We start from the raw sequence: 56,794 nt of genomic DNA on the forward strand, positions 1-56,794 counted from the left end.
AGGGAGGGAAGTTGAGAGGGATTGACATAGGGGGTCATGGACATCACGCTCCTGAATGAAGTTTGGGATCTTATTATATCAGCTTTCAGCCCGCTTCGCAAGCGCTTTTCGCGGGACGGTACTGTGTGGGAATCATCTCCAGTGCAATGGGATTTGGCACGATATTCGGTCTCTCTTTCGTTCCCTTTACCGGCGGGCATTTTCCTTGAGCCGGCCCTCTCCTCTGGCCCTCTTTTCTTCCCTTTCTCCACGCTGGCTCCTCTCGTGGCTCCCTCTACCGGCGGGCATTTTCTTTGGGCCAGCCCTCTCCTCTGACCCCTTTTCTCCCCTTTCTCCACGCCGGATCCTCTCGTGGCTCCCTCTACCGGCGGGCATTTTCTTTGGCCGCCCCTCTTCTCTGACCCCTTTTCTCCCCTTTCTCCACGCCGGGCCCCCTCGTGGCTCCCTCTACCGGCGGGCATTTTCTTTGGCCGCCCCTCTTCTCTGACCCCTTTTCTCCCCTTTCTCCACGCCGGGCCCCCTCATGACTTTCTCTACCGGCGGGCATTTTCCTTGGACTGGCCCTCTCCTCTGGCCTCTTTTCTTCCCTTCTCCACGCCGGGCTCCTCTCGTGACTCCCCTCACCGGCGGGCATTTTCCTTGGACTGGCCCTCTCCTCTGACCCCTTTTCTCCTCTTTCTCCACGCCGGCTCCTCTCGTGACTTTCTCTACCGGCGGGCATTTTTCTTGGGCCGGCCCCCTCCTCTGGCCCTCTTTCTCCCTTTCTCCACGCCGGGCTCCTCTCGTGACTCCCCTCACCGGCGGGCATTTTCTTTGGCCCGCCCCTCTCCTCTGGCCTCTTTTCTTCCCTTCTCTACGCCGGCTCCTCTTGTGACTTTCTCTACCGGCGGGCATTTTTCTTGGGCCAGCCACCTCCTCTGACCCCTTTTCTCCCCTTTCTCCACGCCGGACCCTCTCGTGACTTTCTCTACCGGCGGGCATTTTTCTTGGGCCGGCCCCCTTCTCTGGCCTCTTTTCTCCTCTTTCTCCACGCCGGCTCCTCTTGTGACTACCCTCACCGGCGGGCATTTTCTTTGGCCTGGCCCTCTCCTCTGGCCCTCTTTCTCCCTTTCTCCACGCCGGCTCCTCTTGTGACTCCCTCACCGGCGGGCATTTTCTTTGGCCCGCCCCTCTCCTCTGGCCTCTTTTCTTCCCTTCTCCACGCCGGCTCCTCTTGTGACTACCCTCACCGGCGGGCATTTTCTTTGGCCTGGCCCTCTCCTCTGGCCCTCTTTCTCCCTTTCTCCACGCCGGCTCCTCCTGTGACTCCCTCACCGGCGGGCATTTTCTTTGGCCCGCCCCTCTCCTCTGGCCTCTTTTCTTCCCTTCTCCACGCCGGCTCCTCTTGTGACTCCCTCACCGGCGGGCATTTTCTTTGGCCTGGCCCTCTCCTCTGGCCTCTTTTCTTCCCTTCTCCACGCCGGGCTCCTCTCGTGACTCCCCTCACCGGCGGGCATTTTCCTTGGACTGGCCCTCTCCTCTGACCCCTTTTCTCCCCTTTCTCCACGCCGGACCCTCTGGTGACTTTCTCTACCGGCGGGCATTTTCTTTGGACTGGCCCTCTCCTCTGGCCCCCTTTCTCCCCTTTCTCCACGCCGGACCCTCTCATGACTTTCTCTACCGGCGGGCATTTTTCTTGGGCCAGCCCTCTTCTCTGACCCCTTTTCTCCTCTTTCTCCACGCCGGATCCTCTTGTGACTCCCTCACCGGCGGGCATTTTTCTTGGGCCGGCCCCCTCCTCTGACCCCCTTCTCCACGTCAAACACTGAATGGCAACAAAAAAGAAGGGGGTCTAAAAGTCATGAAAGGACTTGAGGGCCCCCCTCTTTTTTTGGTATGTTGACCCAGATCACGGGGCCGTATCACGTCAGCACAGCCACCGCAGCAAAAATTCAATGCCAGCGTCGTCTTTCCCATACTCATGGCCGCCCTCAAACTCTCGATAGAACAGCCGGTCCCCAATTCCAAGGGCATCATAGATGGCCGACACCTTTTGAATCTCTTTGTTCGCCAGCGACACATCAAATAGCTCGTCGAATATACCCACCTCGATTGCCAAAGGTCTCGGCGCAATCAAGCCACAGACCTCCGTATCCAAAAATCGTCCAGCTGAATCAAACCAAACCCAATCGCTCCAATCGTAGGTATACCGGTCATTAAAACAGCAGGAGGAAAAGGCAGCTTTAATCCTCGGCTCCGCCGCCGTCGTGTATAGCGTGTAAAACCCGCCGTAGGATAATCCCGTCATTCCGACCCGACCGTCCTCGATAGGATAGCGTGCCAATAGAAAGTCTAAACTTCGCTGGATCTTAAAGATCTCAAGCGCTGTAATGCTGCTTCCCACCTGCTTGAGCTCCACATCCATTTGTTTCCGGTCAATGGCCGGGCCAAAGGCATCAGACCAGAGATACAGCTGGGGCGCAAAAGCAGCGACGCCATAGCGGGTTATGCGCCGCGTCATATCGTTGTAATTCGTTGAATCAAAAAACGACGAACATAATTCCGGCGTCCCCCCGCCTCCATGCTGCACTATAACTAATGGGTACTGTGTTTTCCCCACCGGTAGGAATAACAACCCGTAGACCGTGACGCCCGGCATCGCCTCAATTTCCAGGCGATAAATCTCGGATTGCTCGTCTGTTGCCACCTCAATGACTTTTGCCGCCGGTATACCCCGGGAATCCTCCAGCATAGGCCATCCAAGCATCGCTCGATACTCCTCCCGCAGATGGACAATGGAATCGGCGTACGCTTCTGCGGAAGACAGGTCGGGCTGAAAAAACCGATGACGGCGCTCATTCGCTTCCACACGGCGCTCCAAGACAAGCCGCTTCAGTTCGTCTTGCTGTTTAATCCGGAAGGATGCGCCCACTTCAATGGGTTCTGAATACATAGCGGATCCCTCCTATCAAAACAGCGAAACACAGCCTCCTGCCGGTATCTCCGCTAATATGTCATCCAATTGGATCCATACAGGAATCGCGGAAGGATTCTGAATCATGCGAAGATCCGTAGAATAGATCAGCCGTTCATAAGCGGTCACATAGTCATAGATCTCCATATTGGTCGCATACCAAACACCCTGATCTCCAGAGACCAAACGGAAGAAATCCTCAATCACCGGCCAGTTGTCGTTCTGTTCAAACTCATAGCTGTGACCCCACAGATAGAAACACATTGGATCTCTGTCCGGATCTGCTTCCATAAACTTCGCTCCCAGCGCCATAAGCTCCGGATCATTGTGATGGCATGTTGCGCCCCAGCGGAGCCAATTTTTAGGCAAATAAAACTGGTGATGGGACTCCACCGTTCTAGAATAGACAATTCCTGCTAGCGCAAGCGCCTCCGTTACATCGTCGGATACGGCCCCATAGGGATACGCCATTCCGCGGATCGGTCTCTGAAAAACCGCTTCCAGTCCCTTCCGATCCTCTAGAATCTGTTCCAACAATGCCGGCGCTGGCAGCGCTGTCAAAAACGGATGGGTATATCCGTGGGTCGCCACCTCCGCCAATGGACAGGAAAAGACTTCCTGACAACGCGCCTGAGACATCCTCCTGTGGATTTGGCCCTTGGGATATTGGGTTCCTTCCGGCGCAAACAGTCCCGAATTTAAATTAAACGTCCCCCTAATCTCGTATTTCTTCATCAGCTCCAACAGCTGAATATCCTGCTCCACACCGTCATCATAGCTGATCGTAAGGGCCTTCTTCCGCCCTCCAGGGAAGCGTAAATATAGTCCTCGCATTTTGTTTTTCCTCCTCATGGTTTCTGAAATGATTTGTTTCATTATAGCAAAGAATTAAACTGGAATCAACTCCATTGACAATTAAATCCGATCATCGTATGATGGTAATATCGAAGAGAGAGGTGTATGCGAATGCAAAATGAAAAATTGTTAGGAGTGAGTTCGCCAATTGACAAGCCGGATGGGATGCAGCGCAGGCTAAAACGCAGAGCAACAGGCCAGCTAAATTCAAACGCCAGACAAATTTAAGCATCAGCCCTCTTGTGATTTTCTTAAGACTATGCTATCATCAGGGATACCGACTCTGCACACAAGGAGGCATTGCAATGAAAAAAGCGATCCGATGGACTGTGTACCTATTGTTTCTCTTCTGTCTGCTCGGCCTATTTTCAGCGCTGCTCATCAACGAGTATATCAAATCCTCGACCCGCAATCGCATTCTCTCGGCAAAGTCTGCCTCCGCCGCCAAGAAATACGACTGTATTCTCGTCCTCGGCTGTGGCGTCAAGCCCGACGGAACGCCGACTCACATGTTGGAAGACCGGCTCTTGCAGGCGATCCAGCTCTATGAACAGGGGGCATCGGAAAAGCTTCTTGTAAGCGGCGATCACGGCCGTGCTGATTATGATGAGGTCAATGTGATGAAGCAATTCGCCGTGGACAGGGGGATTCCCTCCGAAAATGTCTTCATGGATCATGCTGGTTTTTCCACCTATGAAAGTTTGTATCGTGCCCGGGACATATTTGAGGCGAAGCGGATCCTTATTGTAACGCAGGAATATCATCTGTATCGCGCCTTATACGTGGCACAGAAGTTAGGGCTGGATGCGCAGGGCGTCGCGGCGGATCTTCGACCTTATGAGGGACAGACATATCGGGAGATGCGGGAGATTTTGGCGAGAGACAAAGACTTTCTATACGCGGCGTTACAGCCAAAACCTACCTATCTGGGCGACCCCATACCCGTCAGTGGCAATGGAGATATAACAAATGATATAAAACAGACAAAGGAGTGAATCAGGCATGGTTCGGCATATATGTCATCCATCCAGCCCATGTAGAAGCCGGCAAGTTCGTCCGAAGTGTCGTCACGAATTGGCGGTGCGTTGATTTCGTCGAGGGATAAATAATTTAGAATAGGATGGAATCGCTATGAATAATAAAAAGATGACTTGGACTCCGGAGGAATTTCGGTTTAAACTATTCAACAAAAAGGTCTGTCCCCTATGCTCTGGCAAACTAAAGCATCATATAAAAAAGGTGTATGTCGGGAAAGAGAGGGGGCCAAACTCCACTTTATTGCGAGATACGGATCAATATTTCGACTGGTATTATTGTGAAAACTGTTCTCGAGATTACTCTATTTCCGACTTGGTCAAATTGAAAATGGAGTATGAGAAGTGACTGCCAAGTAAGGGCCGTTGTAAAGTCGACTCATCCTCGGCTTTGCAACGGCCCTTATCTGGAATCCTATAAATCAATCTGGCAATGAGAACGTGTAGATCAGAACTTCTTTGAAAAGATTGCTCCACAGGTTTCCACTTTTGCCAAGGTACTCTGGATTGTCTTCTTTTTCCTCCAGCACAATGGCCGCCAGCCTTGACCCTAAAATATTCCATATGGCAATGGGATCCGTCTTCCATCGGTAGTATTTCGTTTGGGGATCTATCACAATCAAGGCGCGAAAGGAGCCGACAACGGGATACACAATCCCCTTTGGCACCAGGTACCGTAGCTCTCTCTGAGAAAATAGCGCATAGCCCACCGTATTGCCGCCATCATATTTGGCATACTTCTTACTCCCATATTTCTTCTTTGCCGTGGCGGCTTTCTGTGGAAATTCCCGCTCCACCGCATCCCAGAGCTCAAAAATCTGAGGGATAATGGGCTCCATCCTCCTCACAATGTCTTCCCGGACCTCCTTGCCTAAGCTCAGAAAGCGTTTCAAGCTGACTTCTTTGCCGGTGTAGCTTTGAATCGGCTGAGAATCGCTGGCTGTCCCATCCTTGCTTTTGATCGGGTAGAGGGCTTGGTTGAACATGTTCAGAATCGTAATGATCTCCCTCACATCGATGGGCGCCACTCCATCCTCCGCATAATGTTCGTTCATTTTATAGGCAATCCGCCCAGAAAAGTCCAGCTCGGACATGACTTCCTTTATAACGTCAAAACTATTTTTTAACTCCTCGATGGACTTGAGATCGACTTGAACGGATGTATTTCTAGCCGCCGCCAGCTCCACCGGTGATGTAAGCCCTGTAAAGATTTCCGCAAATACAAAGCGGTCCTCGGAGAGCGTTTCCCGATCCTGCGCGTCAAAAATCGCTCGCAGCGTATGTCCTCCATCGATATTGCCATGGATATCTGGATTGGCAACCTCAAGGAGTAGGGTTTCCGTCTCCGTCTTATAGGTCACCTCCTCCACCGACATGACAATTCCGCGATTCAGCACATGAAAATTGGAGTTCTCCTCCAGACTGTTACAGATAGCGGTGGCAACGCTGGTGGTCATTTTCTGATCTCGCGGATTGGTTTTCATCCAGTCCCTCAACTCAGGGGGAATACTGCTCGCCTTAATATAGCATACATATTTGACGTTTCCACCCTTGCGGTCGTTTGGATCCCGCATCTTCTTAAATTCTCGCGCCTGCATTTCATACGTTGGCATGATCCACATCTCCTTTATGTTTTAAGATTGGAGGTCTACCCGGTAAAATCACCTGGAAACCTATGCCTTCATTATACGTGCCCGCCAGACAAGCGTCAACCCTATTTTTTCCTGAATCCTCCAAATTTTTACAGCTATTGACATTCCGGGCGCTGTGCCAAATTCTTGTTTTGTGGTACACTGTCGGTTTTAATTTCTCTGAAACTAATTCCAAGTTTCACGGCGCTATATAAGTGAAAGGCGGTGGAAAAATGGTCGACCAGAATCCCACTACTCTTTTTAACGACATCTATGATTCCACAAATCGAAAGGTCCTGGTTTATATCACAGCGAAGTGCAGCAGCCCTGCGGATATCCACGATATCTTCCAGGAGACCTATATGGAACTCTACTCCATCTTGGTTAAGAAAGGACCTGACTATATCCAAAACAGCGAGGCCTTTGTCATGAAGCTAGCAAAGCAAAAGCTGTCCCGCTATTATTCTCTTTTGGATAGGCTAAAGCGCCTCCTTCCCCTCTCCAGCCCGCCGGAGAATGAGGACTGGGACGCCTCAATGGAGCAAGAACTCGATTCTGTTCCCATCGATGAACTGGTCTGTTCGCGGGATTTGGCTGCGAGGGTTTATACCTACCTTTCCTCCAAGCCAACGGATGTAAAAAAGGTTTTTTATCTGTATTATTCCCTTGACCTGACAATCCCCGAGATCGCGAAACAGCTTTCCATGTCGGAATCCAATGTCAAAAATAAACTGTACCGCACACTGAAAGAGATGCGGAACTTTTATTCATGAAGAGGATGGTGCGATTATGCAAGAAAAAGATTTTCTCAAACACGTCATTCAGCGGGATATGCCTGAATTTGAGTCCGTTCGCCGGGAAATTTTGCTAAGGACAGCGGCTCCCTCCCGGCGTTTTCCGGCCATAAAGTGGCTGGTACCAACGGCTGTATGCGCTGCTGTGCTGCTGGCAATGGTATTGATTCGGAATCAGTCGCCTCTGGAACCGCAAATTCCTACCTATCAGATTATTTCCGGCGACCTGTATTCCCATTTGGAGGATCAGAAACAGGCTGGCTCTTCTTCCAGTCAGACTCCCTCTATTTCAGGGGAGGACGTGGATATGGGGAGCCTTGCCGCTGCTCGCTTTGGGGAGTACGTGGCCGCCAACGGATATCCGGATTATCTAGGGGGCACTTATGTCACGGATACGGGAACAATGGTGGTGCTGCTGGCGGATGACACAGAGGCCAACCGGAATGCCATCTTGTCCATCGTTGGGCGGGATGAGGATGTCCGCTTCGAGCAGGCCTCCTACTCCTATGCGTATTTGACTACACTTATGGGGCGTTTGGCAGATGGGATGACTGACGGCAATCTCTCCTACGTTCTGTACGCAGCTCTTGATGATATGGAAAACCAAATCAAGGTGTACGTGTCCTCGGCCAGCGATGCTGAGCTGCTTGCTCTCAGCGCTCTTGACACTGCGGGCAAAGGTAAGGCTCTCGATATCTATCTCGTAGAGCCATCGGAGTACGCCCCCCACACCGATGATTTCAATCAGTCCACTCCCTTAGATTCAGAAGGTCCCGTGACGGCTGCCCTACAGACTCTGACTACAGCGGCCGGCGAACAACAACTCGTCTTGACCTTGACCAACCACGGCGATAGTTCTTACAGTTATGGCGAAGAGCCTCTTTTGGATGTGGAGAAGAATGGCATTTGGACGCCCGTATCCCTGCGGGAGAATGTTGGATGGCATCAGGTTGCAATACAACTCCAGCCAGATGAAACCCAGGAGATTACAGTTCTTTTAAGTGTTCTCTACGGAGACTTGCCAGAGGGACACTACCGGTATCGCAAGGTTCTGACCAACGAGGATACCGGTGACACCATGACGGTGCAAGTGGAATTTGATATGAAAGGATGAAAGGATCGCAAGAATGCGGGTATAAGGAAAAATGAAAGGGCAGTCGGATTAACTGATTGCCCTTCATTTTTTTGGTTGGCACTAAGTATACTAGGATATCATCCCTTCAACTCAGTCAGCGCCAACACCTTGAGCAGCTCCAGGCGAATCTCCTTTTCCAGATCACGGTAAGCGTCCTGCCCCAGGATGGACACAACCTGTTGGTTTCCCATGGGAATGCCCCGTTCCGCAAAAATCCGTTTATAACCCGCCGGGAAGGTTAAGCTGTCCGCCAGCCGCAGCAATTTTAGATAGGATTGATTGACCTCCATGGCCTGGGAGACCTTTCCCTCAGCCATCAGCCGGTAAATCAAGCAGTTGGCCTCGGGCAGAATCGCAGAGAAGGCCGTCATACTGCCGACACATCCGCCCACAAGGGACGGAACCAGCATATCATCCGTTCCTGTCAGGATGGAAAAGTCAGGCCGTTCCCTTCTACAGATATCAACTTCATGGGCGATCCGTTTCATATTCTGTCCAGAATCCTTCAGCCCAACGATGGAGGGCACAGACAGAAGTCTCTGAAAAACATCCAGACTCAGCTCACTGGTAAACATGGGAATATGGTACAACACCATAGGGATGTACGCTGTCTCCTTCGCCACCTGCAAATAGAATTCTAAAATCTCGCTCTGCGGCATGGTGATATAGTAGGGAGGGCAGAGCACAATAGCATCGTACCCTAGCTCATAGGCCCGTTTTGCATAGCGGACGACCCCTGGAACGCTTGCGGCACAGACTCCGGCTACCAGCCGCTTGCGGCCTTTCGCCATGGCCGCCGCCTTCTCCATCACCCACAGGTTATCCTCCGGTGAAAGACTGATAAATTCGCCGGTGGTTGCACACGGAAAGATGCCGGCTATATCGCTGGCGAGCATGAAATCCAGTTCTTTCTCCAAACCCTCTTCATCAATACGGCCTTTTTCCAAAAAGGGGGTCAGAAGGACGCCATATGGACCGGACGGTCGAAAATCATGGCTCAAAAGATTCACCTTCTTATGATAAAATACTCAGGCTCCAGGGGATAGGAAAATAAATTCACAATCCCTTTGGCTGTGACTCGGTACGTATTTTCAATGCGCATTCCCGGCCGCAGCACGGACCGCAGTGCTTCGCATACGGCTCTGTTATAGCACAACAGCCTCTCGATCATGACAAGCTGCCTACGGAGTAATGGCGAAGCATCTCCTCATCAATCTCAATACCCAATCCCGGTCGATCCGGAATATTGACATACCCTTGTTCATCAATCTGAAAATGCTTTTTCACCAGATTTTTGCTGAGCACCGTCTCCTGTGAACAGTATTCCAAATATTTTGTATCCGGCGTAGCCGCAATGAGGTGCAGAGACGCCGACATGAGGATACCAGTTTTAAAAGCGTGGGGAATCAGTGTGACGCCTTTTTGTTCCGTCAGATCGATGAGCTTTTTCGCCACGGTGATGCCTCCACAGCGGCTGATGTCGGGCTGTAAAATATCAATATGGCCGCGATCCAACAGTTCCTGGAATTCATACAGAGTGCCCACCTCCTCGCCAGCGGAGATCCGAATATTCTCTGACTCACAGAGGCGTCCGTACAGATCCAGGGCGTCAGGGGAGAAGGGCTCCTCCACCCAAAATACGCCAAGCTTTTCAAATTCACGGCACATAGCTCTTGCTGTCTTATAGTCCTTCCATCGCATAGCCATGTCGATCATAAGCATAGGGCTGTCACCCATGGCCTCTCTGGCGCAGGAGACAAGGCGCAAATCTTTCTCATTTCGTTCTCCCAACGCTCCCCAGCCAAACTTGATCCCCTTAAACCCTTGGGGAAGATATGTGGCTGCGATCCGCCGGATCTCATCCTCAGAATCAGGCATTAGGACGCTACAGTACGCCGGAATCTTATCCCGAAAAGCCCCTCCGATCAGCTTATGAACTGGCTTGCCCACCGCTTTTCCCATGATATCCCAGATGGCGATATCAATCCCGCTCATAGCGTGAATCGCCACACTGCGGCGGCCATAGTAGTAGGAGTATTGGTACATCTTCCGCCAGATTTTTTCCACATCAAAGGGATCTTCGCCCATCACGGCATCTCGCAGACCTCGGCACAATTCGTGGGAGGCGGGTGTCTCAATGATGGATTTCACAATGTAAGGGGAAGAATCCACCTCCCCGATTCCCTCAATTCCCTCATCCGTCTTGACCCGAATGACAACCGTATCCTGACTTCCGTCACCGATCAAGGCAATCTCCGGCTGTTTTACAACAATAACTTCGACATCTGTAATTTTCATAGCTACCTCCATGCTGCCGCCCTAGCGGAACTCAATGAACAAGCCCTAAAATCCTCGATTCAAAACGTGATGACACATTTAATCGCGCCATCTTTTCGCAGGGACGCCGTGGTGACCGCCTCCTGAAAGCGCTCGATAGGAAATCTATGGGTCACCAGCGATGCAACGTTGACGCGCCCCTGGCGCACCAGTTCGATTAGCGGTTCCCATACAAACGGATTGCTGCACGCGCCAAAAATTTGGAGCTGCCGGACAATCATATCCAACACCGGAAAGGAGACTCGGTCCTCCTTGGATGGGATGCCATACAGAATGACACGTCCGCCGCTGCGAACACACCGCACGGCTAAGTCTATGCTCGCCACCGCGCCTGCGGCTTCTATGGATAGATCAGCTCCATATCCCTTCGTCTCCTCCAAGACCCGGGCGTACACATCCTCTGAGCGGGCATCAATCACCACGTCAGCTCCCAGCTCCCTCGCCTTTGCCTTTCGCACGCCAGATGCAGACACGATCACTTTGCCGGCCCCACAGGCTTTCGCCACCTGCAAATACGCCAGACCAGCAACACCGCTTCCCTGGATAAACACTGTCTCGCCCATGACAACGCCATGCTTGAACAGGGAGCCCGCCGGGCAGATGATGCTTTCGATGATGGCCCCTTCCTCAAAGGAAATCTCTTCGGGAAGCCGATGGATCCCCACGGCGGGGACCACGACATACTCTGCGTATCCCCCATTGTAGGGGGGATATCCCACCTCTCCCCCGTGGAGGCAGAATTCATACTGGCCACGCCGGCAGAACTCGCAAGTTCCACACGACACGATGGTATCTGCCACCACACGCTGTCCTACAAGGGCTGGATCCACCCCTGCTCCCGTTTCAACGATGATTCCGGCAATCTCATGGCCCAAAATATGGGGAGGTTTGGCCAGCTCCAGATGTCCCGCCATGATATGAAGATCCGTTGAGCACAGGCCTGCCCCTTTTACCTGAATCAAAACCTGCTGTTGGCCAGGTTTCGGTATAGGGACCTCCTGAATTTCTACTGTATTAATGCCAGTCCATACCACCGCCTTCACGCGATTTCCTCCTTTCGATCCACAATTTCCACGAGGACGGCCCTGTTCTTTTCTTGGATTGGAATCCAGATTCCCTTCTCCATAATCTCCCGGCCCGTTTCCCTCCACGTCTCTTCCCTCTGGATAACCGTGTAAAGGGTGGAGGCGTCCAACTCCTTGGGCCGCACAAGCAACCCATCCCGTGAATCTTCCATGCGGAACGCAATCAACAGACACCCTGTCTCATCCGGCGCCTTGAGCTGAAACACCGCAGGGCTCATGATATCCTCCATCCCCGCCGGAGCCGTCAACTGATAACACACCGCTCCCTGTAGAAAGTCCCGCTTTTCTTTGTAAAAGGAAATCCACCGCTGAATCCCCTTTTTTGTGGCGTCGGACAGCCGTGCCAGATCGGTGCTCAGCCCTAAGACCCCACAGAACCCAATGGCCATGGAATAGTCCAGATCCACCTCCATCGTCCGGTCCCAGGTGGCATCGGCACAGGCGTACAGCCGCTCCACGCCCTCAAAGGTTGAGACATTATACGGCCTAGCCAGCGGATCTCCGCTGCGGATTACCGCCCACTTGGACAGACATCCAGGGGGAAGGCGGAGCAGAGCTCCTTGGTATATCCGAAGGACTTCCCGTGGATGAACGGTATCGCTGATGAAATGAAAATCAAAGTGACGAATGGTGTTAAGATCGGAGCGCTGCCCACCGCTGGAGCAGCCTTCAAATACAACATGAGGATACTTCGCGCGCAGCCGGTCCAGCATCCCATATAACCCCTGATAATAGCGGTAGAAATTGCATCGGGACTGATCATAGCTGACACCCACATTAAAATCAATCTTCATCATGCGCAGCCCATAGGTCTCGATCAGTTCACCAATTTGCGCGAAAATACGATCTTGAACCCACGGCTTCGACAGGTCGGCAACGTAGCCCCCATCCACTTCAAAGAAATATTCAGGATGTTCCTGATACAGGGGCGCCTTTTGCGTCGCGCGCTCCGGCTCCATCCAGATGCCAAAATCCAGGCCCATCTGGCGGATCTGGTCCGCAAACTCCTTCATCTTGCCCCGAAAGGCCACAACCGTATTTTCGTACCAGCATCCCGTCTCACTGTGCCACTGTTCGCTCTCCCCAAACCATCCGGCGTCGATAACAAACACCTCACAGCCCAGCGCTTTCGCCTGGCGTGCCTGCTCCAGCAGTTTCTCCGGGTCCAGGTAGCTGTAGTCGTAGAACCACGTGTTGAACACCACAGGGGGAATCCGTTTGGTGAAGTGATGGGATAGAACATATTGATGCAATTTATGCGCCCCCAATCCCACATCCTCAAAGGAATGAAAGAGGATCTCTGGAAGCTCCAGCTCTTCCCCCGGCTCCACGGCCATATCCAGGCCATCATTGGATAACCCCATATCCAACACGGTGTACGCCTTACCGCTGTGGGAAAATTCTTTTTTGACTTGGAGTATCCACTTTCCCATGGGAAGCAAATGAAACGCGATCCCCTCCCCCGTAAGGCGATTGCGCAGTGCTGCGTAAGGCGTAGCCCCCTCTGTCGTCCTCAATCCCTTACAGGTGATGGTCACGCCTCCCCCAGGCACGGTCTGCCAATCTCCCTGATTTTCCTGATTCCAGGAACTGGATTGACAGTACACCTCCAAATCATGCCCTGAAAATACAAACCGGCTCAGGCACGACCGAACCCGCTGCCTCTCGCCCGTGGGATTCACGAGTACATCCCGGCGGCTCCACACGTCGGAAGCTTCATCATACGCGTAGGTCGCGCTCATGGAGAGCCGGCGGCCCGCACAGCGTATCCGGGCCCTCGTGTCTTGGCTCTCAAACTCCGTGACCTGCAATCCCGTTCCATCATACCGGCCTTCCTCATCCTGCAATAGGAATACTCCACAGATTCCCGATTCCCAGTCTTCTAGACAACCACCCTTCTGTCCAAGAATCGATGTTACCGCTACATGGTCCTCCTGCCGTTCCCACTGTATTGGCGATCCCATGGCCCTTTCCTCCTCGTCCTTTATTTTTCTTGATTTTATCAAATCAGGTGGTATAATAATAGAGAAAACTGTATAAAAACTGTAAATTTGTCCGGAAAGTTGGATATATATGCCACTCCTGCTCGACACAAAGAAACTGGAAAAATTGATGAAAGCCTTCTATACCCTGACTCACATCAAAATTGTCATCATTGATGCCCAGTATCAGGAACTTTTGGCGTATCCTCCGCGCCACAGCCCCTTCTGCGCCCTCATGCATGAAAATCCGGCGACATGTGCCCACTGTCAGCAGAGTTCCATCCATCTCTGTCAAAAAAGCCGGCGACAGGGGGGATTGATTGTAGATCGCTGTCACGCCGGCTTGACGGAGGCGGTGGCTCCTTTGCGCGACGCCGCCAATATGATCATCGGATACATTATGTTTGGGCAGATCACCATTCTCTCGTCTTATGAGGAGCTGTTGGCCCGGATTCTAGAGTCCTGCACGGGGTATTCTCTTCCCCCTGACCTTTTGGCGGAGAAAGCTTCCCACATCACTCACGTCACGCCAGAGCAGATTGTCGCCGCCGGTGAGATTTTAAATGCCTGTACCGACTATATTTTGTTACAGCAGATGGTATCCTTGAAGGAAAAACATGAGATTCATGAGATTCTGCGCTATATCGATAGCCATCTCCATGAACCGCTGACGATTTCCTTCCTCTGCGATCAGTTTCACATCAGCCGAACCACCCTATACGATATGACAAAACCCTATATGAAGGATGGCATCGCCGCCTACATAAAAATGCGGCGGCTTGAGAAAGCAAAAGATCTGCTTCAATACGGGACCGATCCGGTATCGTCTATTTCTCAGCAAGTCGGATTCCCTGATTACAATTATTTTCACCGTGTGTTCAAGCAGTATGCCGGCGTTTCCGCAAAGCAGTACCGCAAGCTTAGGCAGTAGCGCCGAAGCGGGGAAAGGTTTCCCTTACTTCAAGATTGCTGTCAATGACAGATTCTTGATTTCCAAAATGGCATCATAGGTGCCCGGCATTTCCCATCCCAGGTTTGTGGACGTTATGGTGTACATGGATATCGCATCGCTGTGGAGAAAGCCCCGGTCAACGGCCGCGGTCAATCCCCTTTGAAGGAATGGCAAAATGTCAATATCCAGCTTCATCCAGCCGCCTGAAGGAAGGCCGGCATCGGTCAATTCCGCTTGATCCACAATATAGATGAACTTATGTGATGCATCCGCTTTGCCGCCGTCCTCCGCCATATATTCCCGTATTTGTTCATACCGAGCGTCAAAAATCGGAATTCCAAACCAATACATATCCTGGGTGCGCACATTGGCGACGGTAAAAAACATGGAGGTCTGTCCCGTATGGAGTGCCGCCTCTGGCGCCTCCATATAGGAGACACAGTATGGTATCCGTGCCTCCAGCGTGAACCGCAAGGATTCCAGCTGATCCAGCGCAGGACATCGGGATTGCAGCCCTGTCTGCTCAATAAGAAGGTGGGGCCAATCCTCCCCTTCCTGCCGCGGTGAAGTGTATTCTTTTGATGCGCGCAACTCTAGCTCTAGGACCGTCTCGCCTCCGTATCTTGATACTTCCACCCGCTGAGACTCTGTCTCATACCTGTAGCCATTGTCCTCATACCGCGCTTTTCCCTCGGCAATATTGTAGCGGCAGGCCCACTGGGCTATGCGCCACTCTGGAAGCGTAGGCGCCCCTTGTGCCTCCGCTGGCCTCAGCACCCCGACAGACCGCACTGGATATCCCGGCGCCAGCACGGTAAACCCCATTGCAAACTCTGTATCCCGCAAAACAGCGATTTCTTTGTTTGTCCCGATCATCTCATTCGTCCTCTTCTCTTTAACTTGACTACCGGCCAGCAGGAGTCCTAGCACCAGCAGGCCGGCTATTTTGATCACCTCCGCCCTGGCGGGACAGTGTCCTGCCTCGTCCGCTCCAAACGCTTGCCCTCTTGAAAAAAAGAAGACTGCTGCATACTGGTGCGCAGCAGTCTCAGAGAGCTCTCCATTATTTCATCTGATCATAGGCTTGTTGATAAATTTCCAAGAAGCGTGCCAGTCCAACGCTCTCAAGCTCTGCCAGATACGCCTCCCAATTGTCATCGATATTTGCTTCTCCCAGGATGAAGCGCATAGACCAGCTATTGGTCGTCTCTGTGATCAGCGTCGACAGATCTGACAATTCTGCCGACAGATCCGACGAGATAACAAGGTTCACGGGAAGGAGCATTTTGCTGTCCGGGAGATAGGGCAAATATAAATCCTCCGTCCACGTATTTAAATCCAAATTGTAGTGAGCGGCATCTGGGTCATGGTCAAATAATTCCTCAAACCAGCTATTTTTTACAGAATCACCGCGCAGGTATATTGCCATAGGCCATACGGCGTTGGGAGAGATTTTATCCGGATCATAGGCGCTGCCAGAATTGACCTGATGGTATTTAGCCGGTTGTCCGTCCGCCGTGACCGCACCGGCTTCCGCCAGCGTCCAATCTTTATTTTCTTCTCCGACACAGGCACGGATGGCGACTTCCTCCTCAAAGAGTCCATCGATAATTCGTATGCAGACTTCCGGGTACTCTGTTTTTCCCGATATCAGGACGCCGCCGTTGCTGATCGTGTTGATTTTGGTGGCATATTGCTTTCCGTCAGGCCCTTTCAACGGGGGAATCATGACAAAGTCATCCGCGTACATCTCAGCCGCTGTATAGGCCGCGTGGGACGGCATAAATCCAACAATGTTGGGCTCTTGTCCCGCCACAGTGCGATAGGTGGACATGTCGCTCATGGTAAAGGTTTCCGGCGCGATGAGACCTTCGCTGTACAATTTGTTGATCCATTTTAAGCCTTCTTTATAGCCGTCCTGCGTATAAGCGGGATACACGTTACCACTGGCATTGACAAACAGATTGGTTCCATCCTCATTATACTCAAAGGCATCCATCAGATACACCAGGGGTTTCCATGCCACCCAGGAGATATTTCCTATAAGCGGGATCTCATCCTTCTGTCCATTTCCATTGGGGTCGTCGTTTTTAAACGCCAACAGCGTCTGATAAAACTCCTCCGTCGTCTCAGGAATTGGCAGATTCAGTGTGTCCAACCAGGGCTTATACACAAACATTTTATTCCAGACCATATCCCTTGGATTGGTGGACTCATAATTGATCGCATAGGTCCTGTCTCCAGAAAACGTTACGGCATCCTTGATCTCGGGGTTTTCATCCCACCATTTCTTGATACGAGGCGCGTTCTTTTCCACTAATTCTGTGATTTCCAGGATCGTCCCTTGCTCCCCATACAGCTGTTGCTGCTCTGGCGTAAAGTTATTGGAGAGCAGAATGTCCGGCATCTCCCCGGAGGACATGAGGGTACTTAGGGATGTGGTGATATCCGCCGCGGAGGGGGCCATAATGAAATCTAGTTTTACATTGGTGTATTCTTCATACCAGGCCGTAAATTTATTATCTTCAGATTTGTAGGAATCGACTTTCTTCTCCGGCGTGGGATGGGTGAAAACCGAGATTTCTACCCGTTCTTTTACAATGGGAAAGGTACCTGCCTCTGTCAAGTTTGTGTTGACATCCTCTCCAGATGCGCTGGTGCTGTCTGTGCTTGTGCCAGAACCAGAGCTCGTATTGTTGCTGTCGTTTCCCGCCTTGGAGCAGGCAGACAGAACCGATGCTGCCAAAATTGCCGCCAACATAACACACAAGAACTTTTTCATATTGTGAGCCTCCTTTTAATGTGTGGTAGTGTCAACTGACACCCCGTATTGAAACCCTGTTAATAGGGAATCATTCTCTCTCCTACCCCTTTAACGACCCGACCATGATCCCCTGGACAAAATACTTCTGAATAAAGGGATACAGGATGACAAGCGGAAGACTCGCCACCACGATCACCGAGTACTTGACCAAATCGATCATCTTAATGCGCAGGGACATGGCTTCCGGATCAGACGCCAGCATATCCATACTCGCATTATTCATAATCAGAATGTTGCGGAGCACCATCTGTAAGGGGTACAGATCCGTATCCCGCAGATACAGCAGGGCGTTAAAGTAGCTGTTCCAGTGGCCGACGGCATAGTACAGCACCAGCACAGCCATGATGGGGACAGATAAGGGGATGAGAATCTTAACCAAGTATCGGAAATCACTGCAACCATCGATGATCGCTGCCTCCCGGATATCCCCCGGAACACTGTTCATAAAATACGTGCGCATTAAAATCATATTCCAAACGCTGATGGCACCCGGCAAGATCATGGACCAGACAGTATTAATCATTCCCAGCTTATAGATCAACAGATATGTTGGGATCATGCCGCCCGAAAAGAACATGGTAAACGAGAAGAGTAACATAAACCAGCGCCGGCCAGGCAGGGTTTTGATGGACAGCGGATACGCGCACAGCGTTGTGACCACCATATTGATGGCCGTTCCAACAATCATATAAAAGAAGGAATTGCGGAATCCGCTGACAATGGATTTATCCTGAAAGACCGCCTGATATCCCTCCAGAGAGAAGTCCACAGGCAGGAGCCAAACCTTCCCTCCCGTGACCGCCTCCGGAGAGCTCAGCGAATTGCTGACAACGATCAGCAGAGGATACCCAACGATGATAAAAATGAGGAGCAAAAATAAATAGTTAAAGGCGTATAGCACTCGATCCTTCGCAATATCGCGCTGCTTCCGTCTCTTGATTGGATTGCCGGTTCTCATAGTTCTCCCCTCCTACCAAAGGCTATTTTCGGACACCCTCGCCGCAATGCCGTTCACCACAAGGAGCAAAATAAATCCAATGACAGATTTAAACAGTCCGATGGCCGTCGCATACCCTTGATCTGGAATCGTAGCCGTCATTCCGACTTTATAGACATAGGTATCAATGACCTCGGAATAAATGGTGTTTCCGTTATTCTGAAGAAGCAGAATCTTCTCAAAGCCTGTGTTGAGGATTCCGCCCATGGACATGATGAGCATAATCGTCGCCGTCGGAAGCAACGCTGGAAAGTCAATGTGCAGAATCCTCTGAAACCGGCTTGCACCATCGATGATCGCGGCTTCGTGGAGTTCCGGCGACACGGAGGCGAGGATGGATATATACAGAATGGAGGAAAAGCCCATCCCCTGCCATATGCCCGACCAAACCATAATATGGGGAAAGGATTTTGCATTCAGAAAGATGTCCGTCAATTGTCCCCTGCTCCTGCTGATGAGCTGCCCTAAAAAGCCAATTCGCGGGTTGAAGAACTGAAACAGCATTCCACACAGCACCACTGTGGATATAAAGTAGGGGAGGTATGTCAACATCTGCACCGATTTTTTAAAGTACCGATTCCGAACACAGTTCAGCGACAGCGCCAGAATAATTGGCATAGGGAATCCGGCGACTAGGGAGTACACGCTGATCACCAGTGTGTTTTGAATAAGATTCCAGAATCGAGGATATCGGACAAACCGGATAAAATTTTGGAGCCCGACCCACTCACTGTCCCAGATTCCCAGATTGAAGTTGTAATTTTTAAAGGCGATGACGGCTCCCACCATAGGTGCGTAGGCAAACACCAGGATAAAAGCTAGCGGCACCAGTAGCATAATAAAAAGCTGATAGTGGAGCTTGAGCCTGACGCGTAGCTTCCGTTTTGCTCCATTTCCCACAGATATGGCTTGAGGCGAAACAGCTGTTTTCACACGGATACCTCCTCATAATCTCTCTGACATTGGAAAGTCAAAGCGTAGATGCAATTCCTCTGTGACAGTATCATAGTCTTGCTCTGGCAGTGTAACATGGACCGGCATCTTGCGGGGAAACTCATACCAGAACTCCGCTCTGCGCAACATTCCCTCCAGTACAATTCTGCGACGGGCATATATGGGACCCTGCACGGTGCAAATCGTAGCTTCCATATCACCGAGATCAAATTCGCAGGGCGCGATCAAAATGGACTTAAACCCTGGCGCACCTGGGCGGACGCCGAATGAGCACCGGATAAACTCAATGACAGGCAAACCGCTCCAGCCATGGCATTCGCTTCGCTGCGTCACCGGATCCTCTGGCCAGGTTGTCACATGATAGGCCAGAAGATCCCTCCAGCTTTGCCATATAGGGCCTGAATAGGGATAGACACCCGCCTTTTCAAACGCGCGAAATAGATAGTAGGTCATGGAGTAGGAGCAGGATAAGAGTTTAGGATTGCGGATACATGCCAGCATGATATCCTTTGCCCGCTCCCCTTCCACACACTCGGACAAAACTGCCCAGAGCTGCCCATGCTGGCTGAATTGCGTGTCGCCAGGTTTTGTCCTGTACAGACCCGTAACCGGATCCACAGCCTGCCGGTTGATCGCCCGCACAAGCTGGCGATGACGGTTTTTCAAGTGTGATGCCAGATCCGGGAACTCCAATGCCTCACAGATGTGGGCAGCCGTCAGAAGCCCATAGGCGTAAAGTTGGCTATAAATGAAACAATAGGGTTCGCCCTCGCCTGTCGGACTCCCGCGGTTCTCCGTCCAACCGTCAACCCAGTCGATGAATTCCCAGTATCCTGGGTGTTGAACCAATCCCGTCCTCTCACATAGACGCTCACGGAAGTATTGTAAGATGCCCAAGACCGTCGGCAGATAGTGTTCCAGGACGCCCTTATCTCCATAGCGGTCATAATGGCGCCACAGAAGATCAATATAGTAGATGGAAAATGCCGGTATAATCTGGACAAAGGAAGCCGGATAGTTGCAGGTCACCATCCCGTCCGGCCGCTGAGACGAATGGAAATCCAACAGCGCTCTTCTTGTCAGGCGGTCATCTCGGGATAGGCAGCCGGCGATTTCGGATTCAATGAGTGTATCCATCAAATACTGCATTTGCTCATAATACGGGCAATCCTCATAGGTCTCATGCATACACCGCTCCAGCGTTCGAACGCTGACGTCCCACATCGCCTGGATCTGCGGCTGAGTGGCCTGGAATCTCGTCTCGATCGCCAGAGGATACCCTGTCATGCGAAACAAGACCTGTTTTAGAAAAAGCGGCTGGTCCTGTGTATAAATGGCAATTCTCAGATAGCGGAAGGTGCGAAAGAAAAATGGCTCATACCACTGGCCTCCATCTCCTTTCCAGTATACATCGGTCTCCCCGTACAAATCCCCATGGAGGAAATCCGTTCGATCTCCTTTCCGGATCTCTCCAGTCGTAGGGTCTTTATACCCATAGCATTCACTGTACAACAGCTGGACCCGGCTATGGCGTCCTCCCTCCATCTGGAGCTGCACATAGCTTGTCACCAGCTCTCCCATATCCAATATAACCTGACAGTCTGTATGAGGTGCAATCGCCACGCCTCTGCCCTCTGACAGTGGGGTAAAATCCATTTGACCTCCAGGGGATCTCCAGGCAATGGGAGTGATGGATTTTTCATAGAGCTGAGGCAAAGGCCTTTTGGTCAGCTGCCAGCCGCTCACGACACCGTAGGGAGTTACCCCGTCTCCGGCGCCAACACAAATTGCCCTTTGCCAACGGTTATCCTTGAAATCCCGCTGCTCCCAGCCCGTCAAACTCTTTCTGCCATCTACCTCCTCCATATCGCCTGCATATCGGCTCTTGATGGAGTGCACAAAAGTATAGGCTGGATCCAGGCTTGTTTTCCAGCTTTCATCTGTATCAAAGCCGGCTTCCGATTCCCCTTGGAGAAAAAATCCCCCTCGGCTGTTGTTCACCAGAGACACAGGGCCTGTCTCAAAGGTAACGGCTTTTCGATCGTCGGGAGGAAACCGCAGAACATATGCCGCTATGACATTTTCTCCTGGTATGAGATATTGGCTGATATCAAACGTTTCATAAAATTGGCGATAGGGGTCTCCTTTTAACGGGCCATTGCCCACATAGCTGCCATTGACGTAGAGTTTGTACCGACTGTCTGCTGACACGAAGATTCTAGCGATCTTAGGCGGCTGGTCCATCTGTACGCGCTTTCGAAACATAAGAGCCGCCTTCTTATGGAGATCCACCTCAGGGTGATAAATCCATTTTGCTCTCCAAATCATAGCATCGCTCCCATCCACCTTTTCCTGTCGCGCAAAATGTTATCGCTAACATTTTAGACAAAATTAAATCCTTTCCTGCATGTATCATCGCGCTTTCACGGATCCTCGTTTTAAAACTTCTGGCGTTATGACTGCCTTTCTCGCTGTCCCCGTATCCGTCAGGCAGTCGTGGAGAACGCTGAAACAGGCTCTGCCTACTGCATAGGGCCGTATGGAAACGGTGGTCAATCCCGGCTCGGTAATTTCCCCCACATAGCTGCCGTCGTGACCTATGATTGATATATCCTCCGGAACTCGCAGTCCCTCCGTGATAGCGGCATTGATAGCGCCAACGGCGATCATATCGTTGGCACAGCTAATGGCACTCGGAAGCTTTCCCGCAGAATGGATGAACTCTTTCATAGCATGAAAACCGCCTTCCACCGTATCCACACACTTCACAATCCATTCTTCCCTCACTGTCTTCCCACAAGCCCTCATTCCATCTAAAAATCCCTGATACCGCTCACCCCATATTCCTGTATCCGTAACCACATGGGAGATATATCCAATCTCTTCATGATTATATGTATGCAAGTATTCAACAGCCATCTGGCCGCCCAGCCGGTAATCTATATTGACAAGTCCGCTGACATAGTCCATATGGTGGTCCCCTAGCGTAATGACGGGAATGGGCTTTTGTTTTGCCGCAATCTTTTCAAATTCATGATCGAAGGCCTGCATCTGCTCAACTGTATGAAAGATCGTCGTATTGTCATCTTTGCTGTCTCGAAACTCCACGGACAGAATAATCATGCCGTCCACACATTTATTGTACAGCGTATTGATACTTTTCAGCGTGCTGTCCAGATCGGTGGCAGCCGACATGATGATGTCATAGCCATGCTTCTCCGCTTCCTGGATGATTGCCGATAAAAAAATGCTATAGAGTGGGTTCTCGATATGGGTTAAAAGAACACCGATGGTATGAGTTTGATTGGTAACCAAACTTCGCGCCAGCAAATTTGGTTGGTAGCCCAGCGTCTCCGTCGCCTCCAACACCTTTTGCCTCGTCTTGTCTGACACTGCGCTGGAGCCATTCACAACACGGGATACGGTCATGGTGGAGACGCCTGCTAATCTTGCCACATCATCAATGGTTGCCATCTTGGATCCCTCTTTCTTGAATCTACTGGATTAAATAGACAAATCTTTTCTGTTCTTTCTTTTTTGTTATCGCTAACATGTATAGATCATATCACTCATTTTTATATTTGTCAATAGATTTTCATAATTATTATTGACGGGCTGTGGGACCAGCGCTGTAATTGGTGCATAGGATGATTTGGAATGATACAGCGAGACATACTTATCTGAGGAGATTGTATATGTACACAAGTCTAGAACAGAGGATGGCCCAATCCTATATCGGACTGTCTCCTTCTTTTAGAAGTATCTGTTTCAGGGCGCAAAATCCCCTTGTTTGGATTTTGAAAAGAGCTCCTAGTTTTGGATTTCATGATGTCGAAACCGATGGTCTATCATGAGGTTGAGTGTGATGAGTCCATCCTTTTGTAGGCGGCGCATACACAGATAATTCAATACATCCAGGACTTTCGCCCATCAGTTTTTTCCCTTTAAAATCCTCTGGAGCTTCTGCCTTTAGGTCAGCCAAATAAAGGCAAGCTCCCTTTGGCACAGGTCCACAATATGGTCAAGCGCCCTGACTCCCCGCATATTTGCATAAGAAACCATAATCTAGTTTGAGAATAGTTCCATTATAACATGGAACGGAGACAAGATGGTCATCGTTGGCCATCTATTTTCATTTTTAATGGGTAAATGTCAGAATGAATCACACCTGCCTCTGTGTAGAGCTATCGATTTCCCGACAGCCTCGTTTTTGCACGCCGGTGAGGTGAGCAACGGCAGCGGCCGGCGGGCACACGGAGACATATTCCCCGCCGGCACAGTCGAAACGACCATGACCGCGGGGAATCGCGATAAAAAATGCACGCCGGTGAGGCGAGCAACGGCAGCGACCAGCGGGCACACGGAGACATATTCTACGTCTCCAACGGCGAGACGAGCACGCCGGCGGGGATTCGCTATGAAAATGCACGCCGGCAAGATGAAGAACGGCAGCGACCAGCGGGCACGCGGAGACATATTCTACGCCCCAAGCAGCGAGACGAGCACGCCGGCGGGGAATCGCGATGAAAAATGCACGCCGGCGAGGCGAGCAACGGCAAGGGCCAGCGGGCACACGGTGGCATATTCTACTCCCCAAGCGGCGAAACGACCATGTCGGCGGGGAAATGGAATGAAAAATGCACGCCGGTGAGATGAAGAACAGCAAGGGCCAGCGGGCACACGGAGACATATTCTCCGCCCCAAGCGGCTAAACGAGCACGCCAGCGGGGATTCGCGGTGAGAAATGCACGCCGGTGAGATGAAGAACAGCAAGGGCCAGCGGGCACACGGTGGCATATTCTACGCCCCAAGCGGCGAGACGAGCACGCCGACGGGGATTCGCGATGAAAGATGCACGCCGGCGAGATGAAGAACGGCAGCGACTAGCGGGCACACGGAGACATATTCTACGCCCCAAGCAGCGAGACGAGCACGCCGGCGGGGATTCGCGATGAAAGATGCACGCCGGTGAGGCGAGCAACGGCAAGGGCCAGCGGGCACACGGTGGCATATTCTACGCCTCAAGCGGCGAAACGATCACGCCGGCGGGGATTCGCGATAAAAAATGCACGCCGGCGAGGCGAAGAACGGCAGCGACCAGCGGGCACACGGAGACATATTCTACGTCCCCAACGGCGAAACGATCATGCCGGCGGGGATTCGCGATGAAATATGCACGCCGGTGAGGCGAAGAACAGCAAGGGCCAGCGGGCACACGGTGGCATATTCTACGCCCCCGTCGGCGAGATGATCACGCCGACGGGGATTCGCGATGAAATATGCACGCCGGTGAGGCGAGCAACGGCAGCGACCAGCGGGCACACGGTGGCATATTCTACGCCCCAAGCGGCGAGACGAGCATGACGGCGGGGATTCGCTATGAAAATGCACGCCGGTGAGATGAAGAACAGCAGCGACCAGCGGGCACACGGTGGCATATTCTAAGCCCCAAGCGGCGAGATGATCACGCCGACGGGGATTCGCGATGAAAAATGCACGCCGGTGAGGCGAGCAACGGCAGCGACCAGCGGGCACACGGTGGCATATTCTAAGCCCCAAGCGGCTAAACGAGCACGCCGGCGGGGATTCGCGATGAAATATGCACGCCGGTGAGGCGAAAAACGGCAGCGACCAGCGGGCACACGGAGACATATTCTACGTCCCCAACGGCGAAACGATCATGATCGCGGGGATTCGTGATGAAATATGCACGCCGGCAAGATGAAGAACGGCAGCGACCAGCGGGCACACGGTGGCATATTCTACGCCCCAAGCGGCGAGACGAGCATGACGGCGGGGATTCGCTATGAAAATGCACGCCGGCAAGATGAAAACGGCAGCGACCAGCGGGCACACGGAGACATATTCTACGCCGGCACAGTCGAAACGACCATGACCGGCGGGGAAATGGAATGAAATATGCACGCCGGTGAGGCGAGCAACAGCAAGGGCCAGCGGGCACACGGAGACATATTCCCCGCCGGCACAGTCGAAACGACCATGACGCCGGGGAAACAGAATAAAAAATGCACGCCGGCGAGATGAACAACGGCAGCGACCAGCGGGCACACGGAGACATATTCTACGCCCCCAGCAGCGAAACGACCATGACGGCGGGGATTCGCTATGAAAATGCACGCCGGCGAGATGAACAACGGCAGCGACCAGCGGGCACACGGTGGCATATTCTCCGTCCCCAGCGGCGAAACGATCACGCCGGCGGGCAGTCTTCCAATATATGTAGGGGCAGGACGATCCTTTTCCCGACAGCCCCTTTCCATATGGTAAAAAAGCAAGGGCTGTCGCCTCCGCCGGGTCTAAACCGGCGGCGCGCAGCCCTTTGCTCTATGTGGGACAATTATCACGGCAACTCCTCCAAAACGGCAATCTCATACGGCGCCAGCTCAAGCCGCCCGCTACAGGTCGCCCCGGTGAGCAAATTTTTCATCTCCCGAGAAAGCTCGTACGCTCCGGGAGCGTTTGCATATTCGATAAGGATCAGGCCATTGCGGCTACCCCTTCTCGGGGACACCATCACGGAGCCCTCGCTTCTGCCATGCTCTACGCCAGCCAAATCACAGCTCATGGCGACAATCCTCTTCATATCATCGTAGGATGGAATTGTCCCCACTATGATGACACGGCCCTTTCCAACTGTACGGCTGATAATGGCGGATTTACCAATGAAAGCACTATGCCCCTCCGTATAGACTGCAAGGGTATTCTCCGGGCTCTCATCGAATACATCGTACCATTTATCTCCATGGAAGGCGTCCCCGTCATTCCACTGGACCGCAACGCGCCCCTCCCGGTCTGGGATGCCGTACATCCATCTTGCTCCCGTTAACTTCTCAAGAAAGCCAAAATACTCGTGGGTATACCTGGCGCCATAGGAATTGCGGATGTCCGACAGGGGGCCGACGACCCATACGCCGCCGTCCTGTACCCACTGGCGAATTCGCGTTTCCAGTCCCTTTTCCTCAAGGGTCATCATCAAAGGGGAAAAGAGGACCTTATAGGCGGAAAGATCCTGTGCCGCATCGATGACGTCCGGCCGCAAGCCGCTGTCAATCACCGGCTTATAGAAACTTTGATTCAGGGTATCCATGTAACTCAGGTCCGAGACCACCGATTGTGTCGAAAACATATTCCAATTCAGCGATGTGAAATGAAAGGCAACCTCTGTCGCAACCCGGGTCTCGCGGATGAAATCCGCCGTCTTGGCGTAGGAATCCGCTACATCCTGGACCTCGCCAAAAATATGCATAGGCCGCCCGGTAGAATCCAGAACCGAGCCATGTACTAGTTCATGGCCCGCCCAGTGTGTCCGCCATATCCAGTACATATTCGCTTCCCCGCCCAGTGCTATGGGCATCCACGAATTGACCCGATTGTAACCCTCCGGCTTGATGGACTGTCCGATGGCCGTGGACCCATTCCAGCACGTGGCTGTCTCCGTGTTCCAAAAGGGATGTTCTTTCAGCGTGCGCAGATAGTCGAACCACAGTGCACTGCAATAGAGATTGTCGGGAACATTGTAATGATTAAACTGTACGATATCCAATGCCTCTGTCATATCGCGGTAGTCCATTCCATTGAAGGGCATTGTATCCGTCCCAACGGGAACATGCACATACGCGTGCAAGATCTCAGCCTGCATCCGCACAAAATCCACATGGCTTTCATTCTGTTTGATCCGCCATTCCAGCATCAAATGCGGGTTATGCCATGCATGGCAGGGGGCGGGGATCTCCTCGAAGGCATCGTACCACTGGCTGAATAGATTCAGGTTCCAGCTCCGGTTAAGGTGGTCGATGGTCCCGTATTTCTGTTCTAGCTTTTCGTGAAAGGCCTTCTGACAGTGGGGACAAAAGCAACCATCTCCCGATGCATAGATCTCATTGTCAATCTGCCATCCAATGATAGTGGGATCGTCACCAAATTCTTTTGCCATCTGCTCCACAATCGCAGCACTGTATTTCCGATACTCAGGATTGTTGGAGCAGCAATGCCGCCGTCCACCGTGATTCGTCTTGACGCCATCTGCATTCTGCGTAACGACGTCCGGATACAGCTTGATCAGCCAGCGCGGCGGCGTAGCCGTGGGGGTCCCCATGACAACGGCAATCCCCGCCTCCCCTAGCGTATCGACGATTTTATGAAGCCATGCGAAGTCGTAAGTCCCCGGCTCCGGCTCCATCTTATGCCATGCGAACTCTCCAATTCGGGCAACGGTAATTCCGGCTTTCTTCATCATGGAGATATCGTAGTCCATCTCCTCTTCCGGCCAGTCCTCCGGATAATATGCCGCGCCGAGATACGGCGGCTGGACATTGCCATTCTTATCTTTCATCTCCGTAACTCCTCACTTCGACAGACTTGTGTCATCCTCAAGAAAATGAAATTCCAGATGATAGGTCGCTTCCTCGCCGGGTGCCAGTTCCTTCAATATCCCTTTTTCCCGCATGACGTCGCGCCCTTCGACATAGCAGTTGCCAGGCTCCAAGCCCATAACGTAGTCACCCCACCCCATCATCTTCCACTGGGTAAAGCAATCCAATTCCTCCGGGTGAAACACGATTTTGACGCCCTTCTGCACCGCCGGATTAAAGATCGCCGCGTAGGCCTCCTCATCTCTGCGGAACGTATGGTAATAGCACTGTTCCTTAAACTGGGGCTGTGGAGGCAAAATCACATTCCACGCATTGAGTCCCTCAGCCGCCCTGGCATCCCGTGGCGCCACCGTCTCGGAAGGAATATAGAGGGACGCCTCCTCGCTCAAAATCGGATACCCCATGTTCATATGATATAGGATCATATGAGGCGTCACCCTGTCCCCATAATTGCGGATGATATCCGTCAGATATAGGGTATTTTCGCCTATTGGACACCGCCATTCCCTCTTCATCTCCAGGCGCTCGCCAAAAATCTCTGCTTGCCGGATGGTGGCGCCTATGAGAATCTCTTCCTGCCCCTCCCGGCTCTCCACACAGTGATAATACTGCTCCGCCGGCGTGTTTCCAATACTGCCGTGCAAGGGCAGCTCCTTCCCCGCATCCGTGCAGGGATCCCCAACCGCCGTAAGGCCGCAGGTAGTGAGAAAGCCAGCGGTAAAAGACTTGAGAAATCCTTCCCCCTTACTGTCATAATACTGAGGGGCAACATACCCGCATGGGCCCATAAAGCTAAAATTAACACCGTGCAGGCTGACGCGGACCAGATCCGCGCAGCGGTCCGGCGATACAGTAAATTCCAGTCCGCTTCCATTCCGCACCTGCAATAGATGCATCCCATCGCCTTTTCCTGAACACAGGCGATATTCCTCTACACCTCTCACCTGCAACGGATGGCCTGTATACTGTTCCAGATTTTTCATGCGAAATCCTCCTGCGCTGTTCTACTGATCTTTCTCCCGAATTTGCACACGCCTAATTTTTCCGCTGATGGTTTTGGGCAGCTCGTCCACAAATTCAATGATGCGGGGATATTTATATGGAGCTGTGACGCGCTTAACATAATCCTGTAATTCCTTGACCAGCGCATCGCTGCCCTCATATCCCTTTGCCAGCACGACTGTCGCCTTGACGATTTGGCCTCGGATCGGGTCCGGCACCGCCGTAATTGCGGTTTCCACCACGGCGGGATGTTCCAGCAGGGCGCTTTCCACCTCAAAAGGCCCAATCCGATATCCAGAAGATTTGATCACATCGTCTCCGCGCCCGATGAACCAAAAATATCCGTCCTCGTCGATCCACGCCTGATCGCCGGTGTGATAGTACCCATCATGCATAACCTTATGGGTCAGCTCCGGATCTTTATGGTAGCCGGAAAAAATTCCCACCGGCTTCCCATTGCTGATATCAATACAGATTTCGCCTTCTTCGCCGATTTCACACGGATGGCCATTGTCATCCAGCAGAACGATTCCAAATCCGGGGGTCGGCTTCCCCATAGAGCCTGGTTTTGGCTCCATCCAGGGATTATTGAAAATCATGACAGGGCCCTCCGTCTGGCCGAATCCTTCTCGAAGCTTCAATCCTGTCAGATCCAACCACTTCTTATACACTTCCGGATTCAGGGGTTCGCCCGCCACATAGGAGGCGCGGAGGGACGACAAATCGATGCCAGATAAGTCCTCCTGGATAATAAACCGGTATACCGTCGGCGGGGCGCAGAATGTGGTTATCTTATACTTTTCGATCATCCTGGCAATGTCGATAGGGGGGAATCGGTGCTCATAGTCATAGACAAAGATCGCCGCCTCACAGAGCCATTGTCCATAGAACTTGCCCCAGACACACTTGGCCCAGCCGGTTTCCGCCAAGGTAAAGTGCAGGTCGTTGGGATTTAGATGCTGCCAAAACCCCGCCGTAGAGATATGGCCCAAAGGATATCGGTAGTCGTGAGCCACCATCTTCGGCATACCTGTCGTGCCGGAGGTAAAATAAATCAAACTATAGGTGTTAGGATCGTATTCCGCGTCAAATTTCTCCCGGGAATAGACATCAGACGCCGACTCCACCAAGCTGTCAAAATCCACATACCCTTCGTCCGCGCCGTACACGCTGGCCTTGATAACAGATCGCCCTGATTTTTCAATGCCTTCGTTTACATGGGTGATCACCTGCTCATCATCCGGTCCACCCGTACAGAGCAGCATCTTCACATCTGCCGCTTCAATCCGGTAGGCAATATCCTTACCGGTCAGAAGATTGGTGGCGGGAATGGCTGTCGCCCCTAACTTGTGCAATCCTAACAGGCAGTACCAAAAATGATAGCGGCGCTTGAGAATCATCATGACCGTATCGCCCTTTCCAATTCCAAGGGAAGCGAAGGCATTTGCCGCCTTTGAGGACAGGAGGGACATATCCTTATATGTAAAAATCTTCTCCTCTCCTTTATCATTGCACCAAACGAGCGCTCGCTTGTCCGGCGTTTTTTCAGCCAAAACATCCATGACGTCGAAAGCGAAATTAAAACGCTCCGGAAGCGTGGTCTTAAAATTCTGGCGAAAATCCTCATCCGATGTAAACTCTGTTTTGCAGTACTGTTCAATAAAACGCATTTCTTTTGTTGATCCTCCCTATATAAAATCTCTTACACAATGATAACAAGTATTTTGACAGGTTTTCCGTCCAACGCCTTCATTCCGTGGGGATAGCGGGACTGAAAATAGACAGAGTCTCCCTCTTCCACAACCATCTCATGATCCCCAATCTTCATAATAAAACGGCCTTCCACGCAATAATGGTACTCATGGCCCTGGTGTACGCTGAGAGGGATCTCATCCTCCTCATTAGGCTCCACCACAACCATGAATGGCTCCAACTTGCGGCCTGTAAAATTATACGCGAGATTATGATATTCATACGCTTTGTTTCGGTCCGTCCCTACGCCATGGCCTTTGCGCACGATGGTATACTGGCTTAATTTCGGGGACTTCCCTGTAATCAGCTCCGTCAGATCGATATCCATTAAAGCACAAAAGTCATACATAACGCTGACGTGCAGCTCCTTCTCCCCTGCCTCATATTCTTCATATTCCCCGAGGGGAATCCCTATTTTCTCTGCGACCTGGCTAGCCGTCATCTCCTTGATCTCTCGAATTCCCCGCATTCTTTGGGCAATCTCCTTATTTTTGTCCATTGAAAAGCTCCTTTCTCATCGTTTTCATTGTTAAAATCCCATCATTGCTTCCACATAGCCCCGCAGGCTCACGCCATAGTCCTCCGACGGAGCCCAGTTTCCCCCCAGAGATTCCACCGTGGGGCACCTGCCAAATAAACTTTCAAAGTGTCGCGGGTCCAGCGTTCCCTCTTTTGGATATCCCGCTGCTCCTGCGTAGAGCGCCAAATGATCCACATGGGCTGAAATGCCGTCTTCCCAGCTATCAAAGCGTTTATGCGCCTCTGCGATAAAATCATCGCTGTCCTCCGGTTTTCCGGTTTCCGTTCTCTTCATGCCACAGGGATTCTTGTACGTCTCGTCCAACACACCGGTAAACTTGCCAAAGTTAGTCTCTTTTGCGGACTGTGCATATGCCACTGCCGGGTCCACACCCACAGAGGGCGAAATGGACCAGTATACTTCTGCCAGCCCAAGAAAAGTCTCCGTTGCGCCTTTACTTTCAGCCCAAGCCCTTGCCTGGTCAACTGTTGCCCGGGCGGGCGCAAGAATCGCAAAATATTCCGAATCCACCGCTGGCGGCGCCGGTTCCTGCTCATCCACAATGTGAACAATATCCATCTGTCCATCCACCGGCAGCCATGTGGTCAACAGAGCATTGGGTACAAAACCCTCTGTGCCGTCCTCCAGCCGTATTTTATCCCACTGCCCTGCTTCCTGGGACAGGCGGTCTGCCTTTTCATTTTTTTCCAAAACTCCCACCTGCGCCTGATCTGCGCCAGGCTCTGTCCTCAGAATCACCTGCGTGATTCCAAAGACACAGTCACTTTTGCTTCCATCCGGAGAAGGCACAGATGCTGCCTTTGAATCCGCAGGCTCAAGATTGGTTCCATTGACCTCTTGATGGGAGACAGCTTGTTTTGCAAGACTCCAGCCAGCCTCTTCATGCTTCTGACTGGCTTCGCCCGGTGAGGAAGACTTCTGCATATCATACAGACATAGGATCAGTAGACATACCACACTAAAAAAAATCGCCACTGGGCCCACCCATCTCTTCATAACTGCCTCCTGTCCGCCGCTCTTCGCTGGCTCCTATCTAGCTATGTCTTCACTTCCCCAATCTCCTCTTTTGTAATTGGCTCGTCTGAATATCGAGCCTTTTGATATACGCGGGTTAACGCCTGCAAATTCTCCTGATCCCTGAGAGCCCGCTCAATCTCAACAGGAGTATTGGCCGGCTTGATTCGATCTCCTTTTTTCATAAACCGCGAAATCTTATGAAAATACAGGCGGCGTATCTTTTTTTCGGGTGTCATCTGGAGCGCATCCCTTAGCCTTCCTTTTGGTCTAGGGCTCCGCTTTTCCTTTTCAACAAAGGCGCTGGATTCCGTAAACTCCTCCGTTGCCAGCTCCTGGACTGAATTTTTGTTGAATGCTTTATAGAATCGGTACAGCAGATATGCGATCCCGACGATAACCCCCACACAGAAGGCGATGATCAAAATCTTTTCCAGGATGATCCATAGAATAAAGGGCTCCCCACCGGCGGGCGGAGCCGCATCGCTCTGAGGGCTATCGACCTCCAGCTTGAATTCTTCCGAGATTTCTCCCGTCTCCTCCCCCCGGTCCAGCAGCGATACCAGGAGCCGCAGCAGCGCCAGCGCTCCCCTTCCGATCCAGGTGAATACTACATCCAGCCGCAAGACAATTGCCAGCAGCATAATCGCAGCGACAATGACTAGATACATCGCGGCGATCTTTCCATTAAACCGTCGAAGCTTTTCCGCTGGCTGGCTCATCATGTCTCCCACATTGTAAAGTGTTTCATTCACGTTGAGGATATGTAAGGAGACGAAAAAGATCAAAATCTGGGCCACAGCCAGCCCGACCAGATATGGACGGATCGCTTGTATATCCAGAAAACCCGCTAAAAAATAGAGAAAGATGAGGCTTCCACAGCCCAGGAACAGGGCCCCCATGGACAGGTCCTCCCCCCGTCCAGTATACTTTCGCACATAGGAGTACGCCACGGTGAGAATCAAGTACGCGCCGGCCAAAAGCTTTGGGATGAGCGCAAGGGGAAGGAATAGATATCCAATCCACACCAAGTGGCAGAGGGCAAACAGAAAGAAATTCTTGACATACTGCCGCACGAAGACCAAAAGCAGCGGAATCAGCCACAGCGGCAGAAGGGGCAACGCCGCCGCCAAGTCATGCTCCACCGCCGCGCTGGCGAAACATATGATGGAACCGGGAATGCTGAACAGAAGAAAGATTTTTAGCAATTCGGTTACAAGATAGGTCGCTCTCTTCATCTCACACCTCCCATAAATACACATCCTCCGTTTCCCCCCGAAGCCTTAGAGGTGGAAATTCCTCATCCGCCATATCCTTGTAGGATACCGGCAGTATCCACATACAGGAAGCGGTGTAGGACCGCAATCTCTTATAGGCCTCCTGTAACTCCTTCCCATAATATGGCGAAATCAGAACGGTATAGGTATCCATATCCCTCATAGCCGTAACCTTTTCCAGGCAGGGGCTCATGGGAGACAGAGGCGGCAGGGAGACTTCCAGACTGGCTAAGCTCTCCAGTATAGTATGAATGTGATTTGCTCCGCTTCCAGCGGCCACCGTAATCTCCTTGTGGGTAATCACATTTTGACCATTGCAGTAGAGACTGACGGGCACGCCATCTTCCTCATATCGGGAAGCCAGCGAGGCTGCCATTCGAATCCCCTGTTCATACAGGACCTCATTATAATGATCATTATTTTTTTCCATGTTCAAGAGAATCTGAATGGTCTGTGTGATCGTGGAATCATGGGTGTTAACCAGCAGCTTCCCCGCCTTGGCGGACGCCTTAAAGTTGATGCTTTTAAAGTTGTCACTGGACTGGTATTCCCGTATTCCCTTAAACATGTAGGGGTCCTCCATCAGAAAGCGCTTCGTCGCTATCTCTCCCATCATTTTCTCGTAGGGAATCAAATACTCTTGTGGATCCATGAGCTTGGGGTAGACGACCAACAGATCGCCCATGTGGATGACCTGTACCATTTTACTGGTGATAAAGAGATTGTGGCTCAACAGATCAATGCCCTTGATCGTGTAGATTCCCCGCTTATCAAATGTAAATGGGATCTCCCGGGTGATGCGCTGGTAAAACAGAATGTTAAATAGGTCACTGCGGTAATGCTCAACCTTCCCGTTGCGGGATATCTGAAATTTCACATAGATCCATGGCAAAGGCAGAATTTTACGGTTTGTAATGGTTTCCGTGAGAGCTGTGGCCGCCCCCTCAAACATAAACTGATCGGTAAATTTTACGCTGACCGATAGGTTTTTATTCCAGTATCTGTGATAAATCCAATTTTGAAGCCAATACAGCAGCCCCGCCACAGACAAAATCAGTACAATGGGCATTGTGACCCTCTCCCTTTGCTTTATGCCAACTTCCAGTTCTCCATCGGTACATCCGTTGAGTCCAATATATCCCGTATCATGCCGCTGATCTGACTGGACCGGCTGCGCATGCTGCTGCGGAGGATGATGCGGTGGCCCAACACGGGGATCGCCAAATCCTTGATCTCATCCGGCGTGACATACGCGCGGCCTCGGATGGCGGCTAACGCTTGAGCGGCCCTCAACAGAGCTATGTTTCCCCGCGGGCTGACGCCCAGGGCGACTTCCTCCCGGTTGCGGGTCTTATCCACGATATCCACAGAATATGCCACAAGATCATCGTGGATGTACACTGCCTTCACAGCCTCCTGCATCTCGAGAAGCTGCCCCTGGGAACAGACGGATTCAATCTCTTCGATGGGCTGCCCTGCTATGAAACGCTTCATAATCCGCATAGTCTCACCCTTCTCCGTATACCCCATGGATAGCTCCACAAGAAAGCGGTCCAGCTGCGCCTCCGGAAGGGGAAACGTCCCCTGGGTTTCCACTGGATTCTGCGTCGCAATGACAAAGAATGGACTCTCCAACCGGTATGTCTGCCCGTCCACCGTAATCTGTTTCTCTTCCATGCTCTCCAGAAGGCTCGACTGTGTTCTGGGCGTCGCGCGATTGATCTCATCCGCCAGAAGAATATTGGTAAAGAGCGCGCCCTCCCGGAACACGAAATCTCCCTCTTTTTGATTATAATAGTTGATTCCAATCAAGTCTGAAGGCAATAAATCCGGTGTAAACTGGATGCGCTTAAAATCCGTATCCAGCGACTTTGCCAAGGTCCTGGCCAGCATCGTTTTTCCCGTTCCGGGAACGTCCTCCAGAAGTACATGCCCCCCAGCCAACAAGGCTGTCAGCACGAATTCCATCACCCTTCTTTTCCCTACGATGACGCGCTCCATATTGTCCATGATTTTATCCGTGATGGTCTTCATTTGTTGAATGTCCATATGCATGTCTCCTTTGTTTGCTTCCAACATACTGTTCTTTTTATTGTATCACAACTGGGCTTGTTAGCAAAGAGAGAATTCAAAATAATTTTGTCTGGCACAGATTTTTAAAGACCCTAGGAAATGGGTACACTAGCAATAGGTTATGCCCATTTCCTTAAGGAGGTTTTCCTATGCCCTTGACCGCGCAAAAGGTTAAATCGACGCTCTATATCCTACTCGCCATTCTGACCGGCAGTTTTCTATGTGCGCTCTCATTAAATATCTTTTATATACCGGGACAGCTTTTAAGCGGAGGCGCCACAGGCGTGGCTCTTTTGCTCCACTACCAGTTTGGGTGGTCTACAGCCCTCATGGTTTTTCTGATCAACATTCCGTTGTTTCTGCTGAGCTGGAAGCTGGTCAGCCGAGACTTCTTTGTCTACTCCCTTATCGGTACCGCTGTCTTTTCCATCATGGTGGAGTTGACAAAGGATCTGCGGCTCGCCTATGACAGCAGGCTGACAACCGTTGCGCTGGGAGGCCTTCTCAACGGTCTGGGCATAGGCGTGGCATTTCGCGCCGGGGCTTCTTTTGGCGGAAGTGACATTATTTCAAAGATTCTGCACAAATACTTTTCTTTCAACATGGCGGCTGCCGGTCTGGTAGTCAATATTGTAATCGTATTTTTTTCCATCTCCATTTTCGGCTTAGATCAGGCGGTCTTAACCCTGGCGGCTATGTTTATCTCCAGCAATGTGACCTCGTATGTGATCGAGGGAATGCGCTACAAACGCGCAGTCTTTATCATTACCAAAAAAGACACGGATATGGCAGCCGCTATCCTAGCAAAAATCCACCGCGGCGTTACGGTACTGGAAGCCCGGGGCGCCTATACAGGACAAACGAAATCTATGTTATACTGCGTCATCAGTAAACGGCAGGTCGCCCCTCTGCGCCAAATTGTCAAAGATACCGATCCACAAGCCTTTGTCACCGTGGCGGAGGCGTCGCAGGTCTATGGTTACGGCAACGGATTTTATACCATCGGGGGTGATGAGTAAAATGGGGGTGATTCTGACAATCGATGGGATGAATTAAAAAAACGTAACCCATGCCTTCTCCTGCTCATAGCGGAAAAAACATGGGTTTAATTATACTCCTAACCAACGTACACCCTAATACAGTGCAATCTGTCTCCACTCCACCGCATCGCGGGCTGCTGTCACATGAATTCGTATCTCTGACGCAGTGAAATTGACGGGGCAGATTTTTTTGTGCCCGATGCAAGTGCCGTCGTATGCTTTCTGCCACACACCATCCGCATCGCGGTAGCGAATCTGGAAATTCTCAACTCGCTGACCATTTTCGATATTCTCCATGAGAACCACGTATCCAATCTGTTTCGCTTCTGGCAGCTTGATTTCCACCTGGCACTGTGTATCGCTCAGAGAGGTGTTCGTCTGCGACACCCCCTCCTCCAGCATCCAATCATGCGAGAAAGAGGCTCGCAGCTGATCGCCCAGCTCTTTGAGCCGCTCCACATCCCGCGGATCGAACCGTCCATTGGGCATGGGCGGTACATTTAAGATAAAGCAGGTATTGGCTCCGACGGAGTTCAAATACGTCGTAAACAGCCGGTCTAGAGAATGGGGTTCCTCCTCCGGGTGATAAAACCACCCGGGACGGATGGACATATCAATCTCCGAGCCGCAGAAGACCAATCCCTTAGAGTACATAATGTTGGAGAGCGCTCCGATATTTAGATCGGGAGGTTCAATCCCTTCCAGAGTTCCCTCCATAAGCGGCCCCTTCGTCTGAACCTCATGGTTCAGGAGGCAGAGCTCCGACGGAACCACTGCCCATTCTGCGTTCCGGGCACTTCCCGCCTCATTTCCACACCAGCGGACGTCCGGGCCATTAAAAATAACGGCCTTGGGCTGATATTTCCGAATGAGTTCAATATATCCCTCGAAATCGTATTCTTGCTTTCGCCCGTTGGGTCCCTCGCCGCACGCTCCGTCAAACCAGACCTCGAAGATCTCTCCGTATTCTGTCAATAGCTCTGTCAGCTGATTCTTATAGTACGTGTTGTACTCTGGCGTACCATAATATTTTGAATTTCGATCCCAGGGAGAGAGGTAAAAACCAAATTTGATACCTCCCCGGCGGCATGCCTGCTCCACCTCTCGGACAATATCACCTTGACCATTTTTGTAAGGGCTATTCTTAATACTGTGCTCCGTATATTTCGATGGCCACAGGCAAAATCCGTCGTGATGTTTGGCTGTAATGATCAATCCCTTCATTCCTGCTGACTTGATCGCCTCCACCCAACCGTCGCAATCCAATTCTACAGGAGTAAAGATTGCTGGATCTTCGTCGCCCAATCCCCATTCCCGGCCTGTGTATGTATTGGGGCTGAAATGAACAAACGCATAAAATTCTGTATCAAACCATTCTCTCTGCCGCTCCGACGGCCGCACATGCGCTGCACTTTTGATAAAGTCTTGAAATGATGACAAATGCTCCACGGTAAATATACCTCCATCGCCCAATTTGCCTCATTGTACCATATCAAAAACGGAAGGTCAATCCCCTTTAATAGCGCCCCACGATGTCCTGCATAGCCGTCCATTTTGTCTCCATATCCGCCACCAACTTCATCTGGGTACGGCAGCGATCCAAGTTCTGCCGGTCCCGGTGGACACGAAAATACGTATCGCCCTGCAAATAGTCTGTTAAAAAGCGGATGCCACACTCCATGGTCATCATTCTGGCGCCCGCCGGAAGAAGCCGGCGCTCTTCCTCCGTCAACCGTCCAGCACAACCCTCCAGGAATCCTTTTGTATACATGGCAAACCGCTCCAAATCCATGGACACCTTATCCAAGTCTGGCTCATCCTCTGCCGCAGTGCTGGCTCCAAATCGAATGGAATCTCCAAAATCATTCACGGAGAATCCTGGCATTACCGTATCCAGGTCGATGACACAAATTCCCTTACCGGTCTTTGTATCGATCATCACATTGTTGAGCTTCGTATCGTTGTGGGTTACCCGAAGGGGCAATGCTCCGCTGGCATGTCGGTCCAAAAGAAGCCTGGTATCCTCCTTGCGCTCTCGCCAAAAAGCGATTTCCGCCGCTACTTCCTTCACACGTCCGCAGACGTCCGCTGCGACAGCCTCCTCCAAAGCCTCATACCGCAGCGGTGTATTGTGAAAATTTGCAATGGTCTCATGGAGTGAGCCGGCAGGATATGCGGCCAGCATATTTTGAAAATGGCCAAAAGCGACAGCACTTTCATAGAAGAGTTCCGGTGTGGCCATATCATAGGTAGTGGCATCCTGAATAAACGCATAACCCCTCCAATAGCTCCCATTGCTGTCACAGTAATACGCGCCGCCATCCAGCGCGGGAATAATGGTTAGAGTCTCCCGCAGCGGATCCCCGCCATTTCTTTCAATCTCCTTCTTGAGATATGCCGTCACGCTGGATATATTGTCCATAAGCTCCTTTGGATTGGTAAAGATCTCATGGTTAATCCTCTGTAAAATCCACTTCTGCGTCGCTCCATCTGGTTTTTGTGTCACGACAAGAAACGTATCGTTGATATGACCGCTCCCATAGGGCCGCACTTCGAGACATGTCCCTTCAAACGCAATATTTTCCACCGCTTCGCTGACCTTTTTGCACCGTTCCTCTCGCGTCATAATCCTGCGCCTCCTCCCACTCGTATCTCTCATTATACGAAGTCCCTCTTGCAATTTCTAGAAATTATAGTATAATCATTAGTAAATTCGTATAAATTCAATTTTTCTCCTTAATTTGGCATTTGGGGGGTATCACATGGAACATCCCATCGAATTAGCAGATGTCTTGAAGGAACTTCACAACATATCAGGGTTCCGTATTTCTGTCCATGACACTGATTTCAGGGAAATTGCGGCCTATCCCAACGAGTTAGGTCCCTTCTGCAAACTTCTACAGCAAAATCAAGAAGCCAGAAAGATCTGTGTCGCCAATGATCTGGCCGCCTTCACTAAGCTTCAGGAAAGCAAACAGGTTTATGTATACCACTGCAAATTTGGCCTGTATGAGGCTGTTGCCCCTCTCTATAACTTTGGTACCCTTGCCGGATATCTCATGATGGGCCAATGTCTGGATACCCTGTCCGATAGTCCAAGGGCAGTCTACGAGTCCGCTAGCCCCTATGTACCGGACAAACAGAGGCTCCTAGACGCCATCTCTCAAGTACCTGCCCGCACCAAAAGTCAGATTCTTTCCTGTATCAACATTATGGATATCTGTGCGGAGTACATTACTCTCAGTCACCGCTTTGTCCTGTCGAAAACAAACTTAGCCCATGATATCAAAATTTTTCTGACCACCCATTACATGGAGAAACTTTCCATCGATCTGCTGTGCCGCCATTTTTTCTGTAGCCGGGGAACGCTTCTCGGCACCTTTAAGAAGAAATACGGCGTAACCATCAATCAGTATTTGACGCAAATTCGGATTGAGACCGCCACGAATCTGCTCCGCATGACGGATAAACCCATCCACGAGATCGCAACTCTGTGTGGCTTTACAGATCAGAATTATTTTTCTAAAGTCTTTCTCCATGTCATGCATCAGACGCCGAGCCAGTATCGGAAGGACTGTGAAGGGTAGCCCTCTCTTCTCCATCGCCGTAATCCCTGTATAATAGTAATGCTACTCTATACTGTGGAGGAAAGATTATGGAAAAATACGGATATATTCGTGTGTCCGCAAAGGATCAAAACCCCGAACGGCAGTTTATTGCTTTACAGGAATACCAGATCCAGCAGCGGAACATCTACGTGGATCGAATGTCTGGCAGCAATTTTTTGAGGCCACAATACAGAAAAATGCTATTGCGATTAAAGCGGGGCGATCTTATGATTATCAAAAGTATTGACCGGCTAGGGAGAAACTACGGTGAAATTTTAGAGCAATGGCGAACCATTACAAAAGAAATCGGCGCTAACATTCGAGTCCTCGATATGCCGCTACTGAATACCGATTCTTGCCATGCCGATCTGACAGGAATCTTTATCTCCGATTTAGTGCTACAAATTTTAGCGTATGTCGCTGAGACGGAGCGCTGCTTTATAAAGCAGCGGCAGGCAGAAGGAATCGCAGCTGCCAAGGCTCGCGGAGTTAAATTTGGATCCAAACGAGCGGAACTTCCAGAAGCATTTGAACGGTATTACGAGCGTTGGAGTCAAGGGCATATTTCTCTCAGAGACGCGGCGACAGAGCTGCACATGAGCCATTCCACTTTTTATCGAAGATGCCAAGAGATCAAGTGCCAAAAAGAAATTCAGGACAAAGAAAATTGTTGCAAAGGGTAGACTTTTTGAAATGCAACAACAGCGCAAGCCTTCCTCTCATGTACCCAGCCAATAGTAATGCACAGATTATTATAGCATATCTGTTTCAAAAAGTCTGCTTTGTGAAACAGGGCTGGCCAGATAAACCTAAGAGAGGAGTTTTTAGTATGGCAAAAGAAACTAAATCGCTCACCTGCGCCCCGGAGAGTGAATCGGATCTCATTGAGATCTGGCAGACCTTTGGCTGGGAACTTTTCAGCACACAGGAAGTTCGCGATACGGAAAGTCATCTGGAACAGGGTTTTGGTGACACAATCAACAGTGTGACTACAACGACCCACTACATTAAGCTTACGTTTCAGAGAGATCCGGCAAATGTTCCACATTACGCAGAGTTAAAGGCACTTGAGAATGAATTTAATAGTGTTCCCTACCCAGGGGATTGTCCCACTGGGTACAGCGTCCTAAAGATTTTCATTGGTTTCATGCTCTGCACCATCCCTGGAGTTTACATGCTGGTGAAAACGATTCTGGCCGCTTCTGCTAGGCCAAAATGGAAACAGGACTATGCTGAATATCTTGCAAAGCGGCAAGAGATTTATTCCCGTGCACAGGCGGTTGCGTGTTCTTAAGCGCTGAGCAAAGTTTAGACTCCTACAAAAAAGTATACATAAGCGTTTATTACACGCTGTGATCTTCCCGGTTATTTGGAGGACTATCCCATGGATTCATCCTTAATAACCGGTCTTTCTTTTCCTTTTGCTAGGAACAGTATATACATAAAATCAACCAGAAGAGGTCTTCCCATGGAAACAGTCACAAAATTTCTACGGGAGCTGTTTCAGCCGCCGTACACTTATCTGTTATGCTTTGCCTTGGCAATATTCGTCCTGGGCGCAATCCTTCGCTTTGCCTGTGGCGCGGTGAAAAGTATTCCCCGCTCAGCCGCCGCCTGCTTTGCGATCCTGTTTATCTACGTCATCAGCATCTGCGCCATGGGGGCGGAAGGTCCGTCAAAAGTACTCTTGAGCTGTCTCCCATTTCTAGGCGAAGTCAGCGATGCCACTAGTATTTTTGTCATGATGCGCACTAGTTTCTCTGCCTTCCTCTTAGAGGCAGCTCAGATGTTTCTACTTGCCTTTATCATCAATATGCTTCAGGATCTTTTTAACCGGTTTTTAAAGTCTGGGGGCGGTTCCTGGTTCGCTCACTTTTTCATCTGGTATTTCTGGCAGTGTGTCATCGTAGCCGTCGGCCTGGCAGCAAACTATGGGGTAGACTATCTGATGCGCCGCTATCTCTCCCATAGCTTTGCCAAATGGGCGCCGGTGGTTCTATTGATTCTACTCGCTACTGTAATGGTCTTCATGGCCCTCAAAATAATCTTTAAGACGGTTGCCTTTTTTACAAATCCTGTTTTTACCTGTTTATGGGACTTTCTGTTCCACAACACCGTTGGGCGCAACATCACCAATGCCTTTCTCACCACCGCTGCCTTATCCCTCATCGTTATCGTGGCCGACCGGGCTGGATGGCTGCTGCCTTTAGCCTCCGGTGGAATCATACTCACTTCTTTTGCGCCGGTAATACTCCTACTGTTGATCATCTGGTATCTAGTGTGGGTCTTGCTGTGTTAGACATAAAAACCTTCGGTTCTTCGAATCTAGGTCCGCCTCACGGCGGACTTTCCTATTGGATGAAAAAGCGCCCCCGTAAGGCAATGTCCGGTTGCCATACGGGGGCGCGTCCTCTCTCCATCTTTATGCAAAAGGATTTTCTGTCTTATACAACATTCCACTTGGCTGATTGAAGGAGATATCCTCCACTCCCAGATAGCGAAGTACAGAATAGATCGCCTTTCCGTAGTGTCCGAAGACCACCGCTCCGTGATGGGGATAATTCTTCTCAATTAGAACATGGCGATAGAAACGTCCCATCTCTTGGATTGCAAAAATACCGATCCCTCCAAAAGAGCGTGTCGCCACAGGCAAAACTTCCCCCTGCGCCACATAGGCCGTCAATTTTCCTCTTGCATTGCCCTGTAAACGATAGAAGGTGATCTCTCCGTCAACAAGATCGCCCTCCATAGTACCGCGGGTGATATTGGGCTCCGAATCCGGCTCCAGAGACCGCTTCATGATTCTCTGATAGCTCATGTTGGCCTTCTTCAGCTTACAGACCGGGGTGTTTCCGCAGTGGAATCCCATAAAGACATCTTGGAGCGTGTACGCATACTTGCCGGCAATGTCCGCATCGTACATATCTTTGGGAACAGAATTGTTAATATCCAACAGCGTAACCGCGTCATTGGCAATACAGACTCCAATATACTCGCTGACAGCCCCGAAGATATCGACTTCGCAGCTGACAGGGTATCCCTTAGCCGCCAGCCTAGAATTGACATAGCAGGGGACAAATCCAAATTCCGTCTGAAAAGCGGGCCAGCATTTATTGGCGAATACAAAGTATTCGCGGGATCCTCTATTGGCCTCCGCCCAGTCCATCAGCGTGATCTCATACTGGGCCAACTTTGGCAAGATACCGGCGTAGGGATTTTGGGAGCCGATCTCCTCCGCCATCTCTTTGGCAATCCCTTCAATGCGGGGATCCTTCTCGTGCTGGCGATAGGCGACCAGCAAATCCAACTCGGAATTTTCCTGAATTTCTACACCCAGGTCAAACAATGGCTGAATCGGCGCATTGCAGGCCATAAAATCCTGGGGCCTGGGGCCAAAACTAAAGACCTTCAGTTTGCTCAGTCCAATGACCGCGCGGGCAACAGGGATGAAGTCCTGAATCATGGACACGATATCCGTTGCTGTCCCCACAGGGTATTCTGGAATATAGGCTCGGACTCCCCTAAGGGCCAGATTATAGGAGCAGTTGAGCATACCGCAGTACGCGTCGCCGCGGCCGTCATACAGGTCCTCGCCCGTTTCTTCCGCCGCCGCTACAAACATGACAGGGCCTTGGAAGCGCTGGGCCAAAATTGTCTCCGAGCTCTCCGGACCAAAATTGCCAAGGAACACGATCAAGGCGTTGACACCTGCCTCCTGGACTTCCGCCAGCGCTTTCACTGAATCTCTCTCATTCTCGACACAGGTAGGAGCTTCGAAAATCTCAATGCCTGCCGTCTGACATGCGCTCACCACATCGCGGCGCCTTCTTTCGCTTAAGCTGATGGGAAAACAATCTCGGCTCACCGACACAATCCCTAGCTTAACACATGGAATATTATTCATCCTTACCCTCCACTCTGTCGCTTTTTGCGGCAATTTATTGTATTTCATCAAAAAACCATTTTAGGCTGCCGTACAGTTTCGTATATTTCAAAAATAATTCCCCATACAGTTCCTTATACTCCGCTCTTGGAAGAATCTCGCTGTCCGGTCTCGCCAACTCCATGGCTTCCTCCATACTATCCCACAGTCCACACCCGGTCCCAGCCACTAAGGCAGCACCGAAAGCTCCTCCTTCAGCAGACCCGTAGACTGTGTGTACGGGAAGCTGAAAGATATCGGCTAAAATCTGCCTCCACAGGGGACTTTTTGCGCCACCGCCCGATACTATAATCTCCGTGGGCGTGCCCGAATTGACTGACATAATGAGTTCATACACTTGTCTAAGGGAGAAGCCGACTCCCTCCAGGACAGCTCTGGCAAAATGCCCCTTTCTGTGAAGAGATGTGACGCCGATAAAACCACCTTTTGCATTGGGGTCATTCAGCGGACACCTCTCCCCTGTCAGATAGGGCAGGTAGATCAGCCCTTCAGACCCTGGAGCTACTGCCTTTGCCTCCTCATCCAACAAGCGATATGCATCGATGCCCTCCGCCTCCTGCCTTGCCAGCTCGTGGCTACCCAGCGCATCCCGGAACCATTGATAGGATCCCGCTGCTGCCAATGTCACTCCCATGGCGTGCCATGTTCCCGGTTTATTGTTGCAAAATAACTGTAGCTTTCCATCGGGATTGGGCATGTAGGAGGGAAGCCCCATGGCGACCACGCCTGATGTGCCTAACGTTACGCCGACTTTTCCCGGCTGGACGAGTCCCATCCCTGTTGTTGAGATCACCGCGTCCCCGCCGCCGCCATATACCTTTGTCCCCGCTGGGATTCCACACTCCCGAGCCGCCTCTTCTGTCACGGCGCCAGTCTGCTCGGTGGACTCCACACAGGATGGGAACAGTCCTCGCTCAATCCCAATCTTTTCAATGAGCTCCCATGCCCATTCTCGTCTCTCCACATTAAATAGACCGTACCCTGATGCGTCGGAGACCTCCGTGCAGATCACGCCTGTCAACTTATATCGTATGTAATCCTTCGGGTTGATAATGACTTTCGTCCTTGCGTAATTCTCCGGTTCCTCCTCTTTCATCCACAGAATCTTGCCCCCTGTGTACCCTGTCAACATACGATTATTCGTATAGTCAAGCAGAGATTTCAGTCCACCCGCCAACTCTGTTATCTCGTCGCACTGCTTCTGTGTTCTCTGGTCGTTCCATAAGATTGAGGGCCGTACTGGCCGATGGTTGGCATCAAGGGCAACCATCCCGTGCATTTGTCCGGAAAAACTCACCCCGGCACACTCCGCATCCTGCATCGTCTCCATGATGTCCCTACATCCCTCAGCTGCAGCACACCACCAATCCTCCGGATTCTGCTCTGTCCATCCGGCCTTGGGCTGATACAGCGGGTACTCCTTTAACGCGGACCCGAGAATCTGTCCGTCTCGATTCAGCGCGATACATTTGCACCCAGATGTGCCAATATCGATGCCAATGACAAATTTTTTCTCCATCTCTCTTCCTCCGGGTCAACGGATATGGGACTCAATATCGATGTTCTCACCGGTCAATCCCACATAAGCCCCTTTTTCTGCATCCTCGGTGCCGGGAAGCGTCAACAGCCATTTATTTCGCGCTGTCATCCACCGGTCTTCTTCGCACACCGGCGTGAAGGCTGGTTTCTCTGTGTTGGTTCCCTTTGGGAGAACAACCACGACTCGAAATCCGGCTCCCCTGTTTCCCTCACAGGGTGCGTAGTGCAAAGTCGTCGCGTACACCTCTACAGCGCAACCTTTCGGCACACGGAAGGCTTTCACCTTGGCTGTATCATACTGTCCATTTTGGATATCCTGCTCACGCCCCAGCAATAAAATCATATCGTCATCCGCAATGTTGATCTCACTATCCCGGTGGTACTCCAAACTATTGAGCTTCGTATTGCTGCCATTGCAGTAGCCAATCTGGATAGGCATACCACCATACGCTCTGTCCGATAATTCCTGACAGACCGGAAGTGCCTCCAACTCCTCCACACTGGGGACGTAGATCACCGCATCCTCCGGCTTTGGCGAGATTTGGCGCAAAACCCCCAGCAGCGCAGTAAAATCATATCCCTCCACTACTTTTCCATAGTCTGCAAATTCTGGATCGAATACACTCTTGCTTATCATCTTGCTCCTCCTCTACTTTCGCTCTCCATGCTCTGCTTTATTTTTATGGTCAGCTCTGTCAAAACTTGCTGTGACGCGGGCCTTTCCCCTTCCATTAGGTATTCAAATAAAAGCCGTATCGCCTGATATCCCTGTTCATTGGGCTGCTGGCAGACAATTGCCTTGATTAGGCCATCCATGAGATATCGCTCCGTTATCGGCGTCTGATCAAACGCAACGATTCGAAGCCTTTTTCCGCGCAGAGCCTCAGCCGCCTTAAGACCTCCGCCCGCCCCCCCTGTGGTAAAGCACAGCGCGTCGATCTGTGGATGCTGACGCAACATTGCCTCAACTGCATCGTAGGACCGCTGTTCATCGTCATAGCTATCCGCGATATCCACTACCTGTATGTCCGGATACTCATTCTTCACAACGCTCATAAAACCTTCGACTCGCTGCGTATGCCCCATCACATTGCCACACCCAGAAATGATGCCCACCTGTGCGCGCTCTCCTGTAATGAGTCCCATGAGTCCCGCCGCCGTGCGTCCACTTTTAAAATAGTCGCAGCCAACATAGGCTAGTTTTTTAGAAAATGGTACGTCCATATTTACATTTACAATGGGAAACCCTTCTGCCGCCAGCTCTGCTAACCGCGCGATTACCTGCCGGTCACTCACCGGCGAGATTGCCAGCGCGTCCACCTTCTCCTGATACACCATGGAATTAATCGCCTCAAGCTGGCTCTTGGCGTCGTATCCCCTGATCATTCTGCGGCAAACCGTAACGCCAAAATCGGAGATTTCTTCCTCCGCTCGGATGACACCTTCGATTACCTGATCAAAAAAAATGTTCTCAATGCTGATGAGTCCTATTTTGCTTGGATTTGCCTTGGTCGCCAGAGCCTTTGCCAGCTTATTGGGTTTATATCCATACAGATTGGCAATATCCAGAATTCTCCGCTCCACCTCCGGGCTCACACCGCCACGCCCATTGAGCGCACGGTCTACGGTTCCTCTGGAGACGCCGGCCTTCTGCGCGATCTCTTTTATCGTAATGGCCATCTACATACCCCCTGTGCCCGCACACGTTTTTTTTATTATACCGCAACTCCTGTATCTTGTCAATTATAGAATACCGCATTCAGTGACTTCATATTCAAGATCGCCATACACAATGTAAAATTCATCGGTCCGACGTTTTTCTAAGATCCCCAAGCAATATCTTGACTCCATAGCAAAAACAAAAACTCGAACGCCAAAGACGATGACGGGCAAGGCATCTGGGCAATTTTAAAGCTTATCTCAATTCAATTCATCCAGTGTCAGCGAAAAGCTGTCGATAAAATGGTCCATGAAATATTGAACGCAGGGACGTTGGAATTGGTCAATGGACTCCCGAATGGAATTCATGGCGCGCTCAAATTCGCGATTTCCGGCCTTCATTTCTTCCAGGCACTTACAATATGCACTGATGCGGTCAGCGGCCTTCACGAGGTCATATGAGGCCTTATCCGGCGGATTAAGCAGAGGGGTGTAATCCTGTCTCAACTCTTCCGGGAGCATGGACAGCATTTTCTCATTGGCAATCCCCTCGATCTCTTTATACGCTTGGCTGATCTTCGGGTTAAAATATTTGATCGGCGTCGCCAGATCCCCGGTGATCACCTCCGAAGTCTCATGATAGACTGCTAAGACACAAATATGATCCGGATCCAGCGCTCCCCCGAAAAGACGGTTCTCAATCAGGGCAAGACTGTGGGCGATCATAGCGACTTGCAGACTGTGCTCCTGTATATTCTCTTCCTGACTGTTCCTCATTAGCCCCCAGCGCTTTATATATTTCATGCGGGATAGGTAGGCAAAAAAATGATGCATTCGGCTATACCTCCTTTCGAACTTGACCTTGTTCCACCCGATAAATCCTTCCGGCTGGCATCTGTTTAATGCTGTCCTCAATGCCGGTGCATGTGAGAATCGTCTGATTTTCCTCGATGTAGTGGACCAAATGTAGCTGGCGCTCCGAGTCCAATTCCGACATTACATCATCCAATAACAAAACCGGTGGATATCCGATTTCATTTTTGACCATGTTCAATTCCGCCAGCTTCATAGAAAGCGCTGCTGTTCGCTGCTGCCCCTGCGATCCAAAAACACGCACATCTGTTCCATTAATTGTAATGCGGATATCATCCCGGTGGGGTCCTATCTGAGTGCTCCCCTGCCGGATATCTCTCTGTAGTCCGCGCGTCAGTCGATCTAAAAGAGACTGTGAGTCTGCCTCACCATCCTGCTCATAGGATAAAGCCAGCTGCTCTGTGCCATGGGATAACTGCTGATGGATGTCGCGGGTATAGCTGTCAAGCGTTTGCAAAAATTGTTTTCGCCGCTTTGCAATCTTAGCTCCGTACTCTGCCAACTGGGTGTCCCATGCGAAAACGCTATCCCTCTGAGAAGGATTCCCATAGAGATCCTTTAACAGTTGATTGCGCTGCTTCAATACCTTGTGATATTGCTGAAGGTTGTGGAGATACACCCTATCCAATTGGCATATCTCAATATCCATAAACTTGCGGCGTCTCGCAGGCCCGCTTTTGATCAGCGAAAGATCCTCAGGTGAAAAGACGACAACATGAAAACAGCCAAATAAATCGTCGATTTTTTTCACGGGACATCCATTAACCGCCACGGATTTTCTGCCATTTTTTCGCAGATGAATCTCGATTGTGTCATCTCTGTGCTTTTCATAGAGAATTTTGATCAACGCCTCTTCCTCGCCAGCTCGGATGCATTCCTTATCATACGCGGTTCGATGTGACCGGCCTGTTGCGCAAAAATAGATAGCCTCCAGCAAATTCGTCTTCCCCTGAGCATTCAGGCCACAAAGGATATTGACGTTTCGAGTTAGATCCAAATTGAGCGACTCATAATTTCGATAGTTTTGTAGTAAAATGCGTTTTACGTACATTCCGGTCCCACCTCCCCGTCATCAAATGCGCTGACAAATTTCATTCCCTATATGGAAAAAAGACGGGTATACCGTCCTTTTTTCGCTCTCTACTCCGCTTCCAACAGATATTCGCCCGCGCCCTCCACTTTGACTCGATCGCCGGGTCTCAACTTTTTGCGGATCTCGAAGGCGATGGAGCCATTGACAGATACCATCTGATTTTGGATCATCACCTTAGCCTCGCCGCCGCTGGACGCCACATTCTCTTTTTTCAGAAATTGATTCAATTGAATATAGTCGCCCCTTATTTTACAGATTGTCATGGCTTCCTCCATATCACCGCATTTGCGGCGTTTCTCACGTCAAATTATTAAGTATGCATAATTATGCATGAAGGCGAATGGGAAGAATAAAATACTGATAGTCTTCTTTTTCTGGATCTTGAATAATGCAGGGCGTCAACGATGATGAGTAAAGAATGCAGACTTCCTCCTCCTCGATGACCCGAAGCGCTTCCAGATAATATTTCGGGTTAAAGGCAATTGTCAACCCTTCGCCCTCAAGCTGTAACGGTACCTCTTCATAGGCGCTGCCTAACTCCGTATTGGAGGTGATCACCATTTTTTCTTTATCGATTTCCAATCGAACTGGACTATTTTTACTCTCCCGGCTGATCAGCGCAGCTCTGTCGATACTGTCTAAAAGATCTTTTTTATTGATTCGAATCTTAGACGTGAAATCCATACTCAGATTTCGCTGATATTGTAAAAATTCACCTTCCAATAGCCTTGTCACAACAAGAGTTTCGTTCATTTGGAAAAGTATGTGTTTTCCTGTGAAAGACACCGTCATCAACTCGTCATCTTCCGATGCAAGAATCTTATGGATTTCGTTCAATGCTTTGCCTGGAACTGTAACTTTAAAGTCATTCTCGCTGTTTACTTCCGTCCTGCGCATGGAAATCCGGAATCCGTCCACGGCAACCAGATGAAGATATCCATCCCTGACATCGATGAGCTCACCGGTGAGGATGGGGCGCCCGCTGTCCTCAGGTGCAATGGAAAAGATTGTCTCGTGAATCATATTCTTAAAAATTCCCTGGGAGAGCACCAGCTGATGGTTGCTCTCGATGGTTGGCAGCTCTGGAAAATCAGCGCTGCTCTGGCCAGGAATGTTGAATTTGGATTTGGCACAGCGGATTGTAATGTTATTTCGCTCGTCCGTCTCGATGGATACATCTTCATCGGGCAGTTTTCGGATGATCTCGTTAAATATTTTTGCATTGACCGCGATGGTACCTTGCTCTTTAATATTTGCCTCCAAAACGGTTTTGATTCCCATGTCCAGGTCATTCCCGATCAAGGTAAATTCTCCGGACGTTGCGTCCAATAAAATGCATTCCAAGATTGGAAGCGTGGTCTTTCCTGAGACGGCTCTGGATACAATTCCGACTCCCTTTGCCAGTTGATTTTTATTACAAATGATATTCATGTGGTTGACTCCTTTCTGTCTGTTGGTTGTTTACTTGTTTTACCCGCAGTTAGCGGATTGTGGTAACAGTATATGACAATTGGGGGAAAACTTGAGCATTTCATATGACCGGATTGTGTCGGGTTCGGTCGGTGGGGGATGTGGATAAGTGAGATACAATTCGAAGGCCGGTGTAATAGAATAGAATTAAGATTCTTTTTAGTAGTAGTAGTAGTAGGGGCTGTGGATTTGGGGATAAGTGGTCGGAAGGCTAATGAATGCTGAAAAAACTCGGTCGAATAACTCTGTTGAAAACTCGATTTTATTCGACAAATTATCCACAATTATCACATTTTCCATTAATTTCCTTACTTTATCCACAGTATATTCAGACTCTATTCACAGGGTATCCACATCAAAATGTGAGCAATTTATTCCCCTACGATACGGCGTTCAATATCCTCCAGAGAGCGCCTCAGCTCGTCGCCGTGATCGCCGTTGAGATCTTCCGTCACTTTCTCGCAGGCATGGATGACTGTCGTGTGATCCCGCCCGCCAAAATCCTTTCCGATATTGGCCAATGGTACATCTGTCAGCTTGCGGCACATGTACATGGCAATCTGCCGGGGATAAGCCAGTTCCTTTGTCCTTTTTTTCGATTTCATATCCTCCATCCTCAAATTATAGCGTTCACAGACAGTCTCCATAATTCGATGGACGGTAATGGCCTTCTGTGAATCGCTGTCCGTGAAGTCCTTCAGCGCTTCCCGCGCCATCTCCACGTCTATGTTTTTGCCGGGGCAGGTGAGACGCGCATAGGCCACAACCCTCGTCAAAGCCCCCTCTAGCTCTCGAATATTGGAGGCAATGTTATCCGCAATATAGCTCAGCACGGAGAGATCAATATTTAATTCATTAATCTTTGCCTTCTTCTGCAAAATGGCGACTCGGGTCTCATAGTCCGGCGGTTTGATGTCCACGATCAAGCCCCATTTAAAGCGGGAGCGGATTCGCTCCTCCAGCCGCTCAATTTCTTCTGGCGGGCGGTCTCCGGATATGACGATCTGCTTATTGGCTTCGTACAGAGTATTGAAGGTGTGAAAGAATTCGTCCTGGGTTCCTTCCTTTCCCCCTAAAAACTGGATGTCGTCGATGAGGAGCACATCGATCTGCCGGTATTTATCTCGAAATTTTGTGCTGGTATTATTGCTGATGGAATTGATAAGCTCATTCATGAAGGTTTCAGAGGAGACATACAGTACCTTCTTTGCCGGGTCATTTTTTAAGATATGATGACCGATGGAATGCATCAAATGTGTCTTGCCAAGTCCGGAACCACCCCACACAAAGAGGGGATTATACGTATTGCCAGGATAATCTGCGACGGCGACAGAGGAAGCGTAGGCCAGGCGGTTGTTGGCCCCTTCTACAAAATTGTCAAAGGTGTAGCGTGGATTTAGATTCGCTTTCTGTGTCAAAGCATGAAGGCTGTCATCTTCCTTTTTTTGTGCTTCTGGGTCATACTCATCGGGACTAATAATCTTGAACGTAAAATCCTCATAGTTCAGCTGCGCAAAACAGTCAGCGATATCTTTGGTAAACCTCATTGGAATCAGGTCTTTCGCCAATGGCTTGTCCGTCTGCAGGATTAACGTCTTTCCCTCCACGGCAACGGGAACCAAATCCCGAAACCATGTATCAAAGGTGACAGTCATCAGCTTTGATTCCAAGATTGTTTTGACTTCCTCATAAATTGATTCGGCGTCGTATAACATGATTGAACCTCCTAGTCGGTAAATTCTCCAATTATCTGTCTTTGGAGAAATACGCACACCCTGTTAATAAAATTTTCCACATTGCCGCAGACCGGAAAATAAAAGAAAAATTGGAATTTAAAAAAGAGTAATCCACAAAGATATCCACATTTTGTGCATAAGTCCATGGGAGACAAGACATTGCATGGTTTAGTTGGAATAAGCTGGCAAATAACGTGTAGAAGGATGGTACTTTATATGATAGCAAAATTCGGTTCGAGAAGCAAGTGCGGGGATGAAAATTTTATGAAAAAAATGCTTGACGAAGCTATAAACTTTGCATATAATAAAAATAGTGCTCTAAAATGGATGTTTACAACATTCAGGATGTATTGGGTATCAATTAAGGAGGTGTATTACAGCCATGAAAATGACATATCAGCCGAAGGTAAAACAGCGCAAGAGAGAACACGGCTTTAGAAAAAGAATGCTGACCAAATCTGGTAGAGCGGTATTGGCGAGAAGAAGAGCAAAGGGAAGAAAAGTATTAACCGCGTAAGTTACGGGCCGCAGATATGTGGCCTTCTTTTACTCACGTGTATTTTTCAAGGGTGACCCCATGATCCAAAGTTTGAAGAACCAACAATTCCTCAAGGTTTACGCTGAAGGGCGCTCCAAGGCAGATGCCTGCATCGTTTTATATTGTTTGGAGAACGGCGGGGATGTGAACCGGCTCGGTATCACAGTCAGCAAGAAAATCGGAAATAGCGTCGTGCGAAGCAGGGTTAAACGCATCATTAAGGAGGCTTACCGGCTGAATCAGCGGCAGTTTCAGGAGGGCTATGATTTTGTGATTATCGCGAGAAAGCCGTCCAAGGATAAGAAGAGCACAGATATGGAGAGATCGCTGCTGAGACTTGCGGGCAAGCAGAGAGTCCTTCGCAATGGTAATGCATAGGGAAATGATTTCGAAGATTGTGGGGAAACGCGTGGCTTTTACGGCTAACCGGCCAGCCTGCGTTTCGTTTGAAAAGAAGGTTCAGAATGAAAAAAATCTTGTTGATGGCAATTTCTTTTTACCGCAAATGCATATCACCTCTTAAACCGCCTAGCTGCCGGTTCTATCCGACATGCTCGGCCTATGCTTACGAGGCGGTGACAAAATATGGAGCCATTAAAGGGACGTATCTTGCAGTTAAACGAATCTTGAAATGCCATCCGTTTCATCCGGGCGGCTATGATCCTGTTCCATAGGATAGGACAGGCTTACCGGATCAGAAAGTTTGTAGCGGAGAGGAGCTGTGCGTGTGGATTTTGCCATATTAGCGCCCACGAGTAACTTTATCTTAAAGCCTTTGGCCTTTGTACTCAGCATGATTATCAGTGTGGTATACCAATTGATCCAGATGATAACGGTGGATCACTCACTCGGTATCACCATCATTTTATTTACATTTATCGTTCGAGCCTGTATGCTGCCGCTGATGTTAAAGCAGCAGCGGTCATCCAGAAAGATGATGCGTTTGCAGCCGAAGATTCAGAAGATCCAGGACAAGTATAAGAATAAAACAGACCCAGAATCCAAGCAAAAGATGTCTATGGAGATGTCGGAGTTCTATAAGAAGAACAAGGCGAATCCCATGAGCGGCTGCTTGCCCCTTTTGATCCAGATGCCAATTTTGTTTGCTTTATATGAGATTCTGCGGAACATTCCCTTTTACATCAATGATATCGGAACGATATTTGAATCCATGGCGGCGCAGGTCATGGCACAACCCGGCTATGCCGATGTGATCAATGGCGATGCTTTCAAGAGCGTAGTTCAGGGACTCCAGAAGTTTAATGTGGAGACGCAGAACTCCGTCATTGATTTTCTGTACCATCTGTCAAAGACGCAGTGGACTGAGTTTACACAGGCCGTCGGATTGGCCGGCAATGCCGCCTTTGAGGCGAATGTGAGCTTGCAGGCGGAGATCAACAACTTTTTATTCTTTAACTTGGCAGAGGCCCCCGGGTGGGGTTTCCCCGGCATTATTTGGCCGGTTGTGGCGGGTGTGACCACTTGGCTGTCTTCCTGGCTTGCGACGAGGGCCAATGAAAAGCGGACTAAGCGGACGGCTAAGGATGGCAAGGCGGTACAGAATCCACAGAATCAGACCATGAAGGTTATGAACATTGTGTTTCCATTTATGACCGCATTTTTTGTTATCACCATGCCGCTGGGTCTCGGATTATACTGGATTGCCGGCAATATATTTAGCATACTGCAGCAGTTCCTGGTGGATGGCATTGTGGACAGAGAAGAGCGCAATGAGGCTCTCCGCCGGCGCGATGAGCTGGAGGAAAAGAAGCGTTTGAAAGAGCTCTCTCGCTCCAATGTGGACAAGCGAACCGGAAATCGAGTGGGCACAGCTGCGTCGGTAAATCGGAGCAGCTTGGCCGGCAACAAGAAGGCTGCCATACGGCAGCAGAATAGAGAACGTTTAGAAGATGAAAACTCGAAGGACAACCAACAAATAGATTCGAATGGGGAAGAATCTTAAGGGAGGTTAGAGTATGGATTTTGTAGAGAAGACCGGCAAGACAGTGGATGAGGCCGTCACCGCAGCGTTGATTGAGCTTGGGGTGTCCAGTGATCAGGTCAACATTGAGATCGTAGATGAGGGCACGAAGGGTATCCTTGGCCTTTTTAGCAAAGAAGCAAAGGTCAGAGTGTCCTTAAAGTCGTCAGACCAGGGAGAGACAGTGGAGAAGGAGATTGAGGAGGAAGTGGCGAAAGAGCTTGAGCCGATTCAGTCTGAGATTGATAGTTTTTCCGAGGGGTCTGATCAAGCTGATGAACCGGTAGGGGATAGGAATCCGGAGGCGATCGACAAAGCATGTGAGTTCTTGACGAATGTCCTGGAGGCCATGGGGATACAGTCTCATGTGAAAGCTGAATATTCTGATGATAATATCTTAAATGTGGATATCGAGGGTGATGGAATGGGCGTCATCATCGGTAAGAGAGGAAATACGCTGGATTCTCTTCAATATTTGACCACGCTGGTGGTCAACAAGGGTTCCGAGTCCCATGTTCGAGTGAAATTGGACACGGAGAATTACCGCGAACGGCGGCAGCAGACATTGGAGAGCCTTGCCATCAATCTTGCTAAGAAGGTAAAGAAGACGGGGAAGAGGGTAATCTTGGAGCCTATGAATCCCTATGAGCGCCGGATCATTCACTCCACCCTACAGTCTGACCCCATGATCGAAACCCACAGTGAGGGGGAGGAACCTTACCGCAAGGTTGTCATCTCCTTGAAACGCAAGGGTGGCCGATAACATAAGTATCCGCGGCGGAGCCGTATGTGAAACCCAGGGACCTGTTGCCGCTGGGTTTTTCTTAACGTTCTCACAGGGGAATGAAAAGACTATAATTTGGGTCGATGTGCGGCTCAAAGTACAGTTGCCCTAGCTGAATTGAAGAGCAGCTAGGCGGAATGGAGATTGACATGGCTGATCAGTACAATGGAGGTCCCGCCATTGCCGCTATTTCGACGCCGGCAGGGACCGGAGCGATTGCGATTATCCGCATTTCAGGAAGAGAGTCCATTGAGATTGTGGACGCCGTATTTCAGCCGGCCGACAAGAGCTCTCTGCGTGACAGTCCATCTCATACGATTCATTATGGGTGGATCGTGGATCCGCAGACACAGGATTCGGTGGATGAAGTTCTTGTCATGCTCATGCGAGCGCCGAGGACGTTTACAAGAGAAGATGTGGTGGAGATCAATTGTCATGGCGGAGCCTATATACAGGGACGTATCTTGGAGCTCTTATTTCAGAGTGGCGCTCGCCTGGCAGAGCCCGGAGAATTTACTAAGAGAGCTTTTTTAAATGGACGGATGGATCTATCACAGGCGGAAGCGGTTATGGACTTGATCTCATCGCAGACGGATTTATCGCTGCGCTCGTCGATTCATACGCTAAAGGGCGGCTTACGGGAGAAGATTGACATGCTTCGCGGGGGGCTTTTAGATCTGATGACCCAGATTGAGGCCAATATCGACTATCCTGAATATGATCTTGAGGATGTGACCCTGGACCAGATACAGAAGACGGCGGCCGCAATTCTGGAGAAGATGGAAGACCTATGGAGAACTGCCGAAAGCGGCCGGCTCCTTAAGCAAGGAATCAAGGTTGCAATTGTGGGAAGGCCCAATGTGGGAAAATCCACTTTGTTGAATGCGCTTTTGCGGGAGCAGCGCGCCATTGTGACGGATATTCCTGGAACGACAAGAGATACGA

The 56,794-nt window shown here is 50.5% G+C and carries 61 protein-coding genes (1 of these 61 cut by a window edge); 26 read left to right on the forward strand and 35 right to left on the reverse strand.

The annotated features are described in order from the left end of the window. The 5 genes from H8730_RS11765 to H8730_RS11785 form a co-directional block, all read right to left on the reverse strand. A partial coding sequence (locus tag H8730_RS11765) for a hypothetical protein (RefSeq protein WP_249289857.1) occupies window positions 1-338 on the reverse strand: 338 nt, incomplete at its 3' end. Between the two features lie 109 nt (window positions 339-447). Further along, a complete protein-coding gene (locus tag H8730_RS11770; protein WP_249289858.1) occupies window positions 448-1,239 on the reverse strand; it encodes a hypothetical protein in 792 nt (263 codons plus the stop codon). Next, entirely contained in the window at window positions 1,226-1,756 is a 531-nt protein-coding gene (locus H8730_RS11775) for a hypothetical protein (RefSeq protein WP_249289859.1), read from the reverse strand. The genes H8730_RS11770 and H8730_RS11775 overlap by 14 nt, the downstream gene beginning before the upstream one ends. Window positions 1,757-1,906: 150 nt before the next feature. Further along, entirely contained in the window at window positions 1,907-2,932 is a 1,026-nt protein-coding gene (locus tag H8730_RS11780; RefSeq protein WP_177719811.1) for a dienelactone hydrolase family protein, read from the reverse strand. 15 nt (window positions 2,933-2,947) lie between these two features. Then, a complete protein-coding gene (locus H8730_RS11785; protein WP_177719810.1) occupies window positions 2,948-3,787 on the reverse strand; it encodes a polysaccharide deacetylase family protein in 840 nt (279 codons plus the stop codon). Between the two features lie 326 nt (window positions 3,788-4,113). Here H8730_RS11785 and H8730_RS11790 point away from each other — a divergent pair, with 326 nt between their 5' ends. Then, window positions 4,114-4,803 (forward strand): SanA/YdcF family protein, encoded by a 690-nt coding sequence (locus H8730_RS11790; RefSeq protein ID WP_177719809.1) that lies wholly within the window; start codon window positions 4,114-4,116, stop codon window positions 4,801-4,803. A gap of 461 nt (window positions 4,804-5,264) precedes the next feature. Here the strand turns inward: H8730_RS11790 and H8730_RS11795 are convergent, their stop codons facing one another. Further along, complete coding sequence (locus H8730_RS11795) at window positions 5,265-6,455, reverse strand: AIPR family protein (RefSeq protein ID WP_177719806.1); 1,191 nt, start codon at window positions 6,453-6,455, stop codon at window positions 5,265-5,267. A gap of 251 nt (window positions 6,456-6,706) precedes the next feature. On the opposite strand from H8730_RS11795, the gene H8730_RS11800 reads away from it, so the two are divergent. Together H8730_RS11800 and H8730_RS11805 are read left to right on the forward strand one after the other, a co-directional pair. Beyond that, complete coding sequence (locus H8730_RS11800) at window positions 6,707-7,246, forward strand: RNA polymerase sigma factor (RefSeq protein ID WP_177719805.1); 540 nt, start codon at window positions 6,707-6,709, stop codon at window positions 7,244-7,246. Window positions 7,247-7,262: 16 nt separating this feature from the next. After that, a complete protein-coding gene (locus H8730_RS11805) occupies window positions 7,263-8,381 on the forward strand; it encodes an immunoglobulin-like domain-containing protein (protein WP_177719804.1) in 1,119 nt (372 codons plus the stop codon). Window positions 8,382-8,479: 98 nt separating this feature from the next. Here H8730_RS11805 and H8730_RS11810 read toward each other — a convergent pair whose 3' ends face one another. The 4 genes from H8730_RS11810 to H8730_RS11825 form a co-directional block, all read right to left on the reverse strand. Beyond that, entirely contained in the window at window positions 8,480-9,403 is a 924-nt protein-coding gene (locus tag H8730_RS11810) for a dihydrodipicolinate synthase family protein (protein ID WP_177719803.1), read from the reverse strand. Window positions 9,404-9,569: 166 nt separating this feature from the next. Further along, window positions 9,570-10,700 carry a mandelate racemase/muconate lactonizing enzyme family protein gene (locus H8730_RS11815; protein ID WP_177719802.1) on the reverse strand — a complete coding sequence of 377 codons (1,131 nt, stop codon included), beginning with the start codon at window positions 10,698-10,700 and terminating at the stop codon, window positions 9,570-9,572. 59 nt (window positions 10,701-10,759) lie between these two features. Beyond that, window positions 10,760-11,782, reverse strand: a complete 1,023-nt coding sequence (locus H8730_RS11820) for an alcohol dehydrogenase catalytic domain-containing protein (RefSeq protein WP_177719801.1) — start codon at window positions 11,780-11,782, stop codon at window positions 10,760-10,762. Beyond that, window positions 11,779-13,788: a glycoside hydrolase family 36 protein gene (locus H8730_RS11825; protein WP_177719800.1), complete on the reverse strand. Its 2,010-nt coding sequence runs from the start codon at window positions 13,786-13,788 to the stop codon at window positions 11,779-11,781. The genes H8730_RS11820 and H8730_RS11825 overlap by 4 nt, the downstream gene beginning before the upstream one ends. A 109-nt stretch (window positions 13,789-13,897) precedes the next feature. On the opposite strand from H8730_RS11825, the gene H8730_RS11830 reads away from it, so the two are divergent. Further along, window positions 13,898-14,737, forward strand: a complete 840-nt coding sequence (locus H8730_RS11830; protein ID WP_283243961.1) for a PocR ligand-binding domain-containing protein — start codon at window positions 13,898-13,900, stop codon at window positions 14,735-14,737. 24 nt (window positions 14,738-14,761) lie between these two features. Here the strand turns inward: H8730_RS11830 and H8730_RS11835 are convergent, their stop codons facing one another. From H8730_RS11835 to H8730_RS11860, 6 genes are all read right to left on the reverse strand, one after another. Further along, window positions 14,762-15,712 carry a hypothetical protein gene (locus H8730_RS11835; RefSeq protein WP_177719798.1) on the reverse strand — a complete coding sequence of 317 codons (951 nt, stop codon included), beginning with the start codon at window positions 15,710-15,712 and terminating at the stop codon, window positions 14,762-14,764. 109 nt (window positions 15,713-15,821) lie between these two features. Continuing rightward, entirely contained in the window at window positions 15,822-17,540 is a 1,719-nt protein-coding gene (locus H8730_RS11840; RefSeq protein ID WP_177719797.1) for a type 2 periplasmic-binding domain-containing protein, read from the reverse strand. Between the two features lie 82 nt (window positions 17,541-17,622). Beyond that, a complete protein-coding gene (locus H8730_RS11845; RefSeq protein ID WP_177719796.1) occupies window positions 17,623-18,540 on the reverse strand; it encodes a carbohydrate ABC transporter permease in 918 nt (305 codons plus the stop codon). Between the two features lie 12 nt (window positions 18,541-18,552). Then, entirely contained in the window at window positions 18,553-19,512 is a 960-nt protein-coding gene (locus tag H8730_RS11850; RefSeq protein WP_249289860.1) for an ABC transporter permease, read from the reverse strand. A gap of 12 nt (window positions 19,513-19,524) precedes the next feature. Beyond that, window positions 19,525-21,861, reverse strand: coding sequence for an alpha-L-rhamnosidase-related protein (locus tag H8730_RS11855; protein WP_177719795.1), 2,337 nt, complete (start codon window positions 21,859-21,861; stop codon window positions 19,525-19,527). A gap of 84 nt (window positions 21,862-21,945) precedes the next feature. Then, window positions 21,946-23,007, reverse strand: coding sequence for a LacI family DNA-binding transcriptional regulator (locus H8730_RS11860; RefSeq protein WP_177719794.1), 1,062 nt, complete (start codon window positions 23,005-23,007; stop codon window positions 21,946-21,948). An 843-nt stretch (window positions 23,008-23,850) separates the two neighbouring features. Between H8730_RS11860 and H8730_RS11865 the strand changes: the two genes are divergently transcribed. The 10 genes from H8730_RS11865 to H8730_RS11890 all read left to right on the forward strand — a co-directional run bounded on the left by H8730_RS11865 (window position 23,851) and on the right by H8730_RS11890 (window position 25,821). Then, entirely contained in the window at window positions 23,851-24,060 is a 210-nt protein-coding gene (locus tag H8730_RS11865; RefSeq protein ID WP_249289861.1) for a hypothetical protein, read from the forward strand. A 3-nt stretch (window positions 24,061-24,063) separates the two neighbouring features. Continuing rightward, the gene (locus H8730_RS17680) at window positions 24,064-24,189 is read left to right on the forward strand and encodes a hypothetical protein (protein WP_283243962.1); all 126 of its coding nucleotides are present in this window, start codon (window positions 24,064-24,066) and stop codon (window positions 24,187-24,189) included. A gap of 88 nt (window positions 24,190-24,277) precedes the next feature. Beyond that, window positions 24,278-24,403, forward strand: a complete 126-nt coding sequence (locus tag H8730_RS17685; RefSeq protein ID WP_283243963.1) for a hypothetical protein — start codon at window positions 24,278-24,280, stop codon at window positions 24,401-24,403. A gap of 88 nt (window positions 24,404-24,491) precedes the next feature. Beyond that, entirely contained in the window at window positions 24,492-24,719 is a 228-nt protein-coding gene (locus tag H8730_RS11870; protein WP_249289862.1) for a hypothetical protein, read from the forward strand. Next, entirely contained in the window at window positions 24,706-24,897 is a 192-nt protein-coding gene (locus H8730_RS11875; protein ID WP_249289863.1) for a hypothetical protein, read from the forward strand. The genes H8730_RS11870 and H8730_RS11875 overlap by 14 nt, the downstream gene beginning before the upstream one ends. 96 nt (window positions 24,898-24,993) lie before the next feature. Further along, window positions 24,994-25,146 carry a hypothetical protein gene (locus H8730_RS11880; RefSeq protein ID WP_249289864.1) on the forward strand — a complete coding sequence of 51 codons (153 nt, stop codon included), beginning with the start codon at window positions 24,994-24,996 and terminating at the stop codon, window positions 25,144-25,146. Then, complete coding sequence (locus H8730_RS17690; protein ID WP_283243964.1) at window positions 25,133-25,258, forward strand: hypothetical protein; 126 nt, start codon at window positions 25,133-25,135, stop codon at window positions 25,256-25,258. Before H8730_RS11880 ends, H8730_RS17690 begins: the two co-directional genes overlap by 14 nt. After that, the gene (locus tag H8730_RS11885) at window positions 25,240-25,449 is read left to right on the forward strand and encodes a hypothetical protein (protein ID WP_177717199.1); all 210 of its coding nucleotides are present in this window, start codon (window positions 25,240-25,242) and stop codon (window positions 25,447-25,449) included. Before H8730_RS17690 ends, H8730_RS11885 begins: the two co-directional genes overlap by 19 nt. A gap of 3 nt (window positions 25,450-25,452) precedes the next feature. Continuing rightward, window positions 25,453-25,578, forward strand: coding sequence for a hypothetical protein (locus tag H8730_RS17695; protein WP_283243965.1), 126 nt, complete (start codon window positions 25,453-25,455; stop codon window positions 25,576-25,578). 87 nt (window positions 25,579-25,665) lie between these two features. Next, window positions 25,666-25,821 carry a hypothetical protein gene (locus H8730_RS11890; RefSeq protein ID WP_249289865.1) on the forward strand — a complete coding sequence of 52 codons (156 nt, stop codon included), beginning with the start codon at window positions 25,666-25,668 and terminating at the stop codon, window positions 25,819-25,821. Between the two features lie 73 nt (window positions 25,822-25,894). Here H8730_RS11890 and H8730_RS11895 read toward each other — a convergent pair whose 3' ends face one another. Genes H8730_RS11895 through H8730_RS11930 form a run of 8 tightly spaced genes read right to left on the reverse strand, consistent with a single transcriptional unit; the run spans window position 25,895 to window position 35,561 of the window. Then, window positions 25,895-27,886 carry a beta-galactosidase gene (locus H8730_RS11895; protein WP_177717204.1) on the reverse strand — a complete coding sequence of 664 codons (1,992 nt, stop codon included), beginning with the start codon at window positions 27,884-27,886 and terminating at the stop codon, window positions 25,895-25,897. Window positions 27,887-27,898: 12 nt separating this feature from the next. After that, window positions 27,899-28,909: an aldose 1-epimerase family protein gene (locus H8730_RS11900; RefSeq protein WP_249289866.1), complete on the reverse strand. Its 1,011-nt coding sequence runs from the start codon at window positions 28,907-28,909 to the stop codon at window positions 27,899-27,901. 21 nt (window positions 28,910-28,930) lie between these two features. After that, on the reverse strand, window positions 28,931-30,598 hold the full coding sequence (locus H8730_RS11905) for an AMP-binding protein (protein ID WP_177717206.1): 1,668 nt from the start codon (window positions 30,596-30,598) through the stop codon (window positions 28,931-28,933). 32 nt (window positions 30,599-30,630) lie between these two features. Beyond that, complete coding sequence (locus tag H8730_RS11910; RefSeq protein WP_177717209.1) at window positions 30,631-31,179, reverse strand: cupin domain-containing protein; 549 nt, start codon at window positions 31,177-31,179, stop codon at window positions 30,631-30,633. Window positions 31,180-31,209: 30 nt separating this feature from the next. Beyond that, entirely contained in the window at window positions 31,210-32,217 is a 1,008-nt protein-coding gene (locus H8730_RS11915; protein WP_249289867.1) for a glucosaminidase domain-containing protein, read from the reverse strand. A 41-nt stretch (window positions 32,218-32,258) separates the two neighbouring features. After that, window positions 32,259-33,473, reverse strand: coding sequence for a DUF4129 domain-containing protein (locus tag H8730_RS11920; RefSeq protein ID WP_177717212.1), 1,215 nt, complete (start codon window positions 33,471-33,473; stop codon window positions 32,259-32,261). 1 nt (window position 33,474) lies between these two features. Continuing rightward, window positions 33,475-34,581: a DUF58 domain-containing protein gene (locus H8730_RS11925; protein WP_177717215.1), complete on the reverse strand. Its 1,107-nt coding sequence runs from the start codon at window positions 34,579-34,581 to the stop codon at window positions 33,475-33,477. 20 nt (window positions 34,582-34,601) lie between these two features. Further along, on the reverse strand, window positions 34,602-35,561 hold the full coding sequence (locus H8730_RS11930; RefSeq protein ID WP_177717219.1) for an AAA family ATPase: 960 nt from the start codon (window positions 35,559-35,561) through the stop codon (window positions 34,602-34,604). A 173-nt stretch (window positions 35,562-35,734) separates the two neighbouring features. Here H8730_RS11930 and H8730_RS11935 point away from each other — a divergent pair, with 173 nt between their 5' ends. After that, a complete protein-coding gene (locus tag H8730_RS11935) occupies window positions 35,735-36,604 on the forward strand; it encodes a YitT family protein (RefSeq protein ID WP_177717222.1) in 870 nt (289 codons plus the stop codon). A 114-nt stretch (window positions 36,605-36,718) separates the two neighbouring features. On the opposite strand, the gene H8730_RS11940 is transcribed toward H8730_RS11935, so the two are convergent. Beyond that, window positions 36,719-38,074: an alpha-L-fucosidase gene (locus H8730_RS11940; protein ID WP_249289868.1), complete on the reverse strand. Its 1,356-nt coding sequence runs from the start codon at window positions 38,072-38,074 to the stop codon at window positions 36,719-36,721. A 67-nt stretch (window positions 38,075-38,141) separates the two neighbouring features. Next, window positions 38,142-39,251, reverse strand: coding sequence for a phosphotransferase enzyme family protein (locus H8730_RS11945; RefSeq protein ID WP_177717225.1), 1,110 nt, complete (start codon window positions 39,249-39,251; stop codon window positions 38,142-38,144). Between the two features lie 136 nt (window positions 39,252-39,387). On the opposite strand from H8730_RS11945, the gene H8730_RS11950 reads away from it, so the two are divergent. From H8730_RS11950 to H8730_RS11965, 4 genes are all read left to right on the forward strand, one after another. Then, window positions 39,388-40,212, forward strand: coding sequence for a PocR ligand-binding domain-containing protein (locus H8730_RS11950; RefSeq protein ID WP_177717228.1), 825 nt, complete (start codon window positions 39,388-39,390; stop codon window positions 40,210-40,212). Window positions 40,213-40,280: 68 nt separating this feature from the next. After that, on the forward strand, window positions 40,281-40,916 hold the full coding sequence (locus H8730_RS11955; protein WP_177717231.1) for a recombinase family protein: 636 nt from the start codon (window positions 40,281-40,283) through the stop codon (window positions 40,914-40,916). Window positions 40,917-41,062: 146 nt separating this feature from the next. Continuing rightward, on the forward strand, window positions 41,063-41,527 hold the full coding sequence (locus H8730_RS11960; RefSeq protein WP_177717233.1) for a hypothetical protein: 465 nt from the start codon (window positions 41,063-41,065) through the stop codon (window positions 41,525-41,527). 174 nt (window positions 41,528-41,701) lie between these two features. Further along, window positions 41,702-42,532: a hypothetical protein gene (locus tag H8730_RS11965; RefSeq protein WP_177717235.1), complete on the forward strand. Its 831-nt coding sequence runs from the start codon at window positions 41,702-41,704 to the stop codon at window positions 42,530-42,532. Window positions 42,533-42,655: 123 nt separating this feature from the next. Here the strand turns inward: H8730_RS11965 and H8730_RS11970 are convergent, their stop codons facing one another. The 9 genes from H8730_RS11970 to dnaA form a co-directional block, all read right to left on the reverse strand. Beyond that, the gene (locus H8730_RS11970; RefSeq protein ID WP_177714591.1) at window positions 42,656-44,137 is read right to left on the reverse strand and encodes an L-fucose/L-arabinose isomerase family protein; all 1,482 of its coding nucleotides are present in this window, start codon (window positions 44,135-44,137) and stop codon (window positions 42,656-42,658) included. Window positions 44,138-44,171: 34 nt separating this feature from the next. Then, window positions 44,172-45,695, reverse strand: a complete 1,524-nt coding sequence (xylB, locus tag H8730_RS11975) for a xylulokinase (protein WP_177714592.1) — start codon at window positions 45,693-45,695, stop codon at window positions 44,172-44,174. Between the two features lie 15 nt (window positions 45,696-45,710). After that, on the reverse strand, window positions 45,711-46,352 hold the full coding sequence (locus H8730_RS11980) for a DUF4867 family protein (protein ID WP_177714594.1): 642 nt from the start codon (window positions 46,350-46,352) through the stop codon (window positions 45,711-45,713). Continuing rightward, window positions 46,349-47,395, reverse strand: a complete 1,047-nt coding sequence (locus H8730_RS11985) for a LacI family DNA-binding transcriptional regulator (protein ID WP_177714596.1) — start codon at window positions 47,393-47,395, stop codon at window positions 46,349-46,351. Before H8730_RS11985 ends, H8730_RS11980 begins: the two co-directional genes overlap by 4 nt. Window positions 47,396-47,635: 240 nt before the next feature. Further along, complete coding sequence (gene yfbR / locus H8730_RS11990) at window positions 47,636-48,208, reverse strand: 5'-deoxynucleotidase (protein WP_177714598.1); 573 nt, start codon at window positions 48,206-48,208, stop codon at window positions 47,636-47,638. Between the two features lie 4 nt (window positions 48,209-48,212). After that, window positions 48,213-49,298, reverse strand: a complete 1,086-nt coding sequence (recF, locus tag H8730_RS11995) for a DNA replication/repair protein RecF (protein WP_177714600.1) — start codon at window positions 49,296-49,298, stop codon at window positions 48,213-48,215. Window positions 49,299-49,387: 89 nt separating this feature from the next. After that, complete coding sequence (locus tag H8730_RS12000; protein ID WP_177714602.1) at window positions 49,388-49,603, reverse strand: RNA-binding S4 domain-containing protein; 216 nt, start codon at window positions 49,601-49,603, stop codon at window positions 49,388-49,390. Window positions 49,604-49,664: 61 nt separating this feature from the next. Beyond that, window positions 49,665-50,771, reverse strand: coding sequence for a DNA polymerase III subunit beta (gene dnaN / locus H8730_RS12005; protein WP_177714603.1), 1,107 nt, complete (start codon window positions 50,769-50,771; stop codon window positions 49,665-49,667). A 410-nt stretch (window positions 50,772-51,181) separates the two neighbouring features. Further along, on the reverse strand, window positions 51,182-52,525 hold the full coding sequence (dnaA, locus tag H8730_RS12010; RefSeq protein ID WP_177714605.1) for a chromosomal replication initiator protein DnaA: 1,344 nt from the start codon (window positions 52,523-52,525) through the stop codon (window positions 51,182-51,184). A 237-nt stretch (window positions 52,526-52,762) separates the two neighbouring features. On the opposite strand from dnaA, the gene H8730_RS12015 reads away from it, so the two are divergent. From H8730_RS12015 to mnmE, 7 genes are all read left to right on the forward strand, one after another. Beyond that, complete coding sequence (locus H8730_RS12015; RefSeq protein ID WP_177714589.1) at window positions 52,763-52,984, forward strand: hypothetical protein; 222 nt, start codon at window positions 52,763-52,765, stop codon at window positions 52,982-52,984. Beyond that, window positions 52,929-53,063 carry a 50S ribosomal protein L34 gene (gene rpmH / locus H8730_RS12020; protein WP_177714607.1) on the forward strand — a complete coding sequence of 45 codons (135 nt, stop codon included), beginning with the start codon at window positions 52,929-52,931 and terminating at the stop codon, window positions 53,061-53,063. Before H8730_RS12015 ends, rpmH begins: the two co-directional genes overlap by 56 nt. A 60-nt stretch (window positions 53,064-53,123) precedes the next feature. Beyond that, complete coding sequence (rnpA, locus tag H8730_RS12025) at window positions 53,124-53,462, forward strand: ribonuclease P protein component (protein WP_177714609.1); 339 nt, start codon at window positions 53,124-53,126, stop codon at window positions 53,460-53,462. 86 nt (window positions 53,463-53,548) lie between these two features. After that, window positions 53,549-53,758 carry a membrane protein insertion efficiency factor YidD gene (yidD, locus tag H8730_RS12030; protein ID WP_177714611.1) on the forward strand — a complete coding sequence of 70 codons (210 nt, stop codon included), beginning with the start codon at window positions 53,549-53,551 and terminating at the stop codon, window positions 53,756-53,758. Between the two features lie 53 nt (window positions 53,759-53,811). Next, window positions 53,812-55,047, forward strand: coding sequence for a membrane protein insertase YidC (locus H8730_RS12035; protein WP_177714613.1), 1,236 nt, complete (start codon window positions 53,812-53,814; stop codon window positions 55,045-55,047). 13 nt (window positions 55,048-55,060) lie between these two features. Next, entirely contained in the window at window positions 55,061-55,828 is a 768-nt protein-coding gene (gene jag, locus H8730_RS12040; protein ID WP_177714615.1) for an RNA-binding cell elongation regulator Jag/EloR, read from the forward strand. 170 nt (window positions 55,829-55,998) lie between these two features. After that, on the forward strand, window positions 55,999-56,794 hold the 5' portion of the coding sequence (mnmE, locus tag H8730_RS12045; RefSeq protein WP_177714617.1) for a tRNA uridine-5-carboxymethylaminomethyl(34) synthesis GTPase MnmE. It continues 614 nt past the right edge of the window; 796 of the gene's 1,410 nt are visible here — the first part of the coding sequence; its start codon is at window positions 55,999-56,001; its stop codon lies off the right edge, out of view.

Origin of the sequence: Bianquea renquensis, assembly GCF_014384895.1 — a bacterium.
GTDB lineage: Bacteria > Bacillota > Clostridia > Lachnospirales > Bianqueaceae > Bianquea > Bianquea renquensis.

What these genes read in the sequence shown, in the direction of transcription:
- H8730_RS11865 (WP_249289861.1), top strand. Translation starts at nt 23,851, where the DNA reads ATGCACGCCGGTGAGGCGAGCAACGGCAGCGACCAGCGGGCACACGGA.
- H8730_RS11875 (WP_249289863.1), top strand. Translation starts at nt 24,706, where the DNA reads ATGCACGCCGGTGAGGCGAAGAACAGCAAGGGCCAGCGGGCACACGGT.
- H8730_RS11795 (WP_177719806.1), bottom strand. Translation starts at nt 6,455, where the DNA reads ATGCCAACGTATGAAATGCAGGCGCGAGAATTTAAGAAGATGCGGGAT.
- H8730_RS12000 (WP_177714602.1), bottom strand. Translation starts at nt 49,603, where the DNA reads ATGACAATCTGTAAAATAAGGGGCGACTATATTCAATTGAATCAATTT.
- H8730_RS17695 (WP_283243965.1), top strand. Translation starts at nt 25,453, where the DNA reads ATGCACGCCGGTGAGGCGAGCAACAGCAAGGGCCAGCGGGCACACGGA.
- H8730_RS17680 (WP_283243962.1), top strand. Translation starts at nt 24,064, where the DNA reads ATGCACGCCGGCGAGGCGAGCAACGGCAAGGGCCAGCGGGCACACGGT.
- H8730_RS11920 (WP_177717212.1), bottom strand. Translation starts at nt 33,473, where the DNA reads ATGAAGAGAGCGACCTATCTTGTAACCGAATTGCTAAAAATCTTTCTT.
- H8730_RS11955 (WP_177717231.1), top strand. Translation starts at nt 40,281, where the DNA reads ATGGAAAAATACGGATATATTCGTGTGTCCGCAAAGGATCAAAACCCC.
- H8730_RS11915 (WP_249289867.1), bottom strand. Translation starts at nt 32,217, where the DNA reads ATGAAGAGATGGGTGGGCCCAGTGGCGATTTTTTTTAGTGTGGTATGT.
- H8730_RS12015 (WP_177714589.1), top strand. Translation starts at nt 52,763, where the DNA reads ATGATAGCAAAATTCGGTTCGAGAAGCAAGTGCGGGGATGAAAATTTT.
- H8730_RS11890 (WP_249289865.1), top strand. Translation starts at nt 25,666, where the DNA reads ATGCACGCCGGCGAGATGAACAACGGCAGCGACCAGCGGGCACACGGT.
- jag (WP_177714615.1), top strand. Translation starts at nt 55,061, where the DNA reads ATGGATTTTGTAGAGAAGACCGGCAAGACAGTGGATGAGGCCGTCACC.
- H8730_RS11780 (WP_177719811.1), bottom strand. Translation starts at nt 2,932, where the DNA reads ATGTATTCAGAACCCATTGAAGTGGGCGCATCCTTCCGGATTAAACAG.
- H8730_RS11860 (WP_177719794.1), bottom strand. Translation starts at nt 23,007, where the DNA reads ATGGCAACCATTGATGATGTGGCAAGATTAGCAGGCGTCTCCACCATG.
- H8730_RS11970 (WP_177714591.1), bottom strand. Translation starts at nt 44,137, where the DNA reads ATGAATAATATTCCATGTGTTAAGCTAGGGATTGTGTCGGTGAGCCGA.
- dnaN (WP_177714603.1), bottom strand. Translation starts at nt 50,771, where the DNA reads ATGAATATCATTTGTAATAAAAATCAACTGGCAAAGGGAGTCGGAATT.
- H8730_RS11935 (WP_177717222.1), top strand. Translation starts at nt 35,735, where the DNA reads ATGCCCTTGACCGCGCAAAAGGTTAAATCGACGCTCTATATCCTACTC.
- H8730_RS11870 (WP_249289862.1), top strand. Translation starts at nt 24,492, where the DNA reads ATGCACGCCGGTGAGGCGAGCAACGGCAAGGGCCAGCGGGCACACGGT.
- H8730_RS11885 (WP_177717199.1), top strand. Translation starts at nt 25,240, where the DNA reads ATGCACGCCGGCAAGATGAAGAACGGCAGCGACCAGCGGGCACACGGT.
- H8730_RS11830 (WP_283243961.1), top strand. Translation starts at nt 13,898, where the DNA reads ATGCCACTCCTGCTCGACACAAAGAAACTGGAAAAATTGATGAAAGCC.
- H8730_RS11980 (WP_177714594.1), bottom strand. Translation starts at nt 46,352, where the DNA reads ATGATAAGCAAGAGTGTATTCGATCCAGAATTTGCAGACTATGGAAAA.
- recF (WP_177714600.1), bottom strand. Translation starts at nt 49,298, where the DNA reads ATGTACGTAAAACGCATTTTACTACAAAACTATCGAAATTATGAGTCG.
- H8730_RS11905 (WP_177717206.1), bottom strand. Translation starts at nt 30,598, where the DNA reads ATGCGTTTTATTGAACAGTACTGCAAAACAGAGTTTACATCGGATGAG.
- yfbR (WP_177714598.1), bottom strand. Translation starts at nt 48,208, where the DNA reads ATGCATCATTTTTTTGCCTACCTATCCCGCATGAAATATATAAAGCGC.
- rpmH (WP_177714607.1), top strand. Translation starts at nt 52,929, where the DNA reads ATGAAAATGACATATCAGCCGAAGGTAAAACAGCGCAAGAGAGAACAC.
- H8730_RS11950 (WP_177717228.1), top strand. Translation starts at nt 39,388, where the DNA reads ATGGAACATCCCATCGAATTAGCAGATGTCTTGAAGGAACTTCACAAC.
- H8730_RS11930 (WP_177717219.1), bottom strand. Translation starts at nt 35,561, where the DNA reads ATGGACATTCAACAAATGAAGACCATCACGGATAAAATCATGGACAAT.
- H8730_RS11825 (WP_177719800.1), bottom strand. Translation starts at nt 13,788, where the DNA reads ATGGGATCGCCAATACAGTGGGAACGGCAGGAGGACCATGTAGCGGTA.
- dnaA (WP_177714605.1), bottom strand. Translation starts at nt 52,525, where the DNA reads ATGTTATACGACGCCGAATCAATTTATGAGGAAGTCAAAACAATCTTG.
- H8730_RS11880 (WP_249289864.1), top strand. Translation starts at nt 24,994, where the DNA reads ATGATCACGCCGACGGGGATTCGCGATGAAAAATGCACGCCGGTGAGG.
- H8730_RS11895 (WP_177717204.1), bottom strand. Translation starts at nt 27,886, where the DNA reads ATGAAAGATAAGAATGGCAATGTCCAGCCGCCGTATCTCGGCGCGGCA.
- H8730_RS11805 (WP_177719804.1), top strand. Translation starts at nt 7,263, where the DNA reads ATGCAAGAAAAAGATTTTCTCAAACACGTCATTCAGCGGGATATGCCT.
- H8730_RS11815 (WP_177719802.1), bottom strand. Translation starts at nt 10,700, where the DNA reads ATGAAAATTACAGATGTCGAAGTTATTGTTGTAAAACAGCCGGAGATT.
- yidD (WP_177714611.1), top strand. Translation starts at nt 53,549, where the DNA reads ATGAAAAAAATCTTGTTGATGGCAATTTCTTTTTACCGCAAATGCATA.
- H8730_RS11910 (WP_177717209.1), bottom strand. Translation starts at nt 31,179, where the DNA reads ATGGACAAAAATAAGGAGATTGCCCAAAGAATGCGGGGAATTCGAGAG.
- H8730_RS17685 (WP_283243963.1), top strand. Translation starts at nt 24,278, where the DNA reads ATGCACGCCGGTGAGATGAAGAACAGCAAGGGCCAGCGGGCACACGGT.
- H8730_RS11945 (WP_177717225.1), bottom strand. Translation starts at nt 39,251, where the DNA reads ATGACGCGAGAGGAACGGTGCAAAAAGGTCAGCGAAGCGGTGGAAAAT.
- H8730_RS11800 (WP_177719805.1), top strand. Translation starts at nt 6,707, where the DNA reads ATGGTCGACCAGAATCCCACTACTCTTTTTAACGACATCTATGATTCC.
- H8730_RS11965 (WP_177717235.1), top strand. Translation starts at nt 41,702, where the DNA reads ATGGAAACAGTCACAAAATTTCTACGGGAGCTGTTTCAGCCGCCGTAC.
- H8730_RS17690 (WP_283243964.1), top strand. Translation starts at nt 25,133, where the DNA reads ATGCACGCCGGTGAGGCGAAAAACGGCAGCGACCAGCGGGCACACGGA.
- H8730_RS11775 (WP_249289859.1), bottom strand. Translation starts at nt 1,756, where the DNA reads ATGCCCGCCGGTGAGGGAGTCACAAGAGGATCCGGCGTGGAGAAAGAG.
- rnpA (WP_177714609.1), top strand. Translation starts at nt 53,124, where the DNA reads ATGATCCAAAGTTTGAAGAACCAACAATTCCTCAAGGTTTACGCTGAA.
- H8730_RS11845 (WP_177719796.1), bottom strand. Translation starts at nt 18,540, where the DNA reads ATGAGAACCGGCAATCCAATCAAGAGACGGAAGCAGCGCGATATTGCG.
- H8730_RS11785 (WP_177719810.1), bottom strand. Translation starts at nt 3,787, where the DNA reads ATGCGAGGACTATATTTACGCTTCCCTGGAGGGCGGAAGAAGGCCCTT.
- H8730_RS11985 (WP_177714596.1), bottom strand. Translation starts at nt 47,395, where the DNA reads ATGGCCATTACGATAAAAGAGATCGCGCAGAAGGCCGGCGTCTCCAGA.
- H8730_RS11840 (WP_177719797.1), bottom strand. Translation starts at nt 17,540, where the DNA reads ATGAAAAAGTTCTTGTGTGTTATGTTGGCGGCAATTTTGGCAGCATCG.
- H8730_RS11790 (WP_177719809.1), top strand. Translation starts at nt 4,114, where the DNA reads ATGAAAAAAGCGATCCGATGGACTGTGTACCTATTGTTTCTCTTCTGT.
- H8730_RS11855 (WP_177719795.1), bottom strand. Translation starts at nt 21,861, where the DNA reads ATGATTTGGAGAGCAAAATGGATTTATCACCCTGAGGTGGATCTCCAT.
- xylB (WP_177714592.1), bottom strand. Translation starts at nt 45,695, where the DNA reads ATGGAGAAAAAATTTGTCATTGGCATCGATATTGGCACATCTGGGTGC.
- H8730_RS11770 (WP_249289858.1), bottom strand. Translation starts at nt 1,239, where the DNA reads ATGCCCGCCGGTGAGGGTAGTCACAAGAGGAGCCGGCGTGGAGAAGGG.
- H8730_RS11925 (WP_177717215.1), bottom strand. Translation starts at nt 34,581, where the DNA reads ATGCCCATTGTACTGATTTTGTCTGTGGCGGGGCTGCTGTATTGGCTT.
- H8730_RS11960 (WP_177717233.1), top strand. Translation starts at nt 41,063, where the DNA reads ATGGCAAAAGAAACTAAATCGCTCACCTGCGCCCCGGAGAGTGAATCG.
- H8730_RS11900 (WP_249289866.1), bottom strand. Translation starts at nt 28,909, where the DNA reads ATGAAAAATCTGGAACAGTATACAGGCCATCCGTTGCAGGTGAGAGGT.